54 protein-coding genes (2 of these 54 running past the window's edge) are annotated in these 55563 nt (G+C 67.9%); 34 read left to right on the plus strand and 20 right to left on the minus strand.

Going from position 1 to position 55563, the window contains the following annotated elements; translation table 11 throughout:
• Positions 1-130 carry the beginning of an undecaprenyl-diphosphate phosphatase gene (locus tag WCE59_RS03315; protein ID WP_343257284.1) on the minus strand. Its footprint begins 665 nt before the window's first position, so 130 of the gene's 795 nt are visible here — the first part of the coding sequence; the start codon lies at positions 128-130; the stop codon falls past the left edge of the window.
• Positions 131-219: 89 nt separating this feature from the next.
• Here WCE59_RS03315 and glnA point away from each other — a divergent pair, with 89 nt between their 5' ends.
• The 4 genes from glnA (at position 220) to WCE59_RS03335 (ending at position 3726) form a co-directional block, all read left to right on the plus strand.
• Complete coding sequence (glnA, locus tag WCE59_RS03320) at positions 220-1629, plus strand: type I glutamate--ammonia ligase (RefSeq protein ID WP_343257285.1); 1410 nt, start codon at positions 220-222, stop codon at positions 1627-1629.
• A 9-nt stretch (positions 1630-1638) separates the two neighbouring features.
• Positions 1639-2385: an N-acetylmuramoyl-L-alanine amidase gene (locus WCE59_RS03325; protein WP_343257286.1), complete on the plus strand. Its 747-nt coding sequence runs from the start codon at positions 1639-1641 to the stop codon at positions 2383-2385.
• Positions 2386-2470: 85 nt separating this feature from the next.
• Positions 2471-3016, plus strand: a complete 546-nt coding sequence (locus WCE59_RS03330) for a superoxide dismutase family protein (RefSeq protein ID WP_343257287.1) — start codon at positions 2471-2473, stop codon at positions 3014-3016.
• A 95-nt stretch (positions 3017-3111) separates the two neighbouring features.
• Positions 3112-3726, plus strand: coding sequence for a superoxide dismutase family protein (locus WCE59_RS03335; RefSeq protein WP_343257288.1), 615 nt, complete (start codon positions 3112-3114; stop codon positions 3724-3726).
• A 49-nt stretch (positions 3727-3775) separates the two neighbouring features.
• Here WCE59_RS03335 and WCE59_RS03340 read toward each other — a convergent pair whose 3' ends face one another.
• Positions 3776-4657, minus strand: coding sequence for a hypothetical protein (locus tag WCE59_RS03340; protein WP_343257289.1), 882 nt, complete (start codon positions 4655-4657; stop codon positions 3776-3778).
• Positions 4658-4742: 85 nt separating this feature from the next.
• On the opposite strand from WCE59_RS03340, the gene WCE59_RS03345 reads away from it, so the two are divergent.
• On the plus strand, positions 4743-6020 hold the full coding sequence (locus WCE59_RS03345) for an acetyl-CoA C-acetyltransferase (protein ID WP_343257290.1): 1278 nt from the start codon (positions 4743-4745) through the stop codon (positions 6018-6020).
• Between the two features lie 2 nt (positions 6021-6022).
• On the opposite strand, the gene WCE59_RS03350 is transcribed toward WCE59_RS03345, so the two are convergent.
• A complete protein-coding gene (locus WCE59_RS03350; protein ID WP_343257291.1) occupies positions 6023-7258 on the minus strand; it encodes a heme biosynthesis protein HemY in 1236 nt (411 codons plus the stop codon).
• A complete protein-coding gene (locus WCE59_RS03355) occupies positions 7255-8085 on the minus strand; it encodes a uroporphyrinogen-III synthase (RefSeq protein WP_343257292.1) in 831 nt (276 codons plus the stop codon). The genes WCE59_RS03350 and WCE59_RS03355 overlap by 4 nt, the downstream gene beginning before the upstream one ends.
• A 72-nt stretch (positions 8086-8157) precedes the next feature.
• Between WCE59_RS03355 and WCE59_RS03360 the strand changes: the two genes are divergently transcribed.
• The 5 genes from WCE59_RS03360 (at position 8158) to WCE59_RS03380 (ending at position 11219) form a co-directional block, all read left to right on the plus strand.
• Positions 8158-8616 carry a YiiD C-terminal domain-containing protein gene (locus tag WCE59_RS03360; RefSeq protein ID WP_343257293.1) on the plus strand — a complete coding sequence of 153 codons (459 nt, stop codon included), beginning with the start codon at positions 8158-8160 and terminating at the stop codon, positions 8614-8616.
• 31 nt (positions 8617-8647) lie between these two features.
• A complete protein-coding gene (locus WCE59_RS03365; RefSeq protein WP_343257294.1) occupies positions 8648-9073 on the plus strand; it encodes a hypothetical protein in 426 nt (141 codons plus the stop codon).
• Between the two features lie 69 nt (positions 9074-9142).
• Positions 9143-9580: a rhodanese-like domain-containing protein gene (locus WCE59_RS03370; RefSeq protein ID WP_343257295.1), complete on the plus strand. Its 438-nt coding sequence runs from the start codon at positions 9143-9145 to the stop codon at positions 9578-9580.
• Positions 9581-9655: 75 nt separating this feature from the next.
• Positions 9656-10189 (plus strand): protein-export chaperone SecB, encoded by a 534-nt coding sequence (gene secB / locus WCE59_RS03375; protein ID WP_343257296.1) that lies wholly within the window; start codon positions 9656-9658, stop codon positions 10187-10189.
• Positions 10190-10193: 4 nt separating this feature from the next.
• Positions 10194-11219, plus strand: a complete 1026-nt coding sequence (locus tag WCE59_RS03380; protein WP_343257297.1) for an NAD(P)H-dependent glycerol-3-phosphate dehydrogenase — start codon at positions 10194-10196, stop codon at positions 11217-11219.
• A 91-nt stretch (positions 11220-11310) separates the two neighbouring features.
• Here WCE59_RS03380 and WCE59_RS03385 read toward each other — a convergent pair whose 3' ends face one another.
• The gene (locus WCE59_RS03385) at positions 11311-11883 is read right to left on the minus strand and encodes an OmpO family porin (RefSeq protein WP_343257298.1); all 573 of its coding nucleotides are present in this window, start codon (positions 11881-11883) and stop codon (positions 11311-11313) included.
• A gap of 307 nt (positions 11884-12190) precedes the next feature.
• Here WCE59_RS03385 and WCE59_RS03390 point away from each other — a divergent pair, with 307 nt between their 5' ends.
• Together WCE59_RS03390 and WCE59_RS03395 are read left to right on the plus strand one after the other, a co-directional pair.
• Complete coding sequence (locus WCE59_RS03390) at positions 12191-13609, plus strand: caspase family protein (protein ID WP_343257299.1); 1419 nt, start codon at positions 12191-12193, stop codon at positions 13607-13609.
• Between the two features lie 23 nt (positions 13610-13632).
• Positions 13633-14310, plus strand: coding sequence for a hypothetical protein (locus tag WCE59_RS03395; RefSeq protein WP_343257300.1), 678 nt, complete (start codon positions 13633-13635; stop codon positions 14308-14310).
• 31 nt (positions 14311-14341) lie between these two features.
• On the opposite strand, the gene WCE59_RS03400 is transcribed toward WCE59_RS03395, so the two are convergent.
• Positions 14342-14806 carry a tRNA (cytidine(34)-2'-O)-methyltransferase gene (locus tag WCE59_RS03400; protein ID WP_343257301.1) on the minus strand — a complete coding sequence of 155 codons (465 nt, stop codon included), beginning with the start codon at positions 14804-14806 and terminating at the stop codon, positions 14342-14344.
• Between the two features lie 150 nt (positions 14807-14956).
• Here WCE59_RS03400 and WCE59_RS03405 point away from each other — a divergent pair, with 150 nt between their 5' ends.
• Entirely contained in the window at positions 14957-16795 is a 1839-nt protein-coding gene (locus WCE59_RS03405) for a metallophosphoesterase family protein (RefSeq protein ID WP_343257302.1), read from the plus strand.
• Between the two features lie 7 nt (positions 16796-16802).
• Here the strand turns inward: WCE59_RS03405 and WCE59_RS03410 are convergent, their stop codons facing one another.
• On the minus strand, positions 16803-17516 hold the full coding sequence (locus WCE59_RS03410) for an SDR family oxidoreductase (protein WP_343257303.1): 714 nt from the start codon (positions 17514-17516) through the stop codon (positions 16803-16805).
• Between the two features lie 73 nt (positions 17517-17589).
• Here WCE59_RS03410 and WCE59_RS03415 point away from each other — a divergent pair, with 73 nt between their 5' ends.
• The 4 genes from WCE59_RS03415 (at position 17590) to WCE59_RS03430 (ending at position 22928) form a co-directional block, all read left to right on the plus strand.
• Positions 17590-20460 (plus strand): M16 family metallopeptidase, encoded by a 2871-nt coding sequence (locus WCE59_RS03415; protein ID WP_343257304.1) that lies wholly within the window; start codon positions 17590-17592, stop codon positions 20458-20460.
• 159 nt (positions 20461-20619) lie between these two features.
• Complete coding sequence (locus tag WCE59_RS03420) at positions 20620-20931, plus strand: DUF4156 domain-containing protein (RefSeq protein WP_343257305.1); 312 nt, start codon at positions 20620-20622, stop codon at positions 20929-20931.
• 81 nt (positions 20932-21012) lie between these two features.
• A complete protein-coding gene (locus WCE59_RS03425) occupies positions 21013-22029 on the plus strand; it encodes a 3-oxoacyl-ACP synthase III (protein ID WP_343257306.1) in 1017 nt (338 codons plus the stop codon).
• 104 nt (positions 22030-22133) lie between these two features.
• Entirely contained in the window at positions 22134-22928 is a 795-nt protein-coding gene (locus tag WCE59_RS03430; RefSeq protein WP_343257307.1) for a TSUP family transporter, read from the plus strand.
• 59 nt (positions 22929-22987) lie between these two features.
• Here the strand turns inward: WCE59_RS03430 and WCE59_RS03435 are convergent, their stop codons facing one another.
• Positions 22988-24583 carry a M20/M25/M40 family metallo-hydrolase gene (locus tag WCE59_RS03435; RefSeq protein WP_343257308.1) on the minus strand — a complete coding sequence of 532 codons (1596 nt, stop codon included), beginning with the start codon at positions 24581-24583 and terminating at the stop codon, positions 22988-22990.
• A 154-nt stretch (positions 24584-24737) separates the two neighbouring features.
• Between WCE59_RS03435 and WCE59_RS03440 the strand changes: the two genes are divergently transcribed.
• Together WCE59_RS03440 and WCE59_RS03445 are read left to right on the plus strand one after the other, a co-directional pair.
• Positions 24738-25661 (plus strand): alpha/beta fold hydrolase, encoded by a 924-nt coding sequence (locus WCE59_RS03440; RefSeq protein ID WP_343257309.1) that lies wholly within the window; start codon positions 24738-24740, stop codon positions 25659-25661.
• An 84-nt stretch (positions 25662-25745) separates the two neighbouring features.
• A complete protein-coding gene (locus WCE59_RS03445) occupies positions 25746-26159 on the plus strand; it encodes an OsmC family protein (protein WP_343257310.1) in 414 nt (137 codons plus the stop codon).
• Between the two features lie 186 nt (positions 26160-26345).
• Here the strand turns inward: WCE59_RS03445 and WCE59_RS03450 are convergent, their stop codons facing one another.
• Complete coding sequence (locus WCE59_RS03450; protein WP_343257311.1) at positions 26346-27014, minus strand: TenA family protein; 669 nt, start codon at positions 27012-27014, stop codon at positions 26346-26348.
• 62 nt (positions 27015-27076) lie between these two features.
• Here WCE59_RS03450 and oleC point away from each other — a divergent pair, with 62 nt between their 5' ends.
• The 5 genes from oleC (at position 27077) to ubiB (ending at position 32507) form a co-directional block, all read left to right on the plus strand.
• Positions 27077-28762, plus strand: coding sequence for an olefin beta-lactone synthetase (oleC, locus tag WCE59_RS03455; protein WP_343257312.1), 1686 nt, complete (start codon positions 27077-27079; stop codon positions 28760-28762).
• Positions 28759-29754, plus strand: a complete 996-nt coding sequence (oleD, locus tag WCE59_RS03460; protein ID WP_343257313.1) for a 2-alkyl-3-oxoalkanoate reductase — start codon at positions 28759-28761, stop codon at positions 29752-29754. Before oleC ends, oleD begins: the two co-directional genes overlap by 4 nt.
• 127 nt (positions 29755-29881) lie before the next feature.
• Positions 29882-30046, plus strand: a complete 165-nt coding sequence (locus tag WCE59_RS03465; protein ID WP_343257314.1) for a DUF1328 domain-containing protein — start codon at positions 29882-29884, stop codon at positions 30044-30046.
• 146 nt (positions 30047-30192) lie between these two features.
• Entirely contained in the window at positions 30193-30843 is a 651-nt protein-coding gene (locus tag WCE59_RS03470; RefSeq protein WP_343257315.1) for a ubiquinone biosynthesis accessory factor UbiJ, read from the plus strand.
• Entirely contained in the window at positions 30840-32507 is a 1668-nt protein-coding gene (gene ubiB, locus WCE59_RS03475) for a ubiquinone biosynthesis regulatory protein kinase UbiB (protein ID WP_343257316.1), read from the plus strand. The genes WCE59_RS03470 and ubiB overlap by 4 nt, the downstream gene beginning before the upstream one ends.
• A gap of 33 nt (positions 32508-32540) precedes the next feature.
• Here ubiB and WCE59_RS03480 read toward each other — a convergent pair whose 3' ends face one another.
• From WCE59_RS03480 to WCE59_RS03490, 3 genes are all read right to left on the minus strand, one after another.
• Complete coding sequence (locus WCE59_RS03480; RefSeq protein ID WP_343257317.1) at positions 32541-33323, minus strand: polysaccharide deacetylase family protein; 783 nt, start codon at positions 33321-33323, stop codon at positions 32541-32543.
• Position 33324: 1 nt separating this feature from the next.
• Complete coding sequence (locus WCE59_RS03485) at positions 33325-34107, minus strand: formyltransferase family protein (protein ID WP_343257318.1); 783 nt, start codon at positions 34105-34107, stop codon at positions 33325-33327.
• Positions 34108-34302: 195 nt separating this feature from the next.
• Positions 34303-37080 carry a M16 family metallopeptidase gene (locus WCE59_RS03490; protein ID WP_343257319.1) on the minus strand — a complete coding sequence of 926 codons (2778 nt, stop codon included), beginning with the start codon at positions 37078-37080 and terminating at the stop codon, positions 34303-34305.
• 108 nt (positions 37081-37188) lie between these two features.
• Here WCE59_RS03490 and WCE59_RS03495 point away from each other — a divergent pair, with 108 nt between their 5' ends.
• Entirely contained in the window at positions 37189-37950 is a 762-nt protein-coding gene (locus WCE59_RS03495; protein WP_343257388.1) for a pseudouridine synthase, read from the plus strand.
• Here WCE59_RS03495 and WCE59_RS03500 read toward each other — a convergent pair.
• Positions 37937-38431: a DUF2059 domain-containing protein gene (locus WCE59_RS03500; RefSeq protein ID WP_343257320.1), complete on the minus strand. Its 495-nt coding sequence runs from the start codon at positions 38429-38431 to the stop codon at positions 37937-37939. The two genes, WCE59_RS03495 and WCE59_RS03500, sit on opposite strands and share 14 nt — an antisense overlap.
• 115 nt (positions 38432-38546) lie before the next feature.
• Here WCE59_RS03500 and arfB point away from each other — a divergent pair, with 115 nt between their 5' ends.
• From arfB to WCE59_RS03515, 3 genes are read left to right on the plus strand one after another with little or no spacing between them, the layout of a single operon-like run.
• On the plus strand, positions 38547-38954 hold the full coding sequence (gene arfB, locus WCE59_RS03505; RefSeq protein ID WP_343257321.1) for an alternative ribosome rescue aminoacyl-tRNA hydrolase ArfB: 408 nt from the start codon (positions 38547-38549) through the stop codon (positions 38952-38954).
• 3 nt (positions 38955-38957) lie between these two features.
• Positions 38958-39569, plus strand: coding sequence for a lysophospholipid acyltransferase family protein (locus WCE59_RS03510; protein ID WP_343257322.1), 612 nt, complete (start codon positions 38958-38960; stop codon positions 39567-39569).
• A 36-nt stretch (positions 39570-39605) separates the two neighbouring features.
• The gene (locus WCE59_RS03515) at positions 39606-40658 is read left to right on the plus strand and encodes a hypothetical protein (protein ID WP_343257323.1); all 1053 of its coding nucleotides are present in this window, start codon (positions 39606-39608) and stop codon (positions 40656-40658) included.
• Between the two features lie 86 nt (positions 40659-40744).
• Here WCE59_RS03515 and WCE59_RS03520 read toward each other — a convergent pair whose 3' ends face one another.
• Positions 40745-41713, minus strand: a complete 969-nt coding sequence (locus WCE59_RS03520) for a LysR family transcriptional regulator (protein ID WP_343257324.1) — start codon at positions 41711-41713, stop codon at positions 40745-40747.
• A 111-nt stretch (positions 41714-41824) separates the two neighbouring features.
• Here WCE59_RS03520 and aceB point away from each other — a divergent pair, with 111 nt between their 5' ends.
• Both aceB and aceA read left to right on the plus strand, forming a co-directional pair.
• A complete protein-coding gene (gene aceB / locus WCE59_RS03525; RefSeq protein ID WP_343257325.1) occupies positions 41825-43504 on the plus strand; it encodes a malate synthase A in 1680 nt (559 codons plus the stop codon).
• A gap of 34 nt (positions 43505-43538) precedes the next feature.
• Positions 43539-44876, plus strand: a complete 1338-nt coding sequence (aceA, locus tag WCE59_RS03530; RefSeq protein WP_343257326.1) for an isocitrate lyase — start codon at positions 43539-43541, stop codon at positions 44874-44876.
• A gap of 135 nt (positions 44877-45011) precedes the next feature.
• Here aceA and WCE59_RS03535 read toward each other — a convergent pair whose 3' ends face one another.
• From WCE59_RS03535 to ubiK, 4 genes are all read right to left on the minus strand, one after another.
• Entirely contained in the window at positions 45012-46352 is a 1341-nt protein-coding gene (locus tag WCE59_RS03535; RefSeq protein ID WP_343257327.1) for an MATE family efflux transporter, read from the minus strand.
• Positions 46353-46603: 251 nt separating this feature from the next.
• Complete coding sequence (locus WCE59_RS03540; RefSeq protein ID WP_343257328.1) at positions 46604-48682, minus strand: S9 family peptidase; 2079 nt, start codon at positions 48680-48682, stop codon at positions 46604-46606.
• A 102-nt stretch (positions 48683-48784) separates the two neighbouring features.
• Positions 48785-50299: a YifB family Mg chelatase-like AAA ATPase gene (locus tag WCE59_RS03545; protein ID WP_343257329.1), complete on the minus strand. Its 1515-nt coding sequence runs from the start codon at positions 50297-50299 to the stop codon at positions 48785-48787.
• A gap of 9 nt (positions 50300-50308) precedes the next feature.
• Complete coding sequence (gene ubiK / locus WCE59_RS03550) at positions 50309-50605, minus strand: ubiquinone biosynthesis accessory factor UbiK (RefSeq protein ID WP_343257330.1); 297 nt, start codon at positions 50603-50605, stop codon at positions 50309-50311.
• 185 nt (positions 50606-50790) lie between these two features.
• On the opposite strand from ubiK, the gene WCE59_RS03555 reads away from it, so the two are divergent.
• Together WCE59_RS03555 and WCE59_RS03560 are read left to right on the plus strand one after the other, a co-directional pair.
• A complete protein-coding gene (locus WCE59_RS03555; RefSeq protein ID WP_343257331.1) occupies positions 50791-51129 on the plus strand; it encodes a P-II family nitrogen regulator in 339 nt (112 codons plus the stop codon).
• Positions 51130-51219: 90 nt separating this feature from the next.
• Positions 51220-51717 carry a hypothetical protein gene (locus tag WCE59_RS03560; protein ID WP_343257332.1) on the plus strand — a complete coding sequence of 166 codons (498 nt, stop codon included), beginning with the start codon at positions 51220-51222 and terminating at the stop codon, positions 51715-51717.
• Positions 51718-51723: 6 nt separating this feature from the next.
• Here the strand turns inward: WCE59_RS03560 and speE are convergent, their stop codons facing one another.
• A complete protein-coding gene (gene speE, locus WCE59_RS03565) occupies positions 51724-52575 on the minus strand; it encodes a polyamine aminopropyltransferase (RefSeq protein ID WP_343257333.1) in 852 nt (283 codons plus the stop codon).
• A gap of 145 nt (positions 52576-52720) precedes the next feature.
• Here speE and speA point away from each other — a divergent pair, with 145 nt between their 5' ends.
• Positions 52721-54613 carry an arginine decarboxylase gene (gene speA / locus WCE59_RS03570; protein ID WP_343257334.1) on the plus strand — a complete coding sequence of 631 codons (1893 nt, stop codon included), beginning with the start codon at positions 52721-52723 and terminating at the stop codon, positions 54611-54613.
• A 62-nt stretch (positions 54614-54675) separates the two neighbouring features.
• A complete protein-coding gene (locus tag WCE59_RS03575; protein ID WP_343257335.1) occupies positions 54676-55080 on the plus strand; it encodes a cupin domain-containing protein in 405 nt (134 codons plus the stop codon).
• A gap of 21 nt (positions 55081-55101) precedes the next feature.
• Here WCE59_RS03575 and WCE59_RS03580 read toward each other — a convergent pair whose 3' ends face one another.
• Positions 55102-55563, minus strand: partial view of an SDR family NAD(P)-dependent oxidoreductase gene (locus WCE59_RS03580; protein ID WP_343257336.1) — the 3' portion only. The gene runs 291 nt beyond the window's last position; 462 of the gene's 753 nt are visible here — the last part of the coding sequence; its start codon lies beyond the right edge, outside the window — the gene reads right to left on this strand; its stop codon occupies positions 55102-55104.

The raw sequence follows: 55563 nt of genomic DNA on the forward strand, positions 1-55563 counted from the left end.
TGTTGAAGAAGTCCGAACGCGGGCCCAGCCAGTGCTGGGCAATCAGCAGATGCCCCGTACTGGAGACCGGCAGGAATTCGGTAATGCCTTCGATGATGCCCAGCAGCAGGGCGGCAAACAGGTCGGACACGGCGGTGGGCGGAATTTTTTGTTGGTCGGCAAGGATACGCGACGGCCGGCGGCGGTATCCTTTGTGTACCCGTCCCCACAGGAACGTCAATGCCCATCGATACCGTTGAGAAGCTGATCCAGGACCACCGCATCGAATTCGTCGATCTCAGATTCACCGACATGCGGGGCGCCCAGCACCACATCACCTATCCCGCCTCGATCGTCGAGCCCGGGCTGTTCGAAGACGGGGTGATGTTCGACGGTTCTTCTGTACCCGGCTGGAAGGGAATCGCCGAATCGGACATGGTGCTGCTGCCGGATCCGGAAAGCGCCTTCGTCGATCCGTTCCCGGCCCATCCCACGCTGTCGCTGGTCTGTGACGTGCTGGATCCGTCGACCATGCAGGCCTATCCGCGCGATCCGCGCGGCATCGCCCGGCGCGCCGAAGCGTTCCTGAAATCGTCGGGCATTGCCGACCAGGCGTTCTTCGGCCCGGAGCCTGAATTCTTCGTATTCGACTCGGTGCGCTTCGCAGTGGAAATGGGCCAGGCGTTCTTCCATGTCGATTCGGAAGAAGCAGCCTGGAACTCGGGGCGCGAGTATGAAGGGGGCAACAGCGGTTGGCGCCCCGGTGTGAAGGGCGGCTACATGCCGCTGCCGCCGGTGGATTCGCTGCACGATCTGCGCGCGGAAATGTGCAAGACGCTGGAGCAGATCGGCATCCCGGTGGAAGTGCACCACCATGAGGTGGCCACCGCCGGCCAGTGCGAGATCGGCACCCGCTTCAATTCGCTGGTCAAAAAGGCCGACGAGCTGATGGCGATGAAGTACGTGATCCGCAACGTCGCCTTCCGCCACGGCAAGACCGTTACCTTCATGCCCAAGCCGCTGGTGGGCGACAACGGCAGCGGCATGCATGTGCACCAGTCGCTGACCAAGGACGGCACCAACCTGTTTGCCGGTGACGGCTACGGCGGCCTGAGCCAGATGGCGCTGTGGTACATCGGCGGGGTGTTCAAGCATGCGCGCGCGATCAATGCGTTCGCCAACGCTTCGACCAACAGCTACAAGCGTCTGGTGCCGGGCTTTGAGGCACCGGTGATGCTGGCCTATTCGGCCCGCAACCGCTCGGCCAGCTGCCGCATTCCGTACGTGTCCAACCCGAAGGCGCGGCGCGTGGAGCTGCGCTTCCCCGATCCGATCCAGTCCGGCTACCTCACCTTTACCGCGCTGATGATGGCGGGCCTGGACGGCATCCGTAACCAGATCGACCCGGGCGGCCCCAGCGACAAGGATCTGTACGATCTGCCGCCGGAAGAAGAGAAGCTGATCCCGACCGTGTGCCATTCGCTTGACCAGGCGCTGGAAGCACTCGATGCGGACCGTGAGTTCCTCAAGGCCGGCGGGGTGATGAACGACGACTTCATCGACAGCTACATCGCGGTGAAGATGCAGGAAGTCACGAAATTCCGTGCCGCCACCCATCCGCTGGAGTACCAGCTCTACTACGGCGCCTGAGGTCAGGACATGTATCGAATCATCACCGTGCTGCTGTGCGCGCTGGCGCTGGCCGCGTGTACCCATTCGCCACCGCGCAATCCGATGGCGCAGTGGGTGGCTTCGGAAAACCACGATGTCCGGCGGCCCAGCCTGATCGTTGTCCACTTCACCCAGCAGGGCTCGGTGGAAGAGAGCCTGCACACGCTGCGCACGGCCAACAGCCACGGGCGGGTCAGTTCGCACTACCTGGTGGGCAAGGACGGCAGTCTGTACCAGCTGGTGGCCGACGAGCATCGCGCCTGGCATGCCGGTGCCGGCAGCTGGCGCGGCATGAGCGATGTGAATTCGTTCTCGCTCGGGATCGAGCTGGACAACAACGGCAGCGAGCCCTTCACCGAGCCGCTGGTCGACACCCTGCTGGTGCTGCTGGAAGACCTTACCGATCGCTGGGGCATCGCCCGTGAGAACGTGATCGGCCACTCCGACCTGGCGCCAACGCGCAAGGTTGATCCGGGCCCGCTGTTTCCCTGGAAGCGGTTGCACGATGCCGGCTTCGGCATCTGGCCCGATCCGGAGCTGATGGTTGATCCGCCGCAGGGCTTCGACCCGATGCTGGCCCTGCAGCGGATCGGCTATCCGGTGGATGCCCCCGAAGCCACCATCCGCGCCTTCCGCCACCGCTTCCGCGGCATGGAAGGCATGGCGCTGGATGCCGAGGATCTGCGCATCCTGCATGCGCTGACCCAGTCGCCCGAGCTGGACGGCAGTCGGTGACCCCAAGGCGGCGGACTGTTCATGAAGCGCTGACCGGGGAAGCGGTATCGTCGGCCTCCGTTCCACACCACTGCGAATTCCGGCCATGCGTTTTCTGCTGACTGTTTCTGCCGTGGCCGCACTGCTGGCGGCCTGTGCTTCCAATCCCGGCCCGCGCCCGCTGCCCGTTGCCATGCCCGAGCCGGTCGAGATTGCCCAGGCAGGAACATTCACCGAGGCCACGGCCAACCTGGCCTCCGCTTCCGGCAGCCTGGTCAGCGGCCAGGTCAGGCTGCACGCCGAAGCCGGCGCGGTTCGGGTGACCGGTGAAGTGGGCGGCCTGGTTGCCCACGGAGCGCACGGGCTGCAGGTGCACGAAAAGGGTGATTGCAGCGCCGCCGATGCGAGCACTGCCGGTCCATTCTTTGATCCGCTGGAGGGCTATGCCCAGCGCGGTGCGGTCACCGGTACCCCGGGCCGGATCTTTGCCGACGCCCGCGGCGTGGCCCAGGTGGATCTGGTGGTTCCCGGTGCGGTGCTCGGCGGCGGCTCGGCCAACGACATCATGGGCCGGTCGCTGCTGGTGCTGGGCGCCACGCCCGGGGCATTCAGTGCGCGGGTGGCCTGCGGCGAGATCATCGCCGGGCAGTGAGGCGGGCCCCACGGCGCCAGCCCTCCGTCCACACGCCGAATGAATTCGTGCGTATGTATGCTGGCCAAACCCTGGCATCCCACTGGAGACAGCCCATGCGAACGAACCATCTGCTTTTTCTTGCCCCCGCCGTCTTTGCGCTTGCGGCCTGCGCGCCCTCTTCCGATCCCGCCGGTGAAGTGACCCCGCCTGCGACGGCGCCCGCCGGCATGCAGACCGGCACTGAGGCTGGAATGACCGAGCCGGTCGATACCGCCGAACGCATGGCGATCGCCGTGCTCTCGCCGACCGAGGGCAATGAGGCCCGCGGCCAGCTGCAGTTCGCCCTCGTCGACGGCAACATCCACATCACCGGCGAAGTGACCGGCCTGTCTGCAGGCGGCGAGCACGGTTTCCACGTGCATGAAGCCGGCGACTGCAGCGCGCCGGACGCCACCAGCGCCGGCGGTCATTTCAATCCCGAAGACAGCGAGCATGGCCGTGCCGGCCAGGGCGAGCATCACGCGGGCGACAGCGACAACCTCATGGCCAACGACGAGGGCGTGGCCCAGGTCGACCGCTGGCTGCACGGCGCCACTCTGGGCGATGGCGGTGCCGCCGATATCGTCGGCAAGGGCGTGATCGTGCACGCCGACGCCGATGACTACGTCAGCCAGCCCACCGGCGACGCCGGCGACCGGCTGGCCTGTGGCGTGATCGAAGCGCAGTAACGGCGCAAGCCACTGCGGTGAAAACCACGCACGCGCGGGGGAGTGGCCGTCAGGCCAGCTCCTCGCGCGGGTCGCCGTCGCTGCGGCAGTGGGCGAAGGTGACCGGGATCCCATGGGCCTGGAGCAGGGCGGTGACCTGCCGCTGCCGACCCTCGAAGTGCATATAGCCGCGCGCCAGTCGCGCCTCGTCCTGTTCGTCGCCGCCATAGTGGCGACGCCAGTGGTCGGGGGAGAACATCGCGATGCGTACTTCGCCGTCGGCGTAGCGCAGCAGCGGCTCGGGCGGAATATCCAGCCAGGCCTCCTTTTGCGGCGCCAGCAGCGCGGTTTCCAGGATCGGCCAGACCCGCGACAGGCCCGCATGGTCGTACTGCAGCGCGGTCATCGCGCACAGGTCGTGCAGGGTCAGGTAGCGGGCGTGCTCCACCTGCAGCCCGAACGCTTCCTGGGCCAGCAACGCGCTGCCGGCGTCGGCCATGCCGCGTTCCAGCAGCTGGTTTTCGAACGTTTCGCCGACCGTGTCGACTGCCTCTGCCGGACCGGTCAGGACGAAGGGCACCAGCCGCAGCGGGCCTTCGGCCATGGCCGGATTCGGAGTCAGGGTGCCGGGCAGCTTGCCCTCGTGGCTGCCAAAAGCGATCACCCGGCCACCGGCATCGCCGGGCGCGCGCGCCGACAGCTGGGCCAGCTCTTCATGCAGCGGCCAGCCGGGGCGCAGCAGTTCGGCCGGGTCGTAGTGGGCGGCCACCATGCACAGATCCAGATCACCCACATCGGCGGTGAAGGCGGCCAGGTCGCGGGCCACCAGCGCGGCCAGCGCGCCGGCCTTGTCCTGGGCCAGCGACAGCGCGCCCGGCGCTTCGGCGGCCACGCGTTCCAGCGCCAGTGCACCGCGGACGCAGCGGGTGGAGTTCAGCCCTGATTGGGTCATAGCGTTTGCCGTCACCCGGCCCGGCGTTAAGATGGCCACATTATGCCCGTCAAGGTCGATGGGCTCTGCCGTGAGGTGCTCCCCGATGCTGCAAACCCGTCCCGTCGCCGTGCTGGGCGGCGTCCGTATCCCTTTTTGCCGTCGCAATACCGCCTACGCGGACGTAGGCAATCTCGGCATGTCGGTGCGTACGCTCGGCGCGCTGGTCGAACGTTTCGGCCTGCATGGCCAGCAGCTGGGCGAAGTGGCGATGGGCGCGGTGATCAAGCATTCCAGCGACTGGAACCTGGGGCGTGAGGCGGCGCTGTCGTCAGGCCTGTCGCCGCTGACGCCGGGCATCACCCTGCAGCGTGCCTGCGGCACCTCGCTGGACAGCATCATCACCGTCGCCAACAAGATCGCGATGGGGCAGATCGAAGCCGGCATCGGCGGTGGGTCGGACACGACTTCCGACGTGCCGATCGTGTACGGGCAGAAGCTGCGCCGGCGCCTGCTGGCCGCGGCCGCCGCCAGGGACATGAAGGGCAAGCTGGCCGCGTTCAAGGGCTTTCGCCTGCGCGAGCTCAAGCCTGATTTCCCCGGCGTGGCCGAGCCACGCACCGGCAAATCGATGGGCGAGCACTGCGAAGACATGGCCAAGCAGTGGAACATTTCACGCGATTCGCAGGACGAGCTGGCCGTGGCCTCGCACCGCAAGCTGGCCGCGGCCTATGAGCGCGGTTTCTACGATGACCTGGTGGTCAGCTTCCGCGGGGAAGCGCGCGACAACAACCTGCGTCCGGACACGTCGATCGACAAGCTGGCCACGCTGAAGCCTGCTTTTGATCGCGCTTCCGGGCGCGGCACGCTGACCGCCGCCAACTCCACCCCGCTCACCGACGGTGCCGCCGCCTGCCTGCTGGCCAGCGACGAGTGGGCGCGTGCGCACGGCCACGAGCCGCTGTGCTGGGTGCGTGATGTGCACGTGTCAGCGGTTGATTTCGTTCACGGCGATGGCCTGCTGATGGCGCCGACCGTGGCCGTGGCCGAGATGCTGGCGCGCAACAACCTGAGCCTGCAGGACTTCGACATCTACGAAATCCACGAAGCCTTCGCCGCCCAGGTGCTGTGCACCCTGCGCGCGTGGGAGAGCGAGGATTACTGCCGCACCCGCCTGGGCCTGGATGCGCCGCTGGGCCGGATCGATCCGGAAAAGATCAATCCGGTGGGTTCATCGCTGGCTGCGGGTCACCCGTTTGCCGCGACCGGCGCCCGGGTCGTGGCCACCGCGGCCAAGCAGCTGGCCGAGCGCGGCGGTGGCCGCGCGCTGATTTCAATCTGCACCGCCGGCGGCATGGGCGTGGTGGCCATCCTGGAGCGCTGACCTCAGGGCGACAGCGGCGGAGGCAGCAGGGGGTCGTCGACCGGGTCCGGTTCGAGAGCCGGCTGTACGACAGGTGCCGGCACGGTGTCACCGCGGCCGGCGCGCAGGGCGTTGGCGTAGGCCTGGCGGGCGCCGGCCTCGTCGCCTCGGGCAGCGCGGATGTGGCCCAGCTGCTCCCAGCCGCCGCCGCGCGGATCGCGTTCGATGGCCCGCAGCGCATGGTCTTCCGCCCGTTCCCAGTCCTGCTGCTGTGCCCACAGCCGCGACAGCGCCAGCGGCAGCGTGGCGCTGTCGGGATGCCGGGCCAGCCAGCGCTCGCAGGCAACGGTGCGGTGTTCCAGGTCGCCCCCCGGCAGGGTGCCGTAGCGTTCGATGACGGACTCGTCCCAGCCGGCCTCAAGCGTGCGTTCCAGACTTTTGGTGGCGGCTTCGTCCCAGCCCAGCGCAGCGGCGCGGTCGGCGTAGGCCAAGGCCACTTCCGGGCTGGTTCGCAGCGCCTTGGGCAGCGCTTCCCAGCGGTCGGCGAGGGCATTGCTGTCGCCGGCTTCCCGCAGTGACGCGGCGGCCCAGCGGGTTTCGCATTCGGCCAGGGCAGCGTCGGGCAGCGCCTGCTGCTGGCGCAGCGCGCCGAGCAGTTCGTAGGCCTGCGCGGCCTGGCCGGAGACGGCCAGCGCCTCGGCCCGCAGGGCCAGTCCGCGTGGCGGCAGCGGCTGGGCCGCCGGCGCATCCAGCGCAACCAGTGCATCGGTTGGGCGGCGATCGGCCAGTGCCAGCTCGGCCGCGGCAATCGCGCGCGACGCCGGATGGCGTTCGCCAAATCCATCCAGTTCGCTGCGGGCCCGGGCCATGTCGCCACGCGCATGCGCGGCCTGGGCCACCGCTACGCGCGCCGCGGCTTCGGCATAGGGCTCGTCCCGCGCCCGGGCCAGCAGCTTGTCCGCCTGCGCATAGCGGCCCTGATGCAGCGCTTCCAGGCCATCGCCCAGGCTTGCCCGGGCGCGCTGGTCGCGGCGCTCATGCCAGGTGCGGAACGGCAGGCTCAGCAGCCACCAGGCCAGCCACAGCACCAGCACTACGGCCAGGCCAATGGCGATCGCGTTGACCAGGGTGGTGCGGTAGTCATAGCCGCCGTAGCGCACCAGCACCTGGCCGTGGTCGCCGTCGAGCAGCATCCACGCCAGGGCCGCGCCGATCACCGCCAGTACGAGCCACATCATCAGGTTGCGTAACAGCGTCATCGGGCAGTCTCCGGTGTGATTGCCGCCACGTTAGCGCCATGTTTGTTGCCTTGGCGTGCAGCGGATGCCGCTGCGGCGAGCAGCGATGCAGGCCGGGCGTCGGCGCCCTGGACCACTGCGCTGAACCCGAGGCCTTGCGCGAGCTCCACCAGTCGCGCGCTGGCAGCGGTCACCAGGGCCCCGCGCAGTCGGTCGGCGATATCCGCGGGCAGTGAGTCGACCAGCATCTCCAGCGCCAGTCCGCTGCTGAGTGCCAGTACCAGCGGCGTGCCAGGCGGCAGCGCCCGCAGCCGGGCGATGGCCTGCGGTGCGGGAGGCACCGGGATCCGGTCGTACACATCGGCGCGCAGCACCCGCGCGCCGCGCGCCTGCAGTGATTCAGTCAGGAAGCTGCGACCTTCAGGCGCGGTCACCAGGCCGATGTGCATGCCGGTGACCTCCGTGAGTGCGGGCAGTCCCAGCAGTCCCTCGCTGTCCATGCGCTGCGGATAGACCGGTTCCGCCACGCCTGCCCGGCGCAGCGCGGCCGCGGTAGTGGCGCCCACGGCCAGGCGCAGCTGGCCCGGTTTCGCAGACAGCGGCGCCATGCCGGCAGCGGCCTGGACGGCCGCCGGGCTGGTGAATATGGCGATCGGCGCGCCCAGCGCCTGGCGCAGGAGCGGCAACGCCTGCCCATCGCGCGCAACCAGCCGCCACGGCGACAGGGCAAGGGTGCGGGCGCCGTGGGCGGCCGCTGCCCGGCGCATGCTGGCGTGCTCGCCCACAGGTCGCAGCGAGATGACGTAGCATCCGCGCAGTGCGGAAGCCGGGCGGTCTGAAAGAGTCATGCATGCCAGCTTGGCCGCCGTCCGCGACGCCCGCAAGTCCTGCAGTTGATCACCATGGAGACCGTTTTGCCGATGACGTCCGCAGCCGGATTGCAAGGCCTGCTTGCCCATTACCTCGCCATGCCGCCGGTGGCCGGCATGGGTATTGAAATTGACCATTACGACGGCCGCGGCCTGCGCCTGTTCGCGCCGCTGTCCCGCCACGTAAATGACAAGGGCTGCGCGTTTGGCGGAAGCCTGACCTCGCTGATGACGCTGGCCGGTTGGGGCCTGGTGACCCTGCAGGCGGAAGCGGCGGGAGTGGAATCGGACGTGTTCGTGGCCGACAGCCAGGTGGATTACGTGGCGCCGCTGTACGCGGACCTGCGCGCCGAAGCCAGGCTGGAGCCGGGGACGGACTGGGTGCGATTTGCCGACAGGCTGCGCGAGCGCGGCCGAACCAGCATCCACCTGCAGATAGAAGTTGCACTGCCGGAAGGCGGCGTCGCCACCCGTGGACGGGCGCGTTACGTGGCCATTGCCAGGCGCTAGGATGTGCGCCTTACCGAGGAATGACGAACCGATGTCCAAGCTGATCAAATCGGGCCTGGTCCTGCTGCTGGCCGCATTGACGCTGACGCTGTCGGCCTGCGGTGGCGGCAGGAAAATGAGCGAACTGGAGCAGATGCAGTACGTCTATTCGGCCGCAGTCCGCTGGGGAGACTTCGAAGGCGCATGGAATCTGGTGGACCCCGACTACCGGGAGGCCAATCCGATGAGCGAGCTGGAATTCAAGCGTTTCGAACAGATCCGTATTTCCGCCTACCGTGAGCTGGCCTCGCGCAGCTTCCCCGACGGCACCGCCGCGCGCGAGATCGAGGTCGGGGTGATCAACCGTCACAACATGGCAGAGCGCACCCTGCGCTATACCGAGCAGTGGCGCTACGACGACACGGCCGGGCAATGGTGGGTCAGCGGCGGCCTGCCGGACCTGTGGCCCGGTGAATGAGCTGGCGGCTTTGCGCCCCGCGCCGCGCTGGGCGACAATCGTCGGCCGCAGAACCTCCCCGGAAATCCCGTGAATTTTGAAGAATTGCTGGCATTTGCCGGCCGCAACCAGCTGCTGGTCCTGGCCCTCGTGGGCCTGACCGCGGCGCTGATCTACACCGAGATTGCGCGGCTGTTCCGCGGCTTCAAGGTGTTGCGTCCCGGGGAACTGGCGCCGCTGGTCAACCAGGAGAACGCCCTGGTGGTGGACCTGCGCCCGATCGCGGATTTCGACAAGGGCCACATCGCCGGCTCCAAAAACGTGGTGATGAGCCAGTTCGATCCTGAAAACAAGCAGCTGGCCGCGGCCAAGAAGCTCCCGGTGGTGCTGGTGTGCAAGACCGGCCAGACCGCCGGCGGTGCTGCTTCCAGGCTGAAAAAGGCCGGCTTCGAGCGCATCTACCTGCTCGATGGCGGCATCACCGGCTGGCAGCAGGCGGACCTGCCGCTGGTGCGCGGACGGCGCTGACCGGCGCTGTCCCTGCCCGAAGTGCGATAATCGACCTCTTTTCAACCCATTTCTGGAACCCGGAGTCAGATCACCATGGCCGACCAGCAGCCTGCAACCGCCAACGGCGCAGCCGCCACCAACCAGCCGACCGGCGCGCAGTTCAGCGTCGACAAGATCTACGTCAAGGACGTGTCGTTCGAGTCGCCCAAGGCGCCGCAGGTGTTCAACGAGCAGGCCCAGCCGCAGCTCAACATGAACCTCAACCAGCGGGTTACCAAGATTGGCGACAATGGTTACGAGGTGGTGCTGGGCATCACCCTGACCTGCAGCCTGGACGAGAACAACACCGTGTACGTGGCCGAAGTGCAGCAGGCCGGCGTGTTCACCCTGGCCGGCTTCGAGCCGCAGGTGCTGGACGCCATGCTCGGCACCCACTGCCCGAATGCCCTGTACCCGTACGCGCGCCAGCTGATCGGCGAGCTGATCCAGGCCGGTGGTTTCCCGCCGTTCCTGTTGCAGCCGATCAACTTCGAGTCGCTGTATGCCGAAGGCCTGCGCAAGCGTGCCGAACAGCAGGGTCAGGCGGCCGAAGGCGCAGGCGGCAGCGAGACCGCTGGCAACGCCTGATCGCATGATCAAGCGGCCAAAGGTCGCGGTGCTTGGCGCGGGCTCATGGGGCACCGCGCTCGCCGCGCTGATCGCACGCCACCAGTTCCCCACCGTGCTGTGGGGCTGGGAGAAGGACGCGCAGAACGTTGCCGGCATTGACGGGCGGCAACAGAACGCCCGCTACCTGCCCGGCATCGAGCTGCCGTCGGAACTGCGCGCCACCACCGACATGGCGGCGGCGCTGGCCGACGCCGACCTGGTGCTGGTGGCCGTGCCCTCGCACGCGTTTGCCGAAACCCTGCGGACGCTCGCTCCGCTGCGCCGGGCCGATGCCGGCGTGTGCTGGGCCACCAAGGGCTTCGAGCCGGGCTCCGGCCGCTTCCTGCATGAGGTGGCGGCCGAAGTGTTTGGCCCGGATGTGCCGCTGGCGGTGGTGACCGGGCCTTCGTTTGCCAAGGAAGTTGCGGCTGGTCTTCCCACCGCGCTCACCGTGCATGGTGACCATCCGGAGTTCGCCGAACAGGTGGCCGACGTACTGCACGGTCCCGCATTCCGCGCCTATACGGGCGATGACATGCGCGGGGCCGAGCTAGGCGGCGCGATGAAGAACGTGCTGGCCGTGGCCACCGGCGTGGCCGATGGCATGGAGCTGGGTCTCAACGCCCGCGCGGGCCTGATTACCCGCGGCCTGAACGAGATGCTGCGGCTCAACGTGGCACTGGGTGGACGCCCGGAAACTCTGATCGGCCTGGCCGGGCTGGGTGATCTGGTGCTGACCAGCACCGGCGATCTATCGCGCAACCGCCGCCTGGGTCTGGCCCTGGGGCGGGGGCAGTCGATTGACGAAGCAGTGCGGGAAATCGGCCAGGTGGTCGAGTCGTTGCAGACCGCCAACGAGGTCATGCGCCTTGCCCGGCGTCACGACATCGAACTGCCGATCGCCAGTGCCGTCCACGACGTGCTGCACGGTGACATCACCCCGGCCGAAGGTCTGGCCCGGCTGATGTCGCGCGACCGCAAGGCCGAATATCCGGCCAAGCTGTTCTGACAGAAATGTTCTGACAAAAAAAGACCCGGCCGTTGCCGGCCGGGTCGATCGCATTCCGAGGGAGAGAGAGACGGTTTGCGGTGTTGCTCTATTACCAGGTGAAGCGCGGTCCAACGAACCACTGGGTGTCGCCGCTGACGAACTTCACGTCGCCGGACAGGCCCCAGTTCTGGTTGAACTTCACTACCGCGCCAAGGCGGCCGTAGAAGTCGTCGTCGAACTGGCTGCCGTAGTCTTCATAGCCGACCATCGCGTGGCCTTCGAAGTTCGGGGCCAGCGCGCCGCGCAGGCCGACTTCGACGCTGTAGCCGTCCGCATCGATGCGCTGGCCGAGGATGCGGCCGAAGTCGGCTTTTTCATAGGCAACGCGGGTCACCAGGTCGGCATTGCGTGAGATCTCGTGGTTGTATCCCACGCCGATGCGCCACTGGTCGTAGTCCAAGCCCCCGATGTCGAGGTCCTGGTTCATGTAGGTGCCGAACACGTGGAAGTTGGGGTGTACGGCCACCGAGCCATTGATGCCGACGCCGTCAGCGTCGCCGCCGTCGGCGTTGGTGGAGACGTAGCCGCCTTCCACATAGTTGTACGACACGCCTTCGGCGGCGTTGGCGACCGCGAACGGCAGGGTGGCAGCCAGGCCAAGGGCGAGCAGGGACTGTTTCATCGGGGGAGATCCTTTTTTCTGCTTGTTTCTGAATAAGGTCGGCCCGGGCGACGAGGGGAGGGGAGGAGTGCGTTCATGTGCTGAAGGCACCACGGCCGCCCGGGCCGATGGAAGGGATCATGCAGAAACCAGCAATAACGCCGCCTGAATATTGAACCCGCAAGTACAGAAATCTTCCGCCGCTGTTCAGCAATACGTCAGCCGGCCATTTTTTCTGGAACTGCGGGCTGCCGGGCTAGACTCTTTGCCTTGGACAGACCTGCCGGCCCGCGCTCCGTGGCCCGCGCCGGGCTGAGGGGGGAGTGCGATGGGGCAGGGAAGGGAGGGTTGTGCCTGGCTGCTGGCGGTATTGCTGCTGCTGGCCATTGGTGGATGTACGGCGCAGGTGGAGCCACCGGCCGACACCACGGCTGAGCCGGCCACGCCGGCACAGCAGCAGATGACCGAAGCGTTGGCGCTTGCCGCCGCTGAACCTGAGCGCCCGGAAGACGCCCGGCGGCTGACCGGTGATCCGGCTTCCCGGCGCTACGCCCTGGTGCTTGGGAACGGCGCCTACCGACACGGCGATGCGCTGTCGGCGCCCACCCGCGATGCCGCGCTGATGGCGCGGGTGCTGCAGGGGCGTGGCTACCATGTGCTGGTGGGCACCGACAGGGATCTGGCTGGCATGCGCGAGGACATCGCCGCGTTCGCCGACATGTCCCGCGATGCGCAGCTGCGGCTGTTCTACTTCGCCGGCCATGGGTTCGAGATCGAAGGCGCCAACTATCTGATGCCGGTCGACCTGCCTGCCTCCATCGAAGACCTGGACGCGCGCGGCGTGCGCACTCATGCGCTGCGCCTGGATCAGCTGGTGTGGGAGCTGGAACAGGACGCGCCGGTGCTGGTGGCGGTGATCGATGCCTGCCGCGTGCCGCCCGTGCGGGGCGCGGGCCGGGTGTCTGCGCTGGGGGCTCAGGATCCGCCGGAAGGCACCATCCTTGCCTACGCCACCGCGCCAGGCCGGGTGGCGATGGACAGCCTGCGGGCCTATGGCATCGACGAGGAGCATTCGCCCTACACCTACTATCTGGCCGATGCGCTGGCGGCGCCCGAGGTGGAGAGCTGGGACCAGGCGTTCCAGACGGCCTACAACATCGTCAACCACCGCACCCGGGGCGCCCAGCAGCCGTGGATGAATGCACGGGTCAGCCGGTTTCCGCCGATTGGCCCGCTGGCGGCCCAAGCGGCGGGCGGGCAGGGGCTGGCTGGCTTCGGGCCGGCTGGCGTCGGGATGTCACCCGAGCGCCGTGCCGCAGGAAAATACTGGGCTGATGAGGCGCTGGCTGTCCTGACCCTGGCGGCTGATGGCAGCCGCACCGACGCAGCCCTGCAGCGGCTTGCCGGCGAGGGTGATGCGCGGGCGACGCTCGCGCTGGCGACGCGGCGGTGGGACCAGGGGCAGCAGCAGGCGGCGATCCCGATGCTGCAGACCCTGGCCGAGCAGGGCAATGCGGTGGCCCAGACCCATCTGGGCACGCTGTTGCATGAGCTGGCCGCCAAGGATGGCGCCGGTCGCAATGCGCGCTACTGGTGGGCGCAGGCCAGCGCCCAGGGCGTGGGTGAAGCGCGGGCCAAGCTGGCCATCGTTGATGGCAACGCCGACCAAGTGTTCGAGGAGTTCATGCGCGGCGCGATGGAGCATTACGAAGCGTTCAAGCCTGCGGTGCCGGAGGGGGCATGGTGAGGGCAGTAAAGAGGCGGCGATGGTTGCTTGCCGTCATCCTGTCCGCGCTGATCCTGCTTGTGCTGGCCGTGACCGCGGCGATTTTTTTCCCGGGCCGGGATGGCGACCCCCAGCCTGTCCAGCCTGCCGCCACAACCGACCAGGCGCTGCCCGCGGGGGTGGAGTACGAATTTGTCTGGCCTGACGGTGCGGCCCGCGGCATCGACCTGCCGCGCGAAATCTACATCCCCTCCAGCGGCAGGCGCGTGCCACTCACTGGAATCGGGGATCTGCGGTCGGAACCGGATGAGGACAAGGTGGCCTTCCTGCAGCGCGTGCGTAAGGAAATGGTGGCTTATTCGGACCGGCAGACCTTCGAAGCCTGCGCCTTGATCTGTTCCAACGGCGAGGCGGAGTATTCGGTGCGGATGATCACCGTGGGCGCGGTGGCCCACTGTGCGATCGCCCCGATCTGCCTCCCCGGCCACGCGACCACCCGCCAGTCCATCCACAGCCATTGCCCGGACCGGCCCCGACTGCGCGCGACCATGGCCGATGAATTCCTGTCCGGTGGATCCATGGCCCGCCGCAGCTACCTGCCGCGCTGCGACCCGGACTCGTTTTCCAGCCTCGATATGGACGGCTGGGCACCGGGTTGGCTGGCCGGCGTGCGGGCGCTGTACCGCCATGACGGTCCGCACCGCATCACCAGCTACGAGTGAAGTGCGCGGCCCGGTAATGGGGCCGGCCCCGCTAATCCGCGCCCGGATGGCCCAACTGCCGCCAGGCCTCGAAGGCCACCACGGCCACCGCGTTGGACAGGTTCAGGCTGCGATTGTCGGGGCGCATGGGTAGCCGCAGGCGTTGTCCGGCGGGGACGGCTTCCAGCACGGCTGGCGCCAGACCGCTGGTCTCGCAGCCGAACAGGAAGGCGTCGCCTTCGCCGTAGTGGGGCCGGTCATAGGTCACGCTGCCACGGGTACTGAGCGCAAACAGGCGCACCGGCACGATGGCCGTCAGGGCGGCTTCCAGCGAGGCGTGCACCTTCACCGGCGCGTACTCGTGGTAGTCCAGCCCGGCCCGCCGCAGCTGCCGGTCTTCCAGGCTGAAGCCGAGCGGCTCCACCAGGTGCAGGCGCGCGCCGATGTTGGCGCACAGGCGGATCACGTTGCCGGTGTTGGGCGGGATCTGCGGCTGGTGCAGGATGATGTCGAACATCGGGTGATTATCAGGCTTCGGCCCGACCGGCACATCGGTGTGATCTGGAGGCCTGACTTGGAGGTTTGACTTGAAACGGCAACATTTCTGTCGGCTGGCTGTCATCGCGCGGTAGCAACATGGCAGCCTGACCTGATCCGGAACATTTCAATGCCGATTCGAACCAGCCTGCGGACCCTCGTCCCGGGTGCGCTTGCCCTTGCCCTGCTGGCCGCGTGTACGGGCGCGCCGAATGCCGCGCCGTCCGATACAGCCCCCAGCGCGACCGCGTCGACTTTCGCAGCCGATGACCTGGCTACTGCGGTGGACGCGATTCGCGCCCGGATCATCGAGCAGGTTCCGGTTGATGCGCTTGAAGCGCTGACCGCCGACCAGATGCTGGCGCTGGCCACCGATGAAGAGCGGGAGATTCTTTCCACCGGGTTTCTGCGCTTCAGCGTGGATACCCCGGCCACCATCCACGTGCTGCTGTCGCCCGATTCCGACCTGGCGCCGTTCTGGCTCGAAGAGCAGGGCTTCGCACCCAGCGGCCAGGATGCACGGGTGGACGGTGACGACGACTTCCGCGGCTGGAGCAGGCACGTGCCGGCCGGCGAGGTTGCTCTCGGGGTGCCCTCGATCGAAGCGGCGGTGAAGCCCTATTTCGTGGTGATCGCGCCAGCCGAAGAGGGTGCGTCCCATCCGCAGGTCTCCGCGCTGTGGCCGGACACCATGGGCGTGGCCACGGCCACTGCCGATACCCGCGTGTTCACCGATGACACCGATCTGCTCAACGCCATTGATCCGGCGCTGGCCGGCCTGCCGCTGCTGCAGACCCTGGAAAAGCGCGAGGACGAGTCCGCCCTGCTGGGCTACTTCCGCGCCACTCCGTACCCGGCCGACGCCGACGCCGACCACGTGGTGCTGACCTGGGCCGGTGATCCTGCGACCACCCAGTCGATCCAGTGGCGCACCGCCACCGGCAGCGCCCAGTCGCAGCTGCGCTACGTCGCCGACCAGGCCGGCGCTGAAGCCGTGGTGGTCGAGGCTGACAGCTCCGAGCTGCACACCCCCGACGTGGCCAATGACTCCAGGGTGATGCGCCACACCGTCGTGCTGCAGAGCCTGCAGCCGGGCACCACCTACCGCTACGCGATCGGCGATGGCGGGCAGTGGGGCGAGGAGCGCAGCTTCAGCACCGGCCCGGCACAGGCTGAGCCGTTCTCCTTCATCTACATGGGTGACGCGCAGACCGGCCTGGACGGTTGGGGTGAGCTGGTGCGCAAGGCCCACGTTGAATATCCGCAGGCCGCGTTCTACGTGATGGCCGGCGACCTGGTGAACTGGGGCGAGCGCCGCGACGACTGGGACTGGCTGTTCCACAACGCCCGCGGCGTGTACGACAGCCGCCCGCTGGTTCCGGCGATCGGAAACCACGAGGTCGACCAGGGCCGCGCGGAGCTGTACGTCGATCAGTTCGACCTGCCGCGTAATGGCCCCGAAGGGATCGAGCCCGAGCGGGTGTATTCGATGGAATACGCCGACACCCTGTTCGTGGTTCTCGACTCCAACCTGGATCCGGAATCGCAGGTGCAATGGTTGGATGCAACCCTGGGCGCATCGGATGCCACATGGAAATTCGCGGTCTTTCACCACCCGCTGTACTCGCCGCGTCCGGGCGACCGCGGCCAGCCAGAGCAGAAGGCGGCGTGGGCGCCGGTGTTTGAAAAACACGGCGTCGATCTGGTGCTGCAGGGTGACGATCATGCCTATCTGCGCACCTTCCCGATGCGCAGCGATGAAGTGGTCGACTCGCCGGCCGATGGTCCGGTCTACATCATGTCGGTGTCCGGCTCGAAGATGTACGAGCAGACCGATGCCCCGTACGTGGCCAGGCGCTTCACTGATATCGCCACCTATCAGGTCATCGACATCGACGGCGGGACGCTGGAATACCGGTCCTATGATGTCGAAGGCACGCTGATGGATGAGTTTACGATCCAGAAGTGATCCGCTTTTACCAGGGAATCGTTTCGCCGTCGGTGCCCAGGAAGCGGCCGCTGTCGGCGGTGTCCAGCGCGTCCGTCTGGCGCAGCACCCCGGCCACCGCGTCCTCCGGCGCCACGTCGGCCTCGCTGCCGCCCATCTCGGTGCGCACCCAGCCCGGGCTGAAGGCCGCGACTACGATCCCGCGCTCCGCCAGCGCCTGGGCCAGCAGCACCGTGGCCATATTCAGCGCCGCCTTGCTGATGTTGTAGCTGGGCGTGCCGAAGCGTTCGGTGCCGGCGATCGAGCCCAGGCGCGACGACAGGTTGACCACCCGTGCGCCGTCCGCCAGCAGCGGCGCCAGCGCCTGGGTCAGCAGGAACGGGCCGGCGGCGTTGGTGCGAAAGCTGTCGTCAAGGTTGTCCGCGCCCACGTTGCCGAAGCGTTCGCCCGAATGCAGCACGCCGGCATTGTTGAGCAGCAGGTCCAGGCGTCCGTTCTTGCCGAGCACCAAGGGCAGCTCGCGGACCAGCTCGACGTGTGACTTCGGCTCGGCCATCTCCAGCGGCAGCACGTGCAGGCGGCCCGGATGTTCGCCGGCCAGCCGGTTCAGGGCGGTGGCTTTGCCCGGCTGGCGGCAGGTGGCCACCACCCGGTCACCGCGGGCGAGCAGCTGGCGGGTGAATTCCAGTCCCAGGCCACGATTGGCACCGGTCACGAGGGTTTGGCGGGTGGCGGTTTGCATGGCGGTGTGTGGGCAGCGGGGCGATGGGGCTACGATAGCGCGCACCATCCCTGTGCAATGCGAAGGATCTGCGATGACACCTGTATGCCCGTCCACCCTGCGCCGTGGCCGCACCGCGCTGCTTGCCCTGCCCCTGGCCGTTGCCCTGGCCGCTGCACTGCCCATCCAGCCTGCTTTCGCGCAGGATGCGCCGCAGGCCCCGGCGGTGGATATCGCCCATGACAGCTTCACCCTGCCCAACGGGCTGCGGGTGATCGTGCACACCGACCGCAAGGCGCCGATCGTGGCGGTCAACATCTGGTACCACGTGGGCAGCAAGGACGAGCCGCAGGGCCGCACCGGCTTCGCCCATCTGTTCGAGCACCTGATGTTCCAGAGCTCGGAAAACAACCCCGGCGAATACTTCACCCCGTTCGAGCAGGTCGGTGCCACCGACATGAACGGCACCACCAATACCGACCGCACCAATTATTTCCAGAACGTGCCGACCACCGCCCTGGATATGGCCCTGTGGATGGAATCGGACCGCATGGGGCACCTGCTGGGTGCGGTCGACCAGGCGGCGCTGGATGAGCAGCGCGGCGTGGTGCAGAACGAGAAGCGCCAGCGCCAGAACCAGCCCTACGGGCAGGCCTGGGAAGTGATCGACAAGCAGATGTATCCGGACGGGCACCCGTACCAGCACAGCGTGATCGGCTCGATGAACGACCTGGACGCGGCCACGCTGGACGACGTGCACCAGTGGTTCAACGCCTGGTACGGCCCCAACAACGCGGTGCTGGTGCTGGCCGGCGATATCGATGTGGACACCGCCAGGGAAAAGGTGAGCCGCTACTTCGGCCACATCCCGGCCGGGCCTGACATGGCTCAGCCCGAGGTCGATGCTGCCCAGCGCAGCGAATCGACCCGCAGCATCTTCGAGGACAACGTGCCCCAGGCACGCGTGTACCGGGTGTGGAACGTGGCCCAGGGCGGTACGGCCGATATCGAGCACCTGCGCCTGCTGGGCCAGGTGCTCGGCGGCAGCCGTTCGTCGCGGCTCGATCGTCGCCTGCTGCACCAGGACCGCCTGGTCGACAGCGTGTCGGTCTTCGCCAGCGGTGGCCAGCTGGGCGGGCAGTTCATCATCCAGGCCAGCGTGCGCAGCGGCGTGGAGCCCGAGCGGGTTGAAGCGGCCATCGACGAAGAGCTGCGCAGGCTGATCGACGAGGGGCCGACCGAGACCGAGCTGGCCCAGGCCAGGACCGTGCTGCGTGGCGGCTTCGTACGCGGTGTGGAGCGCATCGGCGGCTTCGGTGGCAAGGCCGATGTGCTCGCGCGCTGCGCGGTGCTGGAGCGCGATCCGGACTGCTTTCGCACCTCGCAGCAGCGCCTCGCCGCGGCCACTGCCGATGACGTCAAGGCCGCAGGGGCCAACTGGCTGTCGGCCGGCGACCACGTGCTGGTGGTGGTGCCGGGCGAGCGCACCATCCTTCCTGAAGATCCAGCGGTGACGCCCGAGCCGTTCGTGCTGCCTGATCCGGATCCGCGCTACACCACGGTGGCAAGCACCGTGGACCGCAGCACGGGTGTGCCGCAGACGGACGAATTTCCCGACCTCAAGTTCCCCGGGCTGCAGCGTGCGCAGCTGTCCAACGGCACCACGGTGATCCTGGCCGAGCGCCATGACGTGCCGGTGGTGCAGTTCAGCTACGAATTCGGTGGCGGCTACAGCGCCGACCAGGGCCGTCCGGCCGGCACCTCCGGTTTCACCATGGGCATGCTGGACGAGGGCGCCGGTGAACTGGACGCGCTGGCCTTCGCCGACCGCGCCGAGTCGCTGGGTGCGCGCTACTCGGCGGGTGCCGGGCTGGATGGCGGCAATGCGGGGCTGTCCGCGCTGGCCGAGAACCTGGACGATTCCCTGGCCCTGTATGCCGACATGATCCGCGAGCCGCGCTTTGACCAGTCGGAAATCGATCGGGTCCGCGCCACCTGGATTGCCGGCATCCGCCAGGAGCAGGCCAGCCCCAACGGTGCCGCGCTGCGCGTCCTTCCGCCGCTGCTGTACGGCGAAGGTCACCCGTATGCGATCCCGCTCAGCGGCACCGGTACCGAGGCATCCGTGGGTTCATTGACCCGTGACGACCTGGTGGCCTTCCATCGCGAATGGGTGCGGCCGGAGCAGGCCACCCTGATCGCGGTGGGTGCGACCACGCTGGACGAGGTGGTTCCGCTGTTGGAGAAGCACTTCGGCGACTGGCGCGGTGAAGGTCCGGCCCCGGCCGCCCCGGCAGTGGGCAACGTGGATCGTCCGCAGACTGCGCGGGTGTATCTGATCGACCAGCCCGGCGCGGTGCAGGCCAATATCTTTGCCGGCCAGGTGGTAACGCCCGGCAGCGATCCCGGCGCGATCCGCCTGGAGCTCGCCAACGCGGTCCTGGGCGGCGCGTTCTCATCGCGGTTGAACATGAACCTGCGTGAGGACAAGGGCTGGTCCTACGGGGCGTACTCCATGACCGTCGGTGCAGTGGGGCCGCGGCCGTGGATGGCCTATTCCGCCGTGCAGATCGACCGCACCGTGGATTCGCTGCGGGAACTGCAGCGCGAAATCACCGAGTACACCGGCGGCGGCGCCCCGGCCACGTCGGATGAAGTCGAGCGGGTGCAGGCGCAGAACATCCGCCGCCTGCCCGGCTCGTACGAAACCGCGCGTGCCGTGCTCAACGAGATCGGCGGGATCGTGCGCTTCAACCGTCCGGACGATTACGTGCTGCAGCGCCGGGCCGAGATCGAGGCCATGACCGCCGATCAGGTCAGCGCGGCCGCGGCCGGCCTGGATCCCGACGCCCTGACCTGGGTGGTGGTGGGCGACCTGTCGCAGATCGAGCAGCCGATCCGCGAGCTGGGCCTTGGCGAGGTGACGGTGGTCGACGCCGACGGCAACCCCGTCAGCGGCGACTGAGAACGGTCAATCGCAGCGCTTCGTCCGCTGCTCCATGGCCGCAACACGCCCTCCTCCTGAATGGGGGAGGGCGTGCTGGCGCGTAACAGGCCGGGAGCGGTTGCCACCCGCGTTGCCAGCCAGCACTATCATCGGATCCACACACCGGTTGTCCCTGCAATGCGCCAGTTCCTGCTGCTTCTTGTCCTCGCTCCAGTCCTCGGCGCCTGCACCTGGGTGCACATGGCGCCCGGCGCCAGCGCGGTGCGGATTGCGCCCTCGGCGCCCACCGGCTGTCAGAAGCTGGGCGAAGTGGAGGTGTCGGTAAAGCACAGCGTCGCCTTCATCGAGCGCAACCAGCTGCGCGTGCGCGACGAGCTGGAAACCCTGGCCCGCAACGAGGGGCCGGGCCTGGGCGCGGACACCATGCATGCGCTGACCGATCCGCTCAATGGCACCCAGCGCTTCGCCGCCTGGCGCTGCGGAGGCTGAACGGGAGAGCTGGCTAAAAATGCGCCGGCGGCCGGAAGCCGGTAACATCACTCCTCTTTTGTCTCCGTATCCGGTACCGCCATGCTGTTCCAACACGTCGCCATTGCCGGCCTGGCCCATATTGACGCCCCGCGCCGGCTCACGAGCGATGAAATCAACGCCCGGCTCAAGCCCACGCTTGACCGCCTGGGCATCCGCATCGACGTGTTCGGCGATATCGCCGGCATCCACGCGCGGCGGCTGTGGGACGGCGACGTGCAGGCTTCCGACGCGGCGAGCCTTGCCGGTGTGAAGGCGCTGGCCGATGCCGGTATTGATCCGGACAAGGTCGGCCTGTTGATCAGCACCTCGGTCAGCCGTGACTACCTGGAGCCCTCCACCGCCTCGATCGTGAGCGGCAATCTGGGTCTGCCGGATACCTGCCAGAACTTCGACGTGGCCAACGCCTGCCTGGCGTTCATCAACGGCATGGATATCGCCGCCCGCATGATTGAGCGCGGCGAGATCGAATACGCCCTGATCGTCGACGGTGAAACCGCCGACCTGGCTTACGAAAAGACCCTTGAGCGCATGTCCCGCGACGACGTGACCGCCGAGGATTTCCGCAACGAGATGGCCACCCTGACGCTGGGTTCCGGCGCCGCCGCCATGGTCATGGCGCGGGCGGAACTCGCCCCCGGTGCGCCGCGCTACAAGGGCGGCGTGACCCGTGCGGCCACCGAGTGGAACAAACTGTGCCGCGGCAACCTGGACGGCATGATCACCGATACCCGCCTGCTGCTGATTGAAGGCGTCAAGCTGGCCCAGAAGACCTTCCAGGTCGCCACGCAGAAGCTTGGCTGGGTGGCCAGCGAGCTGGACGAATTCGTTATCCACCAGGTCAGCAAAGCGCACACCAAGGCCTTCACCAAGGCCATGGGCATCGACCCCAAGAAGGTCATGACCATCTTCGGCGAGCACGGCAACATCGGCCCGGCCTCGGTGCCGATCGTGCTCAGCAAGCTGCGCGAAGAGGGTCGCCTGAAGAAGGGCAACCGCATTGCCCTGCTGGGTATCGGTTCGGGCCTGAACTGCTCGATGGCCGAGGTGGTCTGGTAACCGCCAGCACCTGTTGATACATCGAAGGGCCGGCTCGTCCGGCCCTTTCTGTTTGCGGCCGCCGCGGATTGCCGGCGGCATGTTCCTTTTGACGAAGCGCGACCATGGAATTCGGACTCGACGTGCTGGCGCTGCTGGCGCTGGCTGCTTTCATTGCCGGTACCGTCGATGCGATGGCGGGTGGTGGCGGGCTGATCGCGATTCCCGCCCTGCTCGCCGCCGGCGTGCCGCCGGTGCAGGCCATCGCCACCAACAAGGTGCAGTCCAGCTTCGGCACGGCCAGCGCGGTGCTGACCTTTGCACGCAAGGGACTGATCGACTTCCGCCGCTTCCTGTGGCCCGTGGTGGCGGCGTTCGCCGGCTCGGTCGGTGGCGCGCTCACCCTGCAGGTGGTCGATCCGTCATTCCTGATGGGCCTGGTGCCGGTGCTGCTGGTGGCGACCGCCGCCTATTTCCTGCTTGGCCCCAAGGCCAGTGAAGCCGATACCCGCGCACGCCTGGGGCATGCGGCGCTGGTTACGATCATGTTCGCGATCGGCTTCTACGACGGCTTCTTCGGCCCGGGCACCGGCTCGTTCATGGCCACCGCGCTGGTGGTCCTGTTCGGCTTCGGCCTGCTTTCGGCCACCGCCCACACCAAGCTGCTCAACCTGGCCAGCAACGTCGCCGCGCTCATCACCCTGGTGCTGGGCGGCCACGTGCTGTGGCTGGTGGGGCTGGTGATGGCCGTGGCCAGCGTCGCCGGTGCGCAGGTGGGCGCGCGCTTGGCCGTGCGCGTCGGCGGCCGCGTGATCAGGCCGCTGCTGGTGGTGATGTCGCTGGCGCTGACGGTGAAGCTGCTGGCCGAGCCGGGCAATCCGCTGGGGGAGATGCTGCGGGGATGGTTGAGCGTGACCTGACGGGCCCCGCCGCGGCCGGCAGGCCTTTGCGCTCCATGTCCCCCGGCCTCCGCCTGCGGCTACTTCGGGGCGAGGACGGACTTGCGCGGCATCCGCTCTTCGCGCATCGCCGCGTGGTACGCGAACGAGGCGACGATCGCCGCGGCCTGCTTCAGGTCCTCGGCCTCCACGTGGTCCCAGGTGTCCAGGTGGGTGTGGTGGACGTTGGTGAAATAGTCCAGCCGGTCCTGGATGAACTGGAAGCCGGGCAGGCCGACGCGATCAAACGCGATGTGGTCGGTGCTGCCGGTGTTGCGGGTGGCGACCGTGGTGGCGCCGACGTCGTGGAAGGGCTTGAGCCAGGCTTCGAAGATCGGCATCGCCGCCAGGTTCTCCTGGGCGTAGATGCCGCGGAAGCGGCCGGAGCCGTTGTCCATGTTGAAGTAGACCGAGAAGCGGTCGTAGTCGCGCGTCTTCTGCAGCGCGCCGGTCGGCTCGCGCAATGACGCGGGCAGGGCTTTCTGCGCCGGGTCGGTGGGTTCGGGATACGCGGCGAAGTTGCGCGCGACATAGTCCTGCGAGCCGATCAGGCCCTGCTCCTCGCCGCTCCACAGCGCCACGCGGATGGTGCGCTCCGGCTGTGCGCCCACCGCCTTGAGGATGCGCATCGCCTCCATCATCACCGCAACGCCCGCGGCGTTGTCGGCGGCGCCGGTGCCGGTGTGCCAGGAATCCATGTGCGCGCCCAGCATCACGATCTCGGCGGCCTTGCGGCCACGGCCGGGGATCTCGGCAATGGTGTTGTAGCCGGGCTGGTCGGTCTCGCCGATGAAGCGGGCGTCGACGTTGACGCGCAGGCGCACGGTCTGCTCGGCCTTGAGCGCGCGCACCAGCGGATTGAAGTGTTCGGCGATCATCGCCAGCTCCGGGATGCCCACCGGCTCGCCGGCCTTGCGCGAGCCGCCGCCGGCGACGCGGATGATGCCGTTGTCCCAGCTGCTGATGCTGATCGCGGCCAGCGCGCCTTCTTCGGCGAAGAAGGTGTTGACGGCCCGGTTCAGCTCCTGGCGCTCGCCGTACTCCTTGACCCGCTTGGCGCGGTCTGCGGTCGCGGTCTTCGGCACCGTGAACTGCTGCAGCCCTTCCAGCGAGGTGGCGTCGTGGCGGTGCGAGTCCGGCTCGGTGCCGCGCTTGTACTCGCGCGCCTCGCCCAGCAGCAGGATCTTGCCGCCCAGCTTGCCGCGATAGGTCTCGATGTCGGCCAGCTTCTTGATCTCCACGTGCACCAGCTCGCCTTCCACCGGGCCGTCGGTGCCCGGGGTCCAGGCCTTGGGCAGCGCGTGCAGCTGCTGCGCGCGGTCGCTGAGCATTTCCACGCTGGCCGAGCTGAATTCCCAGCCACGGCCGAAGTCGTCGAAGGCATCGTCGTGGACGTTGGCCAGGCCCCATTCGTTGAACTTGCCACGGGTCCAGGCATTGGCCTCGGCCATCTGCGGGGAGTTGGTCAGGCGCGCGCCGATGTTCTCGGTCAGGTGGCTGAAGGTCGCCATCACCTGCGAGTTGTGGAAGGCCTCCTGCCGGATCCGGCTGACCATGTCCAGGTCAACGGGCTCGTTCGCCACGGCCAGGCTGCTGAGGAGGGCCAGGCCGGCCACCAGTGCGCAACGCTTCAACATCGGGACTTCCTTTCGCGCCGCGGTGGGGCGCATGCAGCGGGAAACTGTAGCGGCAACGGGCGCCGGGCTCACCGGCCTTTAGTCACGGGGTGCACCCCTCGGGAACGGGCCCTGCGGCCTACAATTGGCAGCCCTGTCTCTCTCCAGCCGCCGCATGAACTTCCCCGATTACCCCGCTACCCGCCACCGTTTCCAGGTCCGCCCCGGCATCGAGATGAGCTATCTCGACGAAGGCCCGCGCGACGGCGAGGTGGTGGTGATGGTCCACGGCAATCCGTCGTGGAGCTACTACTGGCGCCATCTGGTGAACGGGCTGAGTAAACCAGGTGATGGCAAGGGCTACCGCTGCATCGTGCCTGACCACGTGGGCATGGGCCTGTCGGACAAGCCGGATGATGCGCCGAAGGCGCTGCCGCGCTACGACTACACGCTCGAGTCGCGGGTGGATGATCTTTCCGCGCTGCTGGAGCACCTGGGCATCGACGGCCCGGTAACGCTGGCGGTGCACGACTGGGGCGGGATGATTGGCTTCGGCTGGGCGCTGTCGCACCAGGCGCAGGTGCAGCGGCTGGTGATCCTCAATACGGCGGCGTTCCCAATGCCGGAGGCAAAAACGGTGCCGTGGCAGCTGGCGCTGGGGCGTGATTACAACGTGGGCGAGATGGTGATCCGCGGCTTCAACGCGTTTTCCGCCGGCGCTTCGCGCCTGGGCGTGGAACGGAAGATGGCGCCCGAGGTCCGCCGTGCCTACGTGGCGCCGTATGACAGCTGGAAGAACCGCATCTCCACGGTGCGCTTCATGCAGGACATTCCGCTGTCGCCGAAGGACAAGGCCTGGCCGCTGCTGGAGGAATCCGGCAAACGCCTGCATGAGTATGCGGGGCTGCCGGCGTTTATCGGCTGGGGGCTGAAGGATTTCGTGTTCGATCAGCTGTTCCTGGATCGCTTCAAGACGGACCTGCCGGGCGCCGAGGTGATGGCCTTCGATGATGCCGGGCACTACGTGCTGGAAGACAGGCACGAGGTGCTGGTGCCGGCGATCCGGCGGTTCCTGGATGCGCATCCGCTGGGTGGGTGAGGCGGTGTCGGGGGCGTAGCCCCGACCTACGGGGCTGCGCAAGAGCAGTTGGGTAAGCTGGCCGGCATATTCGAGGAGACAGCCATGGCAGACGTGACCCGCGTGCGGGCCGAATCAACCGCAACCGACTACATCGTTGAACTGTCCGATCCGTCCGGTCACCGCTGGCAGGCCGACGAGCCGGTGAAGCTCGGCGGCGGGGATACCGCGCCGGATCCAATGCAGCTGGCGCTTTCCGCGCTGGGCGCCTGCACCGCGATCACCCTGAAGATGTACGCGGCGCGCAAGCAGTGGCCGCTGGATGACGTGATGGTGGACCTGCAGCTCAACCCGGACGGCAAGCCGGCTGCCGGCAACGACATCCGCCGCCGGCTGACGGTGAAGGGTGATCTGGACGAAGCGCAGCGCGCGCGCCTGCTGCAGATCGCCAATGCCTGCCCGGTGCACAAGCTGCTGGCCGGCGAGATCCGCATCGATACGGCGCTGGAAACGCCGTAGGTCGGGGCTACGCCCCCGACGCCCCCGACGCCCCCGACGCCCCCGACGCCCCCGACGCCCCGCGAATCACGCAATCCGGCTTTTGCCGAGAAGCTTCGGTCACGCTGACGTGTCCGAAGCCATGCGGCGGGGATCGAGGTCACGCGGCTTCGCGCGCATGGCGCGCTCCTACCGGAGGCAATTGCTTCAGCCTTCGGCGGCGTCCAGACCCTGCTGCCAGAAGGACGCTTCCAGGCGCGAGGCCTGGCGGAAGATCTGCACCAGCTCCGGATAGCGGTTGTCGCTGGCATAGCGGCGGCCGAGATCATCCAGCCACTCGTGCGCGGCCAGGCCGGCTTCCTGGAAGGCTTCGCCCGAGTACTCGGCGATCCAGTCGCGGTACGGGTGATCGGCGGGGATGGCGTCGATGCCGTTGGGGGTGAGCCGGCGGCCGATTTCGGCGTAGCCCAGGGTGCACGGAATCAGCGCCACCTGCAGGTCCAGCAGGTCACCCGACATACCCACGTCCAGCACGAAGCGGGTGTAGGCCACGGTGGCCTGTTGCTCTTCGGTGGCTTCGACGTCAGCGGCTGACAGGCCCCAGCGCTCACACACCCGCAGGTGCAGCTTCATCTCGTCCAGGATCGCGCCCAGCCCGCCGCGCGCGGCTTCCATGTCGGCCAGGTTGCGGCTCTTGTAGGCGGCCAGTGCGTGGGCGCGGGCGAACTGGATCAGGAACAGGTAGTCCTGCACCAGGTAATTGCGGAACGCCGCTTCCGGCAGGCTGCCATCGCCCAGGCCGCGGACGAAGGCGTGGTCGACGTAGGCGTTCCAGTCGTCGGCGGCGGTGGTCTTGAGGCGTTCAAGCAGGGACATGGGCGCAGGCGCTCCTGTGGTGTCGGGGGCAAGATCATAGGCAATACGGCGATAATCGGGGCATGACCGAATCCTGCAATATCGCCGCCGCGCTGCCGCGGCTGGCCGCCGAGGCACCCGACCGGATCGCGATGCGCTATCCCGGTCGCGATGGCCAGTACGCCGACGCCCTGACCTACGCCGAGCTGGACCGCCGCAGCGATGCGATTGCCGCCGGCCTGGCCAAGCGCGGCATCGTCCGCGGCAGCCGCGCGGTGGTGATGGTGCGGCCCACGCCGGAGTTCTTCCTGCTGATGTTCGCCCTGTTCAAGGCGGGCGCGGTGCCGGTGCTGGTGGATCCGGGCATCGACAAGCGCGCGCTGAAGCAGTGCCTGGACGAGGCCGAGCCGCACGCTTTCATCGGCATCCCGCTGGCGATGTTCGCGCGCACCCTGCTGGGCTGGGCGAAGAAAACAACCCGCGTCCGGATTACCACAGGTCAGCGCGCCTGGCTGGCCGATGCCACCCTGGCCCAGGTGGAACAGGACGGTGCGGGCGCCGGCGCCCAGCTCACCGACACCGCGCCCGACGACATGGCCGGCATCCTGTTCACCAGCGGCTCCACCGGCGTGCCCAAGGGCGTGGTGTATCGCCACCGCCACTTCATGGCCCAGATCGGGATGCTGGGCGGCGCGTTCGACATCGAGGCGGGCGGGGTGGATATGCCCACGTTCCCGCCGTTTGCGCTGTTTGATCCGGCCCTGGGCCTGACCTCGATCATTCCGGACATGGACCCCACGCGTCCGGCCCAGGCCAACCCGCTGAAACTGCACGCCACGATCGAGCGCTTCGGCGTTGACCAGCTGTTCGGCTCGCCGGCGCTGATGCGGGTGCTGGCCGAATACGGCAAGCCGCTGCCCTCGCTGCGGCGGGTGACTTCGGCGGGAGCGCCGGTGCCGGCCGAAGTGGTCGCCCGCATGCACGAGCTGCTGCCCGAAGACGCCGGCTTCTGGACACCCTACGGCGCCACCGAATGCCTGCCTGTCTCGGTCATCGAAGGCCGTGAGCTGATCGCGCTGGGCAAGCGCACCCGCCAGGGCGCGGGTACCTGCGTGGGCAGGCCGGTGCCGCCGAACGAAGTGCGGATCATCCGTGTGCGCGATGACGCGATTCCGGACTGGTCCGAAGATCTGGTGGTCAAAGGTGACCTGATCGGCGAGATCACCGTGGCCGGTCCCACCGCCACCGACACCTACTGGCGCCGCGACAAACAGACCGGTCTGGCCAAGATCCGCGAGGTGCTGGCCGACGGCACGGAGCGCATCGTCCACCGCATGGGCGACCTGGGCTATTTCGACGCCGAGGGCAGGCTGTGGTTCTGCGGGCGCAAGTCGCACCGGGTGATCACCCCCGGCGGTGGCACGCTGTGCACCGAGCAGGTCGAGCCCATATTCGACACCCATCCGGACGTGCGCCGGACCGCGCTTGTTGGCGTGGGCGATCGGCAGGCGCAGCGGCCGGTGCTGTGCGTGGAGCTGCATCCGGGCGTGGCCAAGGGTGAGCAGGCGCGGGTCGTATCGGAGCTGCGTCATATCAGCGAAGGCTTCGTGCACACCTCGGGCGTGCGGACCTTCCTGTTCCACCCCGGCTTCCCGGTCGATATCCGCCACAACGCCAAGATCAGTCGGGAAAAGCTCGCCGCCTGGGCGCAAACGCGACTGCGGCGCGCCCCCGCCGGCGATGGCGTGGACAAGGAGTCGGCGCGATGAAGATCCTGGTGACCGGCGGCGGCGGGTTCCTGGGCCAGGCGCTGTGCCGCGGACTGGTCGAGCGGGGGCACGAAGTCACCAGCTTCAACCGCGGCCATTATCCGGAGCTGGATGCGCTGAGCGTGCGTCAGGTGCGTGGCGACCTGGCCGACCGCAACGCCGTGCTGGGCGCAGCCAGCGGCATGCAGGCCATCTTCCACAACGCGGCCAAGGCCGGCGCCTGGGGCAGCTATGACAGCTATCACCAGGCCAACGTGGTCGGTACGGACAACGTGCTGGAAGCCTGTCGCGTGCACGGCATCGGACGCCTGATCTACACCTCCACGCCCAGCGTCACCCACCGCAAGACCCATCCGGTGGAAGGCGGCACCGCCGACACGGTGCCCTACGGCAGCGGCTTCAAGGCGCCTTACGCCAGTACCAAGACCATTGCCGAGAAGGCAGTGCTGGCGGCCAACGGCCCGGCGCTGGCTACCGTGGCATTGCGTCCGCGGCTGATCTGGGGCCCGGGTGACAACCAGCTGCTGCCGCGACTGGTGGAGCGGGCCAACGCCGGGCGGTTGCGCCTGGTGGGCGATGGCGAAAACCGTATCGACACCACCTATATCGACAACGCCGCGGACGCGCACTTCAAGGCGTTTGAGCACCTGGCGCCCGGCGCGGCCTGCGCCGGCAAGGCGTACTTCATCAGCAACGGCGAGCCCATGCCGATCCGCGACATCCTCAATGGCCTGCTGGCGGCAGCCGGTGCACCCGCGGTCGAAAAGACCGTGCCGTTCCGGGTTGCGTTTGCGATCGGTGCGGTCAGCGAAACCCTGTGGCCGCTGCTGCGCCTGCCCGGCGAGCCGCCGCTGACCCGGTTCCTGGCCGAACAGCTCAGCACCACCCACTGGTATGACATGGCCCCGGCCACGCGTGATTTCGGCTACGTGCCAGCCGTCTCCACCGCGGAAGGGCTCGAGCGCCTGGCCCGGGCATGGCCGCAGGGCTGATCTTCACCACAGGCAGACAACGCTGAACCTACCCCCAGCGGAGCGGATTCCATCACCAGCTGAATACTTCACCCCCGGCAAGATCGATCCCGTATCCAACAAGCCCGCAAGGGGAGAGGTCGACGCCATGCTGAACTATGCCGTTCTGTTTTTCGTACTTGCCATCATCGCCGCCGTGCTCGGTCTCACCGGTATTGCAGGCGCGCTGGGCAACATTGCCTGGATCCTGTTTGTGGTCTTCCTGATCATCGCGGTGATCTCGCTGATCCGCGGTCGCGGTCCCAGAGTCTGATTTCCTGCGCAGCGGACCCCGGTCCGTTCTGCAGCAGTTGAGGGGTGAAAGCCCGCTCATGGCCCGCCGGAGACGGCGGGCTTTTTCATGTCCGGCTTCCTCTTCAATCCGGGAACGCGCCCCTGCGCCGCGGCTACAATGCCGCCATGGTTGCCCAATCCCGTTCCCCGTTTTCTTCGCTCAAGCCGCTGGCCGGGCGTGCGCTGGAGCGCGCCCTCGAGCGCGCCCTGGCGCTGGATCCCGATACCCGCGACGCGCTGGGTCCGCTGCAGGGACGTCGCCTGGTATTGCGACTGGCGTCGCCCCCGCTGGCGCTGCAGCTGACCGTTGACGACCGCGCGCTGAAGGTGGGGCCGGTGGAAGAGGATCTGGAGCCGGACCTTGCTGTGCGCAGCACCCTGGGCGGATTGCTGTCGCAGCTGCCGGGCCTGCGCCCGGGGGATGGTGCGCCGGTGGGGAAGATGCGGATTGAAGGGGACGCCGAGCTGGCGCGGCGGGTGCAGGCGCTGGCCCGGGGCTTCGATCCGGATTGGGAAGCGCCGTTCGCCGAGGTGTTTGGCGATGTCCTGGGCGTGCAGATCGCCCGGGGCCTGGCGGGCGCGCTGCGCCAGGCCAAGGTGACCGGGCAGGCACTGGCGCGCAGCGCCGCCGAATACGTGACCGAGGAATCGCGCGACGTGGTCGCCCGCGCCGAGCTTGAAGCCTTCCACGAGGACGTCGACGTGCTGCGCGACGACGTGGAGCGGCTGGACGTGCGCATCCGCCGCCTGCGCAGCGCAAAGGGAACCCACGCATGAGTGCATTGCTGCGCGCCTCGCGCATTGGTCGGGTGCTGTTGCGTTACCGACTGGACTCCCTGCTGGAAGGCAGCCCGGCCGAGCGCTGGCTGAAACTGATGCGCCCGTTCGTGCCGCGCGCCTCGGCCGAAGTGCAGGCGATGCCGCGTGGTGCCCGCCTGCGCCTGGCCCTGCAGGAGCTGGGTCCGCTGTTTGTGAAGTTCGGGCAGATCCTCTCCACCCGCCGCGACGTGGTGCCGCCGGATATCGCTGAAGAGCTGGCCCTGCTGCAGGACCAGGTGGCGCCGTTCGATGGTGACACCGCGCGCGCGCTGGTGGAGCAGGCGCTGGAGCGCAGCATCGACGAGGCCTATGCCAGCTTCGATACCGTGCCGCTCGCGTCGGCTTCGATCGCCCAGGTGCATGCCGCCACGCTGCATGCGGAAGACGACGCTGCCCCGCGCGAAGTGGTGGTGAAGGTGCTGCGGCCGGGCATCAGGCAGCAGGTGGCCGCCGATATTGCCCTGCTCAACAGCATTGCCGGCCTGGTTGAACGCACCCATCCGCGCGCCCACCGCCTGCGCCCGCGCGAGATCGTGGCCGAGATCGAAAACACCCTGGCCGCCGAGCTGGATCTGCAGCGCGAGGGCGCGAACGCCTCCGTGCTGCGGCGCAACTGGCTGGGCTCCGATGACCTCTACGTGCCCGAGCCGCTGTGGTCGCACACCGCCGAGCAGGTGCTGACCCTGGAGCGGGTGCGCGGCATTCCCAGTGACGATATCGCCGCGCTGGATGCAGCCGGCATCGACCGCCGCGCGCTGGCGGCCAAGGGCGTGCGGGTGTTCTACACCCAGGTGTTCCGCGACAACTTTTTCCACGCCGATGCCCATGCCGGCAACATCTGGGTGGATGAAACGCGCCAGGACAATCCGCGCTTCATCGCCCTGGATTTCGGGATCATGGGCCAGCTCTCGAGCGAGGACCAGTACTACCTGGCCGAGAACTTCATGGCTATCTTCAACCGCGATTATCGGCGCATCGCCGAGCTGCACCTGCAGGCGGGCTGGATGCCGAACAACGTGCGCCTGGACGAGCTGGAAGCCGCGGTGCGTGGGGTATGCGAGCCGTATTTCACCCGGCCGCTGGCGGAGATCTCGCTGGCCGAGGTGCTGGGCAAACTGTTCCGCACCGCGCAGAAGTACGAGCTGACCCTGCAGCCGCAGCTGATCCTGCTGCAGAAGACCCTGCTGAGCATCGAGGGCCTGGGCCGGCTGCTGGATCCGAAAATCGACATCTGGGCCGTTGCCCGGCCGGTGCTGGAGCGGATTCTGGCCGAGCGCTACAGCCCGCGCCGGCTGGCCCGCGAATTCCGCCGGCGGCTGCCGGAGCTGGTGACCAAGACCCCGGAAATGCCACGCCTGGTGCACGCCTGGCTGGAACAGCAGGTCTCCGGACGCCACGAGCTGCAGATGCGCTCCAGCGATCTGGTGGCATTGACCGGCGAGATCCGGGCGCTGCAGCGGCGTGCGGTGGCGGCGATCGCCGGGGCGGGGCTGCTGGTGACGGCCGCGGTGCTTTACGGCCTGGAGACGGATGGACCGGCGCTGGCAGGCGTGCCCGTGGCGGTCTGGGCCAGCGGGCTGTGTGGGGTGGCGGCGCTGATGGTGGCCTGGCGGCGCGGTTGAGCTCCTGCGGAACCACCGGGCGACGAGGTCAGATCAGGCACCGCTGAAAGCACGCCTGCGCAGTGAGCGGTAGGCCGGGCCGGCGAAGCGCTTGGCCGGCTTCTTGAGGTTCCACATCAGCCACTGCCGGGCGCGGGCGCTGCTGCGGCCGGTGGCGAGGTCGGCCACCTGGGCCGGCGTCACCCCGCGCTGCAGCGCATAGCGGCCCAGGACCAGGCTGCCGCCGACCCGCCCGACGCTGATGGTCGGCTCCGAAGTAAACAGGTATCTGATGCCTGCCTCTGCGGCGGCGCAGGCCACCCGCGTGGAATGAAAGCCCCCGGGCACCGAAGCGACGTCGACGAGCCTGCCGATGAGGTCGGACAGCAGCGCCAAGCTGTCGTGCCACTCCGCAGCGAGCGCGTCGGCCGCAAGCCGGGAGATATCTGGCGGGTGGTTGTGCGAATGGCTGCCGACCACGTGTCCGCCCGCGACCAGCGCGCGCAGATCCGCAGCGGTGACGAAACCGGGCGTGCCCACCCGGGCAGCGGTGATCAGGAAGTGCCCGGCCATGCCATGGCGATCCAGGCGCCGCGCCGCATCCAGCGAACTCGCGCCGCCATCATCGAAGGTGACCAGGCAGGCATCGCGCGCATCGCTGCTGCCTAGGTCACTGATTCGTGGAAAGCGCAGGCCGGTCCGAGCGAGCGCAAGCAGCTGACGTTCAAAGGCGTCGTGGTCGAACTTGTACGAGGCTGCCGACGGGCCCGGAAATCCGCTGGCGTCCCAATCGCCGTCAGCAACGATGTCGTGATACATCAGGCTCGCAATCGTCATTTCATCCCCCGTTACGCAGTGCGCGCCGCGTGTGCAGGTAGCAGCTCAATCGCGGCTGGCCCCATTCCCCGCTGCGGCGTCCGCGGGTGTCTATCGGCTCGGCGGTGCCGGCATGGATCCGGGCGAACCGGTCGGCCAGCGCGTCAAGGTTTGCCGACACCACTTTGTGCTGGATGACGGCGTAGCTTTCCCGGCGCTCGTCGAACGCGCAGCGGTAGTAGCCGAACACCGGTCCGGTATCGATGCCCGCATCAATGCGCAACAGGGTCATCCCGACGCGCTCGAGGTCGCGCTCGGCCAGCGCCCAGAAGCAGCCGTGCGCGTTGCGGTACTCGGGGCAGATGCCCGGATGCATCACCAGGGTGCCGGCCCGGGCGATCGAGAACACCCGCTTGGACAGCAGCTGCTTGCAGCGGGCCAGGACGATGTCCGGGCGCAGGTCACGCAGGAATGCCACCACCGCCGGGTCATTGCCGCTGGCCGCACGCAGCTGTGGTACCTGCGGCGCCGGGCCGTACCGGTGCTCCATTTCCGCCAGCGTTGTGCGCATCCAGGCGGCATCGGCGGCATGGTGGAACAGGCGCTGGTACACACGCATCGCCGCCACGTCGACCATCCCCAGCGCGCCCACCCTGCGGAACTCGCGCAGGTAGCGGCGGCGCTGCTGCGCAGCCGTCTCCTGCAGCACCACGATCCCCACCAGGTCGGAGAACGAGGCCAGCCATGCCGCCAGTCCGCGCTGGTCGAACCCGGCGCCCGCGTGGCAGATCAGCACCGTGCGCACCTCAGCACCCCACCCACGGCCGGACAGACCGGTCGGGCGGCAGGCATTTGGCGCAGCGTTTGTCCTGGCTTGAAGGCATACACCAGGACGAACGGAAAACGGGGCCGGTTGGTGCCACGCCCCGGTTGCCGAAGCGCGGACCGGGGTCGGCCCGCGCATCGCTATGTCGTCAGACCGGATCCCCGGTCAGCCGGCTCAGTCGGCCGGAACCTGCGTCGGCGCCTTGCCTTCGGCCGCCTCGAAGTCGCCGGCAACGAACCAGGAAATCTCCTCCGGACGCAGATGACGCTTGAGCGCAGCAAGCACGCTGTCCGGCGTCTGCGCGCGCAGCTGGTCCTCGAACGCCGCCTCGTCGGCCATCGTCCGGTCCAGGTACAGGTTGCTGGCCAGCAGCCCGGTCAGCGCGCCGTCGCTGGCACGCGAGGTGCGGCGTGATTCGAGCATGCCGTTCAGCGCCTCGCGCAGCTCGTCCTCGTCGATGCCGTCTTCCAGCAGGCGTGCCAGCTCCTCGGCCATGGCCGCCTCCACCGCCGGGATGTTCTCCGGGGCCGCGATCGCATAGAGGTTGAAGTTGCCGGTCTCGTCCAGCGCGCTGCCGTTGAAGCCCGAGCCAACGCCGTAGCTCAGGCCCTCGCGCTGGCGGATGCGGTCGTACAGGCGCGATTTGCTGCTGCCGCCGAGGATCTGGTTGCCCACTACCAGCGCCGGATAGTCCTCGTGATCCTGGTTCACCGGCACTGGCAGCAGCGCCAGCAGCATGGCGTTGGCCTTTTCCGGGGTCTCGATCTGCTCGCGTACCGCCGGCATGGTGTGGTGCGGCGACGGAATGCGGGTGAAGGCCACCGGTGCGTTCCAGTCGCCGAACAGCGCGTCCACCTGGGCCTGGGTCGCCTCGGCGTCGACATCGCCGACGATGGCGATGCTGGCACCGGCGCTGCCGTAGAAGTCGCGGTGGAACGCCTGGATATCTTCGAGCTCCAACGCCTGGATGGCCTCGATCTGCTGTTCGAACGACAGCGCCGCGTACGGATGTCCCTCGGGCCAGCGGTCGAAGTAGCGGCTCATGGCCGCGGACGCGACCGCCTGTGGCTCGGTCATGGAGTTGCGCACGCTGGTCAGCATCTGTGCGCGCAGCTGTTCGAACTCAGATTCCGGGAACGTGGGCTGGCGCAGGATCGTAGCCGCCAGTTCCAGCAGCTCAGCCAGGTTGTCGCGGTCGGTGGTCGCGGTCAGCGAAACACTGGTGCCACCGCCGCCCACGTTGAGGGTCGACTTGAGCGCCGTGAGCCGGCGCGAGATCGCCGCGCGGTCCAGCCCATCCGTGCCGCGCATCAGCATGTCGGGCACCAGCCAGCCGTGGATGGACCGCCCGGTCAGCGCCTCCTCGTTGCCGATGCGCATGTTGATGCGTATCTGCACCGATTCGCCGCGGGTGGATTTGGCCAATACGGCCAGCTCCGCCTCATTGGCCAGGGTGACGGTGCTGGTGCGCGCGTCGATATTGGCCGGAGAGGGATCAAAGGCCTCGCCCGCAGCCATCGCCTCGCGGCCCTGGTAGTCCTCCAGCAGCGTGGCCGCGTCGGGCGCTGCCGGAATCTCGACCCGCTCCGGCGCCGCGGTCGGGATGAACCGGCCGGCGGTGCGGTTGCTGCGCTGCAGATAGGCCTGGGCCACCCGGTTCACATCTTCGGCGGTGACCTGTTCGATGCGGTCGCGACTGAGCAGCAGCAGGCGCCAGTCGCCCTGGGCGATCGCCTCCGACAGGGCCACGCCGATTGCGTTCGGGTCCCGCATCGCCATTTCCAGGCCGGTGAGGATGCGCTGGCGGGCCTGCTCCACTTCTTCTTCGGTGAACGGCTCGTCGGCCGAGTCCTCCATCAGCGCGATCATGTCGGCCTGCAGCTCGTCCAGATCGGCGCCTTCGGCGGCCGCGGCCAGGACGATCATCAGCCCGGGCTGGTCCATGGACAGTTCCATGCTTTGCACGCCGACAGCCTTGCCGCTTTCCACCAGCGCCCGGTGCATGCGCCCGGTCGGGGTGTGTGACAGCACCTGGCCCAGCACCGCCACGGCGGCGCTGTCCGGATGACGGCCGGCGGGGATGTGGTACGACAGGCCCAGGAAGGGAACCTCGCCCACCCGGCGCAGGGTCACCGAGCGCTCGCCATCCTGCGCCGGCTCGGTGGTGTAGTTGGCCGGCAGGGCGCGCTCCGGGCGCGGGATCGCGCCGAAGCTCGCGGCCACTGCCTGCAGGGTGGCTTCCGGATCGAAGTCTCCGGCCACCACCAGCACCGCGTTGTCCGGCTGGTACCAGGTCCGGTAGAAGGCCTGCAGCCGTTCGGTCGGCACGTTCTCCACGTCCGAGCGGGCGCCGATGGTGGAGTTGGCATAGTTGTGCCAGAGGTAGGCGGTGGAGAACATCCGCGCCAGCATCACCCCGGCCGGGTTGTTCTCGCCCATCTCCATCTCGTTGCGGACCACGGTCATCTCACTGTCCAGGTCCTCGCGGGAAATGTGCGAGTTGACCATGCGGTCGGCTTCCATCTGCAGCAGCCACTCCAGGGTGTCCGGGTTGGTGGCAAAGCTGGCGAAGTAGTTGGTGCGGTCCAGCCAGGTGGTGCCATTGAAGCCGATGCCGCGCTTGCGCATCTCGCCCGGGATGTCCGCATGGGTGGGCGTGCCCTTGAACACCAGGTGCTCGAGCAGGTGCGCCATGCCGGTCTCGCCGTAGTTCTCGTGGCGCGAGCCGACCAGGTAGGTCACGTTGACGGTGGTGACGGGCTTGCTTGAGTCCGGGAACAGCACCACGCGCATGCCGTTGTCGAGCGCGTATTCGCTGATGCCTTCAGCGCTGAGCACCGGCTCGGCCGTGGCCTGCTGGCGGGCCGCCACCGGCGAGGTGAGTGCCAGGGCCACGACCAGCGCCGCGAGCATCGCTGCCAGGCGTTGCGGCCCCTGCAAACGTTTCAACATGGATTTCCCCTTCCCTTGGTGAGCGGCGAAAATAGCAAAGATTCCCGCTCCGTTCCGGAACGGGCCAGGGCAGGTGGTGTTCAGTTGAAGGATCTGGAAGCGGCGGGCATGGGCAAGGCAGCAGGGTGCGGGATCACGGTGCTGCACGCCGACGAGTATCTGGCGGTGGTCGACAAGCCGGCCGGATTGACCGTGCATGACAGTCGCCTGGCGCGCGGCGAGAAGGACTTCCTGGTCAACCGCCTGCGGGCGCAGCTGGGCCGGCCGGTGTATCCGGCCCATCGCCTGGACCGGGCCACCAGCGGCTGCCTGCTGCTGGCGTTTGATCGCGCCACCGCGGCGGCGCTGGGCGAGCAGCTGATGTCGCGCACCGTGGGCAAGGAGTATCTGGCGGTGTGCCGCGGCTGGCCGGAGACGGAGTTCACCGTTGACCATGCGCTGGATGGTGGGCCGGGCAAACCGCTGAAGAAACCCGCGATCACCCGCTTCGAGCGGCTGGCCACGACCGAGCTGGACGTGCCTTCGACAGGCTTTCCCACCTCGCGCTATGCGCTGCTGCGGGCCATGCCGGAGACTGGGCGCTTCAGGCAGATCCGGCGCCACCTCAAACATGCATCGCACCACTTGATTGGCGACACCAGCCACGGTGACGGTCGCCACAACCGCCAGTTCCGGATGATGGGCATCCACCGCATGCTGCTGCACGCCAGCGCGCTGGTGTTCGATCACCCGCAAGGCGGCCGCCGGCTGCGGGTGGAGGCGCCGCTGGACGCGGCGCTGGACGTGGAGTTCGCCCGCGCCCTTGCCCTGTTCAAGTTGGAGGCGGGCGACCTGCAGGCCGCCCGCGACGAGGGGCTTATTCCGCGTTGAATTCCTCGGCCAGGTCCTGCTCCAGCTGGGTCAGGACAGGCATCAGCATCTGCTGCACCGCCTGCATGGTGTTCTGCATCAGCTGGGGCATCTTGTCGAGCAGGTTCTGACCGGCCTGGCTCTCGTAGAAAGTGATCATCGCGTCCATGTCCTCACCGTCGAAGGTGGCCATGTAGATATCGCGGTACACCGGCTCCAGCTTCTCCCACGACAGCGCCTCGGCCATGGTGGCGTTGCCACGGGCAACGATGCGATCGATCCGCTCGCGCTCGGCGGCATCCAGCTGCTGGCCGGCAGTGGCCTGGGCCACCATCTGCTGCTGGGAGGCCTGCACCTGCGGCAGGATCGCTTCCAGCGTCTGCTTTGCGCGCATGACTTCCAGCAGTCGGCCAACCTGTTCCTGGGTGGGCTGCTGGGCGAACGCCGGCGGCACCAGCACCAGCAGCACGGCAAGCGCGAACGTACGCAAATACAGTTTCATGGACATCTTCATGGACCTCTCCCCGAAAAGAGCGGCCATCCTCCCGCGGGTCGGGCGCAGGTGCAACACGGCATGTGCATGCGGCGGCGATAGAATCAGCGTCAGGAGGGTGTCGATGGCGGTACCGCAAATCCCGGAAAACGAGATCACCGAACGGTTCATCCGTGCGTCCGGCCCCGGCGGCCAGAACGTCAACAAGGTGGCGACGGCGGTGGAGCTGCGCTTCGATATTGCCGCCTCGCCCTCGCTGCCCGAGCCGGTCCGCGAGCGGCTGCTCACCCGCCGCGACCGGCGGGTGACTTCCGAAGGGGTGCTGGTGATCAACGCCCAGCGTTATCGCACCCAGGAGCGCAACCGCGAGGATGCCCGGGTGCGCCTGCAGGACTTCATCGCCCACGGCGCGCAGCCGCCCAAGCCGCGGGTGGCGACCCGGCCGACCCGCGGGTCCAAAGAGCGCCGCTTGCAGGACAAGCGCGTGCGTGGCCAGATCAAGCGCGGCCGTTCGGCCAGGGAGTGGGAGTAACCGGTGGACAAGGAGGAGCAAGCTCCGCTGCTGCCCGAGGTGCCGCCCAGCGTGCCCCGGGTGCCGCACAACCGTTTTACCCGCTGGTTCGGGCGCACGGTGCTGCGGCTGGGTGGCTGGCGCGTGGTCGGGCCTGTGCCGGATCTTCCCAAGGCGGTGCTGATCGCCGCGCCGCACTCTTCCAACTGGGACGGGCTGTGGGGGTTCGCGGCCAAGCTGGCGCTGGGCATCCGCATTACTGTGCTCGGCAAGCACCAGCTGTTCTGGTGGCCGCTGTCGGTGCTGCTGGGCAAGCTCGGTGTGATTGCGGTGGACCGTGCGGCGCCCCAGGGCACGGTCGGCCAGGCCGCGCAGATGATCGTGCGCGCCGACCAGCTGTGGTTCGCCCTGGCGCCGGAAGGCACCCGCAAGCGGGTGGAGCAGTGGAAGACCGGGTTCTGGAAAATCGCCGATGCCACCCGGACGCCGATTGTGCCGGCGTATTTCCACTATCCGGACAAAATCATCGGCTTTGGCGAACCGTTCCACACCAGCGGCGATGTCGAGGCCGATATGGTCCGCATCCGCACGTGGTACCGCCCCTGGCAGGGGCGCAATCGCGGTACGGAATCATGATTGGGGCAGGGCATGATCGAGGCTGGAGGTCATGACATGAGCCGACGGTTTTTCGCAGTGGCGATCATGGTGCTGGTTGCGGTGCTGGTGATCGGGGTGCCCCTGTGGCGCTCCGGCGGACCGGCGCAGCAGTCCGTGGTGGTGACCGAAGCGGCGCAGGCCGCCCCCGCCCCTCCTGCTGCCACGCGCCCGGCGGACAATGGTGCCGTCAAACCCGAGGAAGCCGGGGCTGCCACCCTGCCGCCGCTGGACGCTCCGTTGCGCCTGGTGATCGATGACCTGATGCGGCGGGCGGATGCGGGCGACGTGGCAGCGGCATGTCGGGTTGCGGCGGAGCTGGAGCGCTGCGGGGAGCTGCGCCTGACGGTGGGCGCGTTCAGCGCCACGCGCAGGGAAATGCAGCGGCTGGTTGATGAAGCGCCGGGCGAACATCGGCACGCCTTTGTCAGCCGGCTTGAGGAAATCGAAGCGATGGCTGCGACCGCGGTTGATGGGACCATGCACTGCGCCGGCATCCCGGAGCCGGACCCCGGCGAGCGCGCACGCTATTGGCGCACCGCCGCGCTGGGCGGTCATCCGGCGGCGGTCCGGCATTACGCCATCGGCAACGCGTTCCGGTTCGACGACATGATGGGCGCGGTGCCGGAGCTGGCCACCTATCACAACGAAGCAGAAGCCATGGCCCGTCAGGCAGCCATGGGGGGCGATCTGGCCATGCTGCATGCCTTGGCCATGGCCTACCTGCCACCGGATGACACCGTGCCCGAGACTGCCCGCCCGGGGCGCCGGACCTTCCTCGCCCAGGTGGTTCGACCCGACGCCGGGCAGGCATTGGCCGTGCTGTTTGCCATGCAGCGGCACCCGACTGTGCGCGGACTGCCGCAGACCCACCGGATAAGGCTGGCGGTGGAGTTCGGGCTTGAGCGCCTGCTTATGCAGGAGGACGCCGCCACGGTGAGCAAGGCCAGTGCCACCGCGGACGCCTGGTCGCGCACGTGGACGCCCACCCGCGAAGATCCGGCCGAGCTTGGAATATTCGTCAACGGCGGACTCAGCGACGTGCCGCGTGAGGCGTGCGGACCGGGCTGACTGGCTTCGGTGACACTTCCACTTCCAGTACGCGCTGCCCGAGTACACCGTGGCAAGGCTGATCGGCGAGGAGGAATAGGCGCGCCTCAGCGCTCCGAGTGGCCCCTGTCCCAATCGTCCCGACGGGTGAACAGGTCCGGCTGCACCAGGTCGACGAACGCCCGTGCGGATGGGGGCAGGATCTTGCCCTTGCGCATGATCACCCCGTAGCTGCGAGCCGGGAACAGATCGCCCAGCGGGCGGATCGACAGCGTCTGCGCATCGGCTTCGTTGAGGCACACCGAAGACACGATGCTGATCCCCATGCCCATCGCCACGTACTGCTTGATCACCTCCCAGCCGTCGACCTCCAGGGCCACGTGGTAGGGCACGCGGTTGCGCTGGAAGACCTGGTCCACCAGGCGCAGGGTCACCTGGCGGCGCGGCGGCAGGATCAGGTCGTGGGCGGCGATGTCCTCCAGGCGCGGCGTGGCGCCCTGCGCCAGCGGATGATCGCGCGGGGTGATCAGCATGTGCTCGAAACGGTAGGCCGGGGCGTAGTCGATGTCCGCCGGAACGTCGACCATGGACCCGAAGGTGAGATCGACCACGTTGTCGCGCACCAGGTCGGCGCCGTCGGCGGTGATCGCGCTGTGCAGCACCACGCGCACGTCCGGATGGGCGGCGCGAAAGGCGGCAATCAGCTTGGGCAGCAGGTACAGGGTGGTGGTGCTGTTGGCGGCGATATTGAGTTCACCCGCGTCCATTCCCCGGATCCGTTGGAGAAAGGCGTCGGGCAGGGCATCAATGCTTGCCACCAGCGGAGCAGCCAGTTCGTACAGCACTTCGCCCTCGCGCGTAGGCAGCATCCTGCGCCCGGCCCGCTCCAGCAGCGGCACGCCGAGATCGCGTTCCAGCGCCTGCAGCTGCTGGGTGACCGCCGGCTGGCTGACGAACAATGCCTCCGCCGCGCGTGACACCGACCCCAGCCTGGCGGTCTGGCAGAACGCCCGCAGCGGCTTGAGGCGATCACCCTTGTAGGCGAATCGCGGCGGTATGACGGGCTTTTCGCTCACGGTGTGCGTCCGTATAAGTTTTGCTGATGATAGTCATTGTAGAAAATGCTTTGTCAAATAGTTGGCGGCGGGGGACGGTGTTTCGCACCGCATCAATCCAGGAATGCCCCCATGTCCGCCGTGCTCAAGGAACTTCCCCAGACGCTCTCCTCCCCGAAGCGGACACCTGACCTGTCCCTTTCCGGTGATTCGCATTCCATCGACCCGGCCGCTGATCTGCTTCCGCCGGGAGCACGCGCTCTGCTGGTCGATCTGCATCAGCACTTCGACGCCCGTCGCCGTGACCTGCTTGCCGCGCGCCGGGCCCGTCAGGCCCGGTTCGATGCGGGTGAAGTGCCGGACTTCCGTCCCGACACCCGCGCCATCCGCGAGCGTGACTGGCGGGTCGCATCGCTGTCCGAGGCGCTGCGCGACCGGCGGGTGGAAATCACCGGTCCGGTGGATCCGAAGATGGTGATCAACGCGCTCAACTCCGGCGCGGACTGCTACATGGCCGACTTCGAGGATTCCACCGCGCCGACCTGGGACAACCTCGTCACCGGCCAGCGCGCGCTGCGAGAGGCGGTGCGCGGCACCCTCGCCTTCGACGGCGGCGGCAAGCGGTACCGGCTGCGTCCGTTTGATGAGCAGGCGGTGCTGTTGGTGCGCCCGCGCGGCTGGCACCTGGAGGAGAAGCACGTGCTGGTCGACGGTGCGCGCATGTCCGCCTCGCTGTTCGACGCCGGCCTGTTCGCTTTCCACAACTCGGACGTGCTCGCCGCGAAGGACCGCGGACCCTATTTCTACCTGCCCAAGCTGGAGTCGATGGAAGAGGCGCAGCTGTGGGACGACGCGCTGGCCCACATGGAGCAGACGCTTGGCCTGCGCACCGGGCAGATCAAGGTCACTGTGCTGATCGAGACCTTGCCGGCGGCGTTCGAAATGGACGAGATCCTGCACGCGCTGCGCGGCCGCATTTCCGGGCTCAACTGCGGGCGCTGGGACTACATCTTTTCCTACATCAAGACCTTCCGCCGGCATCCGTCACGGGTGCTGCCCGAGCGCGGCCAGGTGACCATGACCCAGCCGTTCCTGAAGGCCTATTCGGAGCTGTTGATCCAGACCTGCCACCGCCGCGGCGCCCATGCCATGGGTGGGATGGCCGCGCAGATCCCAGTTAGTGGAGATCCCGAAGCCAACGCAAGCGCGCTGGCCCGGGTGCGCGCCGACAAGCTGCGCGAGGTCACCGCCGGCCACGACGGCACCTGGGTGGCGCATCCGGCGCTGATCCCGGTGGCACGGCAGGTGTTCGACGAGCGCATGCCCACCGCCCACCAGCAGCACCTGCTGCGCGATGACGTGCTGGTGGGCAGGACGGAGCTGGTCACGCCGCCGCTGGGCACCATTACCCGCGCCGGCTTCGAAGGCAATGTGGAGGTCTGTGTGCGTTACCTGGCCGCGTGGCTGGACGGCAGCGGCTGCGTGCCGATCCACTGGCTGATGGAAGACGCCGCCACCGCCGAGATCGCCCGCGCCCAGCTGTGGCAGTGGCTGCACCATTCCGGGTCGTTCGGCCAGGCGTCCCGAGGGCGCGATGGCGATGCCGCGCGCGAGCCGCTGTACCTGGATGACGGCACCGCCATCGACGCCGTGCTGTTCGACGCGGCCCTGCTCAACGTGGCCTCGCGCCTGTCCGACCCGACCCTTCCCGGCGCCGGCCGCATGCGCGAAGCGCTGGAGCTGCTCGAGGAGCTGACCCGTCGCGACACGCTCGAAGACTTCCTCACCGTTCCCGCCTACGAGCGCCTGTAAGCGCTGCCCCTCAAAAAGAAATCCGGAGCCCGACATGACCACCCGCCAGCAGCAGATCGAATCCCTCAACGATGACTGGACCAGCAATCCCCGCTGGGACGGCACCGAACGCCCGTACTCGGCCGCCGACGTCGTGCGCCTGCGCGGCAGCGTGCAGCCCGAACACACCTTGGCAAAGCGCGGCGCGGAAAAGCTGTGGCAGCTGGTCAACGGCGACGCGAAGAAGGGCTACGTCAATGCCTTTGGCGCCATCAGCGGTGGCCAGGCCATGCAGCAGGCCAAGGCCGGGCTGGAGGCGGTGTACCTGTCGGGCTGGCAGGTCGCGGCCGACGGCAACACGTCCGAGACCATGTACCCGGACCAGTCGCTGTACGCCTACGACTCGGTGCCGGCCATGGTCCGCCGCATCAACAACACCTTCCGGCGCGCCGATGAGATCCAGTGGAAGGCGATCTGCGACGGCAAGCTGGAAGACAGGGACGCGATCGATTTCTTCCTGCCGATCGTGGCCGACGCCGAGGCCGGTTTCGGCGGCGTGCTCAACGGCTTCGAGTTGATGAAGAACATGATCGCCGCCGGCGCGGCCGGCGTGCACTTCGAGGACCAGCTGGCCGCGGTGAAGAAGTGCGGCCACATGGGCGGCAAGGTGCTGGTGCCCACCGGCGAGGCGGTGCAGAAGCTGGTGGCCGCGCGCCTGGCCGCCGACGTCGCCGGCGTGCCGACCATCGTGCTCGCCCGCACCGACGCCGAGGCCGCGACCCTGGTCACCTCCGACCATGACGCCAACGACGCGCCGTTCATTACCGGCGAGCGCACCGCCGAGGGTTTCTTCAAGGTCCGCAACGGGCTGGAACAGTCGATCAGCCGTGGCGTCGCCTACGCGCCCTACGCCGACCTGGTGTGGTGCGAGACCGGCACCCCGGACATCGGCTTCGCCCGCGAGTTCGCCCAGGCCGTGCATGCCAGGAGTCCCGGCAAGCTGCTGGCCTACAACTGCTCGCCCAGCTTCAACTGGAAGGCGAACCTGGACGACCGTCAGATCGCCAGCTTCCAGGACGACCTGGCGGCGCTGGGCTACCGCTTCCAGTTCATCACCCTGGCCGGGATCCACATCAACTGGTTCAACAGCTTCAAGTTCGCCCACGACTACGCCCGCGGCGAAGGCATGCGCCACTACGTGGAGCAGGTGCAGGAGCCGGAATTCGCCGCCCGCGAGCAGGGCTACACCTTCGTCTCGCACCAGCAGGAAGTGGGCGCCGGGTACTTCGACGACGTCACCACCGTCATCCAGGGCGGCGCCTCCAGCGTCACCGCGATGGACGGATCAACCGAGGAAGCGCAGTTCCAGGAGCGCCGCAGAGCCGCGGCCTGATTGCTGTCGTGCCGGCGACCCCGAGCGGGGCGTCCGCCGGCGCGGAACCTTTCCGTTCGCGGGGCGCAGGGGACGTCGGGGGCGTAGCCCCGACCTACGGTTCCCGGGGACGGGACGTACCCCTGTAGGTCGGGGCTACGCCCCCGACGCCAACCCCGCCTCCATCCGCCGGTAATACGGCCACAGCGCCGCGGCGCGGGCGATCACGTAAACAATGAACGCCACCCACAGCCCGTGGTTGCCCCAGGCGGCGGTCAGCGGCCAGGCGACCAGCAGGAACGCCGCCAGCGAAATCACCCCTGCGTTGCGCATCTCCTTCGTCCGGGTGGCACCGATAAACACGCCGTCGAGCTGGAACGCGGCCACCGAGACCAGCACGTACACCGCGGCCCAGGGCAGATAGGCGAAGGCGGCCTCGCGCACCAGTGGCAGGCTGGTCAGGGCGCTGACGGCGGGCTGGCCGAACAGCAGGATGGCGAGCGAGAGCACCAGTGCGGCCCCAATGGCGAGCTCGCCGGTCAGGCGCACCGCGCGGCGGAAGCGCTCGCGGCTGCGCGCCCCCCAGGCCGCCCCCACCCGGGCTTCGGCGACAAAGGCGAAGCCGTCGAGGAAAAACGCGCTGAAGGACACCAGCTGCAGCAGGATGTGGTTGGCGGCGAGGGTCACGTCGCCAAAGCGCGCGCCGGCGTTGGCGAACCACGCGAAGGCCAGCAGCAGGCACACGGTGCGAATGAGGATGTCCGTGTTGGCGGCGAGCGACTGGCGGATGCGCTTGCCGTCGGCGATGCGCTGCCAGGACAGGAAAGGACCGCCATCGTGGCGGGTACGCAGCACGCGCCAGACGATCGCAAGTGCCACGCCGCAGGTGCTCCATTCGGCAATCGCGGTGCCCAGCCCGATGCCGCGCACGCCCATGCCGAGATAGCCGGCAAACCAGATATCCAGGCCTGCGTTGAGTCCGTTGAGAAGCAGTTGAACAATCAGCAATTCGCGGCTGCGGCCCAGGCCGATCAGCAGGCCGCTGCAGGCAAACAGGGTGAGCGCGGCGGGCGCGCCCCAGATGCGGGTCTGGAAATAGTCCGCGGTGGCTGCTTCCACTGCCTCGCTGCCATCCATCAGGCCCAGGTACAGGGTGACCACGGGCCACTGCACCGCGATCAGGATCACGCCCAGCCCCACCGCCATCAGCACCGCGCGGCTCGCCGCAGCGCGCACCTCGGCCTCGTCTCCCGCCCCCGCCGCCTGGGCCACGAACCCGGTCGTGCCCATGCGCAGGAAGCCGAAGCTCCAGTAGACGAAGTTGAACAGCAGCGCGCCCAGCGCCAATCCGCCGAGGTCGGTGGCGCTGCCGAAGTGGCCGATGACGGCGGTATCGACAAGCCCCAGCATCGGCACGGCGGCATTGGCGAGGATGATCGGCCACGCCTGGCGGGCGACGGAGAGGCGGGTCAACGGAGTGGAGCTGGAAGGCGTCATGGGCGACATGATGCCGCCGTTGCGGGGGATGCGGGTGCGGTGGGCGGGTGGGGGTGGTTCGGGTGGGTTGGGGCAGCAGGTGGATTTGTTTCACGCGGCTTCGCGCGCATGGCGCGCTCCTACACGAGAAGGCTCGCCTTGTAGGAGCGCGCCATGCGCGCGAAGCCGCGTGACCTCTGGTCGTGCGATGGAAGCCGCGGCGTTCGCGACCGACTCTTCAGCCGCGAACGCCACACAGACCGTGCCGCCCGTCAGTTACGGCTTTCAGGCGTATGCGATTCCAGCGCTTCGGCCAGCCCCGGCACGATGTCCGCGCCGGCCGGCACCTGGATGCTGGAGCCGGTGAGGTCGCCGATCGGTTCCGCGCGACCGCCCAGGCACTGGCCCAGGAAGCCCTCGGCCACCGCATTGAACGCCATGTTGTTCTCCGGGCGGGCAAAACCGTGGCCCTCGTCGGGGAACAGCACGTAAGTCACCGGGATGTCCTTCCCGGTCATCGCGTCGACGATCTGGTCGCTCTCGGCCTGCTTGACCCGCGGGTCGTTGGCACCCTGGCCGATCAGCAGCGGCTTGCTGATGTTGTCCACGTGGGTCAGCGGCGAGCGCTCGGTCAGCCAGGTACGCCCTTCCTCGGTGCGCGGGTCACCCATGCGGCGGGCAAGCTGCTCGAAGAAGCTGGCCCAGTACGGTGGCACCGTCTCCAGCAAGGTGTTGAGGTTGGACGGGCCGACGATGTCCACCCCGCAGGCGAAGGTGTCCGGGGTGAAGGTCAGGCCGGCCAGGGTGGCGTAGCCGCCGTAGCTGCCGCCCATGATCGCCACCTTGTCCTCGGTGGTGACGCCCTCGGTGACCGCCCACTGCACGGCGTCGATCAGGTCGTCGTGCATCTTCTTGCCCCACTCGCCGTCGCCGGCGTTGGTGAAGTCCTTGCCGAAGCCGGTGGAGCCGCGGAAGTTGACGCTCAGCACCGCGTAGCCGCGGTTGGCCAGCCACTGGTCGTAGCCGCTGTAGCCGTAGTAGTCGCGCGCCCACGGGCCGCCGTGCACCAGCAGCACCATCGGCACCGCGGTGTCGGGTTTGCCGTCTCCATCCGGGTCAGCGTGGGCAGGCAGGGTGAGGTAGCTGACCAGGTTCAGGCCATCACGCGCCTCCAGTTCCACCGGCCACATCGGCACCAGCGGCATGCCGTCCAGCGCCGGGCGGGCGGAAAACAGCTCGCTCAGTTCGCCGCTGTCACGGTCGTAGCGGTAGTACTTGGCCGGCGCTTCGGCGGCCGAGTAGGTCACGATCCAGGTGCGGTCATCCAGGGTGCGCGAACCCACGCCGACTTCACCCGGGCCGATCTGTTCCAGCTTCTCCAGATCCGCGGCGATGCTGTCATCCAGCACCGTCCACTCGTCGCGCAGGTAGTTGACCGACACGGCCTGGATTTCCCCGGTCGCCGGGTCGGACAGGGTGCCGCTGACGTCGGCGCGTCCGTCTTCGTGAATCAGGCTGCGCTCGCCACTGGTGGTGTTGATCGCGTACAGGGCCGATGTGTTGCGGTCGCGCGAATCAAGCATGTAAAGAGTCTGTCCATCGAGGGTCAGCCCGCCGGGAGAGGTGTTCATCGCGTCCTCGAACGGGATCGCGTCGTGCTCCTGCCAGCGGTCGCCCTCGCGGCGCAGGATGTCCATGCCGCCGTCCGGACGCGCGCGCATGGCGTAGCGCAGGGTGTAATCGGCGTCGGTCATGTAGCCGGCGAGCATGCCGGTGTTTTCTTCCACCAGGGTGCGTTCACCGCTGGCCAGGTCTACCCGGTACAGGTCGTGCCACTGCGGATCGCGATCGTTCATGCCCACCAGGATGCTGTCCGGGTGGTTTCGGCTGACGCTGACCACGGTGGCCGTGGTTTTTTCGAATGGCGTCAGGTCGCGGCTTTCGCTGCTTTCCAGGTCCAGCGCGTAGAGGTGAAAATCCTCGTCGCCACCGCTGTCACGCAGATACAGCAGGGTGCCGGGGCGGTAGCCCCAGAAATAGGCGCGGATGCCGCGGCCTTCGTCGCGGGTGACCGGGCGCGCGTTGTTGAGGTCATCGGCCGGGGCGACCCAGAGGTTGAGCACGCCGCCTACCGGGGCGATCCAGCTCAGGTACTGGCCGTCCGGGCTGATCCGCACGCTGGCGCGCTCCGGGTTGCCAAACAGGGCTTCGCGCGGGATCAGTTCCACCTCGTCGATGGAGGACGGCCCGGTGCGAGCGGTGGTGTTCGCGTCGCCGTTGTCCCCACGCGGGCCACAGGCGGCGAGGGACAGGGCGATGCAGCTGGCAAGCAGCAGTGAGCGGTGTTGCATGGTATTCCCCGTTGAGTGGTACAGCACCAGCGAAATCTAGCCGGAACCGGAGTTTGGCGTGTTGCGCGGGTGTTAAACGCCGCGGATGACCATCGACAGGGCTCAGGCGGCCAGCGGGGCCTGTCGGCTGTTGAAGCCGCGATAGCCCAGCGCTTCGGACAGATGCACGGTGGCAATGGAGTCGCGGCCGGCCAGATCGGCAATGGTGCGAGCCACGCGCAGGATCCGGTGCATGGCCCGTGCGGAAAGCTGGAGTGATTCGATGGCGCGCTCAAGCAGCAGCTGGTCGGACGACGCCAGGCGGCAGGTCTCCAGCGTGCGGGCGTGGTCCAGGCGCGCGTTGGGCAGACCTGCGCGAGCCAGCTGGCGTTCGCGCGCGGCCTCCACCCGGGCGCGGATCGGCGCGCTGGCCTCTCCGTCCGGCGCGTCGGGACGCAGCAGCTGCGCCGGCAGCCGGCGCACGTCCACGTGCAGGTCGATCCGGTCCAGCAGCGGGCCCGATACCCGCGCCCGGTAGCGGTGAATGGCGTCCTCTCCACAGCGGCACCGCCCGGAAACGTCTCCTGCCCAGCCGCAAGGGCAGGGATTCATGGCGGCCACCAGCTGGAAGCGAGCCGGAAAAGTGCATTGCCGGGCAGCGCGGGACACGGTGACCGTGCCGGATTCGAGCGGCTCGCGCAGCACTTCCAGTGCGCGCCGCTGCCATTCGGGCAGTTCGTCCAGGAACAGGACGCCGTGATGGGCCAGCGAGATTTCCCCCGGACGCGGCTCGCCGCCACCGCCCACCAGCGCGATCGCGCTGGCAGTGTGGTGCGGGGCGCGGAACGGGCGCTCGCGCCAGCGGCCGACATCAAGCTGGCGGCCCGCTGCCGAGGCCACCGCGGCCGCCTCCAGCGCCTGTGATTCGTCCATCGGCGGCAGCAGGCCCGGCAGGCGCGAGGCCAGCAGGGTCTTGCCACAGCCGGGAGGCCCGGAAAACAGCAGGTGATGCTCTCCAGCCGCTGCGATCTCCAGCGCGCGTCGGGCCTGCAGCTGGCCGCGGACATCACGCATGTCGGGCCCCGCGCGTGGACGCAGCGGCACCGGACTGACCGCTGGCAGGGGTTGCTTGCCGCTGAGCAGGGCGCAGACTTCCAGCAGGGTGCGGGCGCCGAAGACCCGTGCATTTGCCGCCAGCGCGGCCTCGTCGGCATTGGCCGTGGGAACGATCAGCCGCCGGCCTGCGGCCGCGCAGGCCAGCGCGGCAGGCAGCACCGCTTCCACCGCACGCAGCTCACCGGTCAGGCCGAGCTCGCCAATGAATTCAGCGTCGCGCAGTGCTTCGGCAGGGATCTGCCCGCTGGCGGCCAGGATGCCCAGTGCAATGGGAAGATCAAATCGCCCGCCATGCTTGGGCAGGTCGGCCGGGGCGAGGTTGACGGTGATCCGGCGCTGCGGGAATTCAAGCTGCGCGCACTGGATGGCGGCGCGGACACGGTCTTTGGCTTCGCGGACCGCGGCTTCCGGCAGGCCGACGATGGACATGCCGGGCAGGCCCCCTGCCAGGTGGACCTCGACCGCCACCGCGGGGGCAGATACCCCCGCACGCGCGCGTCCATGCACGAGTGCGAGTGTCATGAAGGGATCTCAGTGCGAGGGCGGCGCCGGGGAGACGGGGGCCGCAGATGCGGAGGGCTTGCCCTCCAGCTCGGCTTCCAGCCACTGCACGGCCTGTTCCAGCGCCTCGAGTTTTTCCCGGGTCCGCAGCAGGACCGCGCGCTGGACCTCGAATTCCTCCCGGCTGACCAGGTCGAGCTTGCTCAGGCCGCCCTGGAGGACCGCTTTGAAGTTCTCCTGCAGCTCTTCACGGCTTTCGCGCACGGAAGGCGGGACCAGGCCGCTGAGGCGGCGGGCGAGGTCGTCAATATGGCCGAGATCAATCATGGGGTTGTCCATCCTCCGGGGAGTGTTGAGGGCAGCATGTCGCAGGGCGCGGAGGAATGCTGTCGGCGGCGACCGTGTCAGGGGGTAGGAAAATCCTGACCGGCCGTACGGCGGCGCATTGTACCCGGCGTGTTGCACATGCCTGGCCCGGTTATGCTGCGCCCAGTCCAGATGGAGTCCGCGTGATGAAGATGGTTGTGGCCATCATCAAGCCGTTCAAACTTGACGATGTGCGTGAAGCGCTGGCCGAGGCCGGCGTGACCGGCATCACTGTGACCGAGGTGAAGGGGTTCGGCCGCCAGAAAGGCCACACGGAGCTCTACCGCGGCGCTGAATACGTGGTCGATTTCCTGCCCAAGCTCAAGCTGGAGGTGGCGGTCACCCAGGACCAGCTGGATCCGGTGGTGGAGGCGATCCTGGCTTCTGCCAATACCGGCAAGATCGGCGACGGCAAGATCTTCGTGCAGCCGCTGGAGCGCGTGGTGCGGATCCGCACCGGGGAACTGGACGCCGACGCGCTGTAGGCCCAGGCCGGTCGGGGCTCCAAGCCGCTTGAACGGCCCAACCATGCAGGGTTAGGCTGGCATCTCAAATAGGAAGGTGGGGCATCTGAAATGAAGTCGTTCATGTTGGCGCTCGGATTTGCAGGCGCAGTGCTCTCCGCGGGTGCTTTCGCCGGGGACGTCATTGTCAATACCGATGCGCAGGCCATCGTGCAGCAGCAGCAGGAAATCAGGCAGGAAGCGGTGGCCCGTGAAGGGCGCTACAAGGACCTTGATGAGCGCACCCATCGCGAGCTGCTGGACAAGCAGGACGCGGTGTTTTCGCTTCTGGAAGGGCGTGAGCGTTCCACCGAGCTGGGCGAGCGCGATCAGATGGCGCTGTTCAACTCGCTGGAGTCGATTTCCGCCATCGTCAACAAGGCTGAAGACGAGCGGATGGTCTGCGAGCGGGTGCGCCCGACCGGCAGCAACCGCGCCCAGCGGGTGTGCAAGACGGTGGCCCAGCGGCGTGCAGAACAGGACGCCGTACAGCGCGGTGCCGACATGTCCCGCAACGCGCGTTGCCAGACTGCCTGCGGGGACGCGAATCGCCTGGTTGAAGGCTGGTAATCGCGGTCAGCGTGTCAGGGCTTCCTGCATGAAAGGCGGCAGCACCTGCGCCGCCCTGTGCATATCGGCGCTGTAGTAGCTGGTCTTGAACGCCCTGGCTGCGGCATCCGCCTGGCGGAAATCAAACCCGTGCCCGGCCTTGCGGGCCAGGGTGCAGCTCCACCAGCCGCTGGGGTAGCAGGGCTGGGGGAAGGGCAGGGTCTGGAAGCTGTCGAAACCAGCCTTGCCCATTTCGGTACGGATATCCCGGATCAGGTCCAGCAGAACCAGCGGTGACTCGGACTGCTGCACCAGGATCCCGTCCTCGCCCAGCGCACGGAAGCAGCTCTCGAAGAACGCCTGGTTGAATAGACCGACAGCCGGGCCCACCGGGTCGGTGGCATCCACGATGATGACGTCGAGGCTGCCCGGAGCGCACTTTTCCATCCACGCGATGCCGTCGTCGAACAGGATTTCCGCCCGCGGATCGCCGTTGGATTCGCACAGCTCGGGGAAGTATTTCTCCGCCATGCGCGTGACCTGCTCGTCGATATCGCACTGCACCGCCTTTGCCACCCCCGGGTGGCGCAGCACCTCGCGCAGGGTGCCGCAGTCGCCGCCGCCGATGATCGCCACCTGCTTCGGATCCGGATGGGTGAACAGCGCCGGGTGCGACATCATCTCGTGATAGAGGAAGTTGTCGCGGGTGGTGACCATCATCGCGCCGTCGATCAGCATGACGTTGCCCCAGTCGGTCGACTCGTACACCTCGATTTTCTGGAACGGGGACTGCACCTCGTCCAGCTTGCGGGTGACGCGAAAGCCGATGGCCGAGCCGGTGGGCTCGAAGTTTTCGTACAGCCAGGTGGGGGCGTTCATGTGGCGGTGTCCAGGGCGTTGCGGAAGCCGCGCATTGTAGGGGCGCGCGGGTGTTGTCGCCATCAAAGCGGCGCCAGAGGACAGGGCAGGTCCAGCCGCGCGTGAGCGGCCTACAATGAGGACTTCCCCCGTCCCGGACACGCCCATGACCGCCTGGTCCCCCGACCGCGCCCGCAAGACCTACTCGATTCCGCACTGGTCGTCGGGCTATTTCGATGTGGATGACGGCGGCCGGATGCTGGTGCGCCCGCAGGGTCCGGACGGCCCGTCGGTGGTGCTTCCGGACGTGATTGACCGCGCGCTGGAGCAGGGCGTGAACCTGCCGGTGCTGGTGCGCTTTCCGGACATCCTCGGCGATCGCCTGCGCGCGCTGCAGGACGCCTTCGCCCAGGCCCAGGCGGACTGGGATTACCAGGGCGGCTACACGGCGGTCTATCCGATCAAGGTCAACCAGCACCGCGGCGTGGCCGGCACGCTGGCCTCGCACGCGGGCGAAGGGTTTGGGCTGGAAGCCGGCAGCAAGCCCGAGCTGATGGCGGTGCTGGCGCTCTCGCGGCCCGGCGGCCTGGTGATCTGCAACGGCTACAAGGACCGCGAATACATCCGTCTGGCGCTGATCGGCCGCAAGCTCGGCATGAACGTGTTCATCGTGATCGAGAAGCCCTCCGAGCTGCGCCTGGTGATGGAGGAATCCAAGGCGCTGGACGTTGAGCCGGCACTTGGCGTGCGCATGCGCCTGGCCACGCTGGGCGCGGGCAAGTGGCAGAACTCGGGCGGCGACAAGGCCAAATTCGGTCTGTCACCCCGCCAGTTGCTGGACCTGTGGAAGGCGCTGCGCGATACCGGCATGGGCGATGCGCTCAGGCTGCTGCACTTCCACATGGGTTCGCAGATCTCCAACGTACGCGACATCGCCCGCGGCATGCGCGAGGCCACGCGCTACCTGGTGGAACTGTCGAAGCTGGGCGCGAACATCGAGTACTTCGACGTCGGCGGTGGCCTCGGCATCGACTACGAGGGCACCCGCTCGCGCAGCTACAACTCGGTCAACTACGGCGTGGCCCAGTACGCGTCCAACGTGGTCCAGCCGCTGGCCGAAGCCTGCGCCGAAGCCGGCCTGGCACCGCCGCGGATCGTGACCGAGTGCGGCCGCGCCATGACCGCGCACCATGCCGTGCTGGTGGCCAACGTGTCCGAGGTGGAAGTGGCTCCGGAAGGCCGCACCCCCGACGAGCACGACGATGAGCCGGCGGTGATGCGCCACCTGCGCGCGATCCACGCCGAAATCGAGCAGCGCCCCGCGGTCGAGCTGTTCCACGAAGCCCAGCACCACCATGCCGAGGGCCTGGCCCTGTATGCGCTGGGCCAGCTGGACCTGGTGCACCGTGCGCGCATCGATGACCTGTTCTACGCCATTGCCCACGCGGTGAAGGCGCGGCTGACCTATCACGAGAAAAGCCATCGCCCGCTGCTGGATGAGCTCAACGAACGGCTGGTGGACAAGTACTTCGTCAACTTCAGCGTGTTCGAATCCATGCCCGATGTGTGGGCGATCGACCAGGTGTTTCCGATCGTGCCGATCGACCGCCTCGACGAGGAGCCCACCCGGCGCGGCACCATCGCCGACCTGACCTGCGATTCGGACGGCAAGATCGACACCTACGTGGAAAACGAGGACCTGGACAGCTCGCTGCCGCTGCACGCGCTGCGCCCGGGCGAAAGCTACCGGCTGGGTTTCTTCCTGGTGGGCGCCTATCAGGAAATCCTTGGCGACATCCACAACCTGTTCGGTGACACCGACGCGATCGAGGTCAAGCTCGATGACGCCGGCGGATACGCCATCACCCAACAACGCCGCGGTGACACCACCGATGTCATGCTCGATTACGTGGGTTACAAGGTGGACGACCTGCGCCGCATCTACCGCGCCAAGGTCGGCGCCGCGGACCTGTCAAAGTCGGAGGCCACGCGTCTGAACGAGGCGCTCGAGGCGGGCCTGACCGGCTACACCTATCTGGACGATTCACCACCGGATTGAGCCGCCAATTGGAGCGGCATACTGGACCGTCCAGCCACTTCCCCCATGCAAGGAGATCCGCAATGAAGAAGGGTTACACCGACAACATCGAGGACCGCACCCTCGAAAACACCGATTTCCGCCGCGTGCTCTACACCGGTGCGCATATGCAGCTGGTGGTGATGTGCCTGCAGCCGGGCGAAGAGATCGGCGCCGAGGTGCATCCGGACATCGACCAGTTCTTCCGGGTTGAGGAAGGCAAGGCCAAGCTGCTCATCGACGGTGTCGAGCACACCCTGGAGCATGACGAAATCGCCATCGTTCCGGCCGGTGCCGAGCACAACGTGATCAATCCCGGAGACGCGCCGCTCAGGCTCTACACCCTGTACGGTCCGCCGGAGCACCGCGACGGCACCGTGCACGCCACCAAGGCGATTGCCGACGAGCAGCACGAAGCCGATCACTACGACGGCAAGCCGACGGAATAAGCCCGCGTACTACCGGGAGGGTCAACCCTCCCGGTGCACCTGGAAGCCGGCGAACGACTGGCTGACCGGCATGATCTCGAGCCGGTTGATGTTCAAGTGCGCCGGCAGGGTGGCCACGTAGTGGATGGTGTCGGCGATGTCGCCGGCGGTCATCGGTTTGGCGCCCTGATACAGCGTGTCCGATGCCGCCCGGTCGCCGCCGGTGCGGACCAGGGTGAATTCGGTTTCCGCCATCCCCGGCTCAATGCTGGTCACCCGCACCCCGGTGCCGTGCAGGTCGGACCTCAGGCCCAGCGAAAACTGGGTCACGAAGGCCTTGGTGCCGCCATACACGTTGCCCCCGGGATAGGGCCAGTTGCCGGCGATCGAGCTGATGTTGATGATCGCGCCGCGGCGCTCGATCAGCGCGGGCAGCAGCGCATGGGTGAGGGTGGCCAGCGCGGTCACGTTGGTGTCGATCATCTGCCGCCACTGGCCCAGGTC

This window comes from Luteimonas qiangzhengi (assembly GCF_039548515.1).
Lineage (GTDB): Bacteria > Pseudomonadota > Gammaproteobacteria > Xanthomonadales > Xanthomonadaceae > Luteimonas.

Coding starts and splice junctions, on each gene's coding strand:
- glnA (WP_343257285.1), top strand. CDS start 220: ATGCCCATCGATACCGTTGAGAAGCTGATCCAGGACCACCGCATCGAA.
- WCE59_RS03325 (WP_343257286.1), top strand. CDS start 1,639: ATGTATCGAATCATCACCGTGCTGCTGTGCGCGCTGGCGCTGGCCGCG.
- WCE59_RS03330 (WP_343257287.1), top strand. CDS start 2,471: ATGCGTTTTCTGCTGACTGTTTCTGCCGTGGCCGCACTGCTGGCGGCC.
- WCE59_RS03335 (WP_343257288.1), top strand. CDS start 3,112: ATGCGAACGAACCATCTGCTTTTTCTTGCCCCCGCCGTCTTTGCGCTT.
- WCE59_RS03340 (WP_343257289.1), bottom strand. CDS start 4,657: ATGACCCAATCAGGGCTGAACTCCACCCGCTGCGTCCGCGGTGCACTG.
- WCE59_RS03345 (WP_343257290.1), top strand. CDS start 4,743: ATGCTGCAAACCCGTCCCGTCGCCGTGCTGGGCGGCGTCCGTATCCCT.
- WCE59_RS03350 (WP_343257291.1), bottom strand. CDS start 7,258: ATGACGCTGTTACGCAACCTGATGATGTGGCTCGTACTGGCGGTGATC.
- WCE59_RS03355 (WP_343257292.1), bottom strand. CDS start 8,085: ATGACTCTTTCAGACCGCCCGGCTTCCGCACTGCGCGGATGCTACGTC.
- WCE59_RS03360 (WP_343257293.1), top strand. CDS start 8,158: ATGACGTCCGCAGCCGGATTGCAAGGCCTGCTTGCCCATTACCTCGCC.
- WCE59_RS03365 (WP_343257294.1), top strand. CDS start 8,648: ATGTCCAAGCTGATCAAATCGGGCCTGGTCCTGCTGCTGGCCGCATTG.
- secB (WP_343257296.1), top strand. CDS start 9,656: ATGGCCGACCAGCAGCCTGCAACCGCCAACGGCGCAGCCGCCACCAAC.
- WCE59_RS03380 (WP_343257297.1), top strand. CDS start 10,194: ATGATCAAGCGGCCAAAGGTCGCGGTGCTTGGCGCGGGCTCATGGGGC.
- WCE59_RS03385 (WP_343257298.1), bottom strand. CDS start 11,883: ATGAAACAGTCCCTGCTCGCCCTTGGCCTGGCTGCCACCCTGCCGTTC.
- WCE59_RS03390 (WP_343257299.1), top strand. CDS start 12,191: ATGGGGCAGGGAAGGGAGGGTTGTGCCTGGCTGCTGGCGGTATTGCTG.
- WCE59_RS03400 (WP_343257301.1), bottom strand. CDS start 14,806: ATGTTCGACATCATCCTGCACCAGCCGCAGATCCCGCCCAACACCGGC.
- WCE59_RS03405 (WP_343257302.1), top strand. CDS start 14,957: ATGCCGATTCGAACCAGCCTGCGGACCCTCGTCCCGGGTGCGCTTGCC.
- WCE59_RS03410 (WP_343257303.1), bottom strand. CDS start 17,516: ATGCAAACCGCCACCCGCCAAACCCTCGTGACCGGTGCCAATCGTGGC.
- WCE59_RS03415 (WP_343257304.1), top strand. CDS start 17,590: ATGACACCTGTATGCCCGTCCACCCTGCGCCGTGGCCGCACCGCGCTG.
- WCE59_RS03420 (WP_343257305.1), top strand. CDS start 20,620: ATGCGCCAGTTCCTGCTGCTTCTTGTCCTCGCTCCAGTCCTCGGCGCC.
- WCE59_RS03425 (WP_343257306.1), top strand. CDS start 21,013: ATGCTGTTCCAACACGTCGCCATTGCCGGCCTGGCCCATATTGACGCC.
- WCE59_RS03430 (WP_343257307.1), top strand. CDS start 22,134: ATGGAATTCGGACTCGACGTGCTGGCGCTGCTGGCGCTGGCTGCTTTC.
- WCE59_RS03435 (WP_343257308.1), bottom strand. CDS start 24,583: ATGTTGAAGCGTTGCGCACTGGTGGCCGGCCTGGCCCTCCTCAGCAGC.
- WCE59_RS03440 (WP_343257309.1), top strand. CDS start 24,738: ATGAACTTCCCCGATTACCCCGCTACCCGCCACCGTTTCCAGGTCCGC.
- WCE59_RS03445 (WP_343257310.1), top strand. CDS start 25,746: ATGGCAGACGTGACCCGCGTGCGGGCCGAATCAACCGCAACCGACTAC.
- WCE59_RS03450 (WP_343257311.1), bottom strand. CDS start 27,014: ATGTCCCTGCTTGAACGCCTCAAGACCACCGCCGCCGACGACTGGAAC.
- oleC (WP_343257312.1), top strand. CDS start 27,077: ATGACCGAATCCTGCAATATCGCCGCCGCGCTGCCGCGGCTGGCCGCC.
- oleD (WP_343257313.1), top strand. CDS start 28,759: ATGAAGATCCTGGTGACCGGCGGCGGCGGGTTCCTGGGCCAGGCGCTG.
- WCE59_RS03465 (WP_343257314.1), top strand. CDS start 29,882: ATGCTGAACTATGCCGTTCTGTTTTTCGTACTTGCCATCATCGCCGCC.
- WCE59_RS03470 (WP_343257315.1), top strand. CDS start 30,193: ATGGTTGCCCAATCCCGTTCCCCGTTTTCTTCGCTCAAGCCGCTGGCC.
- ubiB (WP_343257316.1), top strand. CDS start 30,840: ATGAGTGCATTGCTGCGCGCCTCGCGCATTGGTCGGGTGCTGTTGCGT.
- WCE59_RS03480 (WP_343257317.1), bottom strand. CDS start 33,323: ATGACGATTGCGAGCCTGATGTATCACGACATCGTTGCTGACGGCGAT.
- WCE59_RS03490 (WP_343257319.1), bottom strand. CDS start 37,080: ATGTTGAAACGTTTGCAGGGGCCGCAACGCCTGGCAGCGATGCTCGCG.
- WCE59_RS03495 (WP_343257388.1), top strand. CDS start 37,189: ATGGGCAAGGCAGCAGGGTGCGGGATCACGGTGCTGCACGCCGACGAG.
- WCE59_RS03500 (WP_343257320.1), bottom strand. CDS start 38,431: ATGAAACTGTATTTGCGTACGTTCGCGCTTGCCGTGCTGCTGGTGCTG.
- arfB (WP_343257321.1), top strand. CDS start 38,547: ATGGCGGTACCGCAAATCCCGGAAAACGAGATCACCGAACGGTTCATC.
- WCE59_RS03515 (WP_343257323.1), top strand. CDS start 39,606: ATGAGCCGACGGTTTTTCGCAGTGGCGATCATGGTGCTGGTTGCGGTG.
- aceB (WP_343257325.1), top strand. CDS start 41,825: ATGTCCGCCGTGCTCAAGGAACTTCCCCAGACGCTCTCCTCCCCGAAG.
- aceA (WP_343257326.1), top strand. CDS start 43,539: ATGACCACCCGCCAGCAGCAGATCGAATCCCTCAACGATGACTGGACC.
- WCE59_RS03535 (WP_343257327.1), bottom strand. CDS start 46,352: ATGACGCCTTCCAGCTCCACTCCGTTGACCCGCCTCTCCGTCGCCCGC.
- WCE59_RS03540 (WP_343257328.1), bottom strand. CDS start 48,682: ATGCAACACCGCTCACTGCTGCTTGCCAGCTGCATCGCCCTGTCCCTC.
- WCE59_RS03545 (WP_343257329.1), bottom strand. CDS start 50,299: ATGACACTCGCACTCGTGCATGGACGCGCGCGTGCGGGGGTATCTGCC.
- ubiK (WP_343257330.1), bottom strand. CDS start 50,605: ATGATTGATCTCGGCCATATTGACGACCTCGCCCGCCGCCTCAGCGGC.
- WCE59_RS03555 (WP_343257331.1), top strand. CDS start 50,791: ATGAAGATGGTTGTGGCCATCATCAAGCCGTTCAAACTTGACGATGTG.
- WCE59_RS03560 (WP_343257332.1), top strand. CDS start 51,220: ATGAAGTCGTTCATGTTGGCGCTCGGATTTGCAGGCGCAGTGCTCTCC.
- speE (WP_343257333.1), bottom strand. CDS start 52,575: ATGAACGCCCCCACCTGGCTGTACGAAAACTTCGAGCCCACCGGCTCG.
- speA (WP_343257334.1), top strand. CDS start 52,721: ATGACCGCCTGGTCCCCCGACCGCGCCCGCAAGACCTACTCGATTCCG.
- WCE59_RS03575 (WP_343257335.1), top strand. CDS start 54,676: ATGAAGAAGGGTTACACCGACAACATCGAGGACCGCACCCTCGAAAAC.